The 55,270-nt window shown below is 62.9% G+C and carries 58 protein-coding genes and 2 pseudogenes (2 of these 60 only partly in view); 23 read left to right on the forward strand and 37 right to left on the reverse strand.

Annotated features, from left to right (window positions below):
• The 5 genes and pseudogenes from JOH52_RS21315 to JOH52_RS35180 all read left to right on the forward strand — a co-directional run.
• Nucleotides 1-250 carry the 3' portion of a low affinity iron permease family protein gene (locus tag JOH52_RS21315; protein ID WP_141333403.1) on the forward strand. 185 nt of this gene lie to the left of the window's left edge, so only the last 250 of its 435 coding nucleotides appear in the window; the start codon falls outside the window, past its left edge; its stop codon occupies nt 248-250.
• Between the two features lie 103 nt (nt 251-353).
• Entirely contained in the window at nt 354-725 is a 372-nt protein-coding gene (locus tag JOH52_RS21320) for a hypothetical protein (RefSeq protein ID WP_013850414.1), read from the forward strand.
• Nucleotides 722-1,504, forward strand: coding sequence for an SDR family oxidoreductase (locus tag JOH52_RS21325; RefSeq protein WP_014530206.1), 783 nt, complete (start codon nt 722-724; stop codon nt 1,502-1,504). The genes JOH52_RS21320 and JOH52_RS21325 overlap by 4 nt, the downstream gene beginning before the upstream one ends.
• A 158-nt stretch (nt 1,505-1,662) precedes the next feature.
• Nucleotides 1,663-1,815 (forward strand): annotated as a pseudogene (locus tag JOH52_RS35175) (antitoxin MazE-like protein); the annotation flags it as partial.
• A 7-nt stretch (nt 1,816-1,822) separates the two neighbouring features.
• The gene (locus JOH52_RS35180; protein ID WP_014530205.1) at nt 1,823-2,026 is read left to right on the forward strand and encodes a type II toxin-antitoxin system PemK/MazF family toxin; all 204 of its coding nucleotides are present in this window, start codon (nt 1,823-1,825) and stop codon (nt 2,024-2,026) included.
• A gap of 299 nt (nt 2,027-2,325) precedes the next feature.
• On the opposite strand, the gene JOH52_RS36815 is transcribed toward JOH52_RS35180, so the two are convergent.
• Together JOH52_RS36815 and JOH52_RS36820 are read right to left on the reverse strand one after the other, a co-directional pair.
• Complete coding sequence (locus JOH52_RS36815) at nt 2,326-3,189, reverse strand: group II intron maturase-specific domain-containing protein (protein WP_337925554.1); 864 nt, start codon at nt 3,187-3,189, stop codon at nt 2,326-2,328.
• On the reverse strand, nt 3,108-3,626 hold the full coding sequence (locus JOH52_RS36820) for a reverse transcriptase domain-containing protein (RefSeq protein ID WP_337925552.1): 519 nt from the start codon (nt 3,624-3,626) through the stop codon (nt 3,108-3,110). Before JOH52_RS36820 ends, JOH52_RS36815 begins: the two co-directional genes overlap by 82 nt.
• An 837-nt stretch (nt 3,627-4,463) precedes the next feature.
• Here JOH52_RS36820 and JOH52_RS21345 point away from each other — a divergent pair.
• Complete coding sequence (locus tag JOH52_RS21345; RefSeq protein WP_014530202.1) at nt 4,464-4,766, forward strand: DUF6074 family protein; 303 nt, start codon at nt 4,464-4,466, stop codon at nt 4,764-4,766.
• A gap of 43 nt (nt 4,767-4,809) precedes the next feature.
• On the opposite strand, the gene JOH52_RS21350 is transcribed toward JOH52_RS21345, so the two are convergent.
• From JOH52_RS21350 to JOH52_RS21365, 4 genes are all read right to left on the reverse strand, one after another.
• A complete protein-coding gene (locus tag JOH52_RS21350; RefSeq protein WP_010976125.1) occupies nt 4,810-5,070 on the reverse strand; it encodes a DUF982 domain-containing protein in 261 nt (86 codons plus the stop codon).
• On the reverse strand, nt 5,064-5,540 hold the full coding sequence (locus JOH52_RS21355) for a CBS domain-containing protein (protein ID WP_014530201.1): 477 nt from the start codon (nt 5,538-5,540) through the stop codon (nt 5,064-5,066). Before JOH52_RS21355 ends, JOH52_RS21350 begins: the two co-directional genes overlap by 7 nt.
• A gap of 296 nt (nt 5,541-5,836) precedes the next feature.
• Nucleotides 5,837-6,100 (reverse strand): hypothetical protein, encoded by a 264-nt coding sequence (locus JOH52_RS21360; protein ID WP_013850410.1) that lies wholly within the window; start codon nt 6,098-6,100, stop codon nt 5,837-5,839.
• Nucleotides 6,101-6,231: 131 nt separating this feature from the next.
• Nucleotides 6,232-6,513, reverse strand: coding sequence for a DUF1236 domain-containing protein (locus JOH52_RS21365; RefSeq protein WP_010976128.1), 282 nt, complete (start codon nt 6,511-6,513; stop codon nt 6,232-6,234).
• A 240-nt stretch (nt 6,514-6,753) separates the two neighbouring features.
• On the opposite strand from JOH52_RS21365, the gene JOH52_RS21370 reads away from it, so the two are divergent.
• On the forward strand, nt 6,754-7,275 hold the full coding sequence (locus tag JOH52_RS21370) for a sigma-70 family RNA polymerase sigma factor (protein ID WP_010976130.1): 522 nt from the start codon (nt 6,754-6,756) through the stop codon (nt 7,273-7,275).
• Between the two features lie 38 nt (nt 7,276-7,313).
• Here the strand turns inward: JOH52_RS21370 and JOH52_RS21375 are convergent, their stop codons facing one another.
• The 3 genes from JOH52_RS21375 to JOH52_RS21385 all read right to left on the reverse strand — a co-directional run bounded on the left by JOH52_RS21375 (nt 7,314) and on the right by JOH52_RS21385 (nt 9,422).
• A complete protein-coding gene (locus tag JOH52_RS21375; RefSeq protein WP_017272454.1) occupies nt 7,314-7,472 on the reverse strand; it encodes a hypothetical protein in 159 nt (52 codons plus the stop codon).
• A gap of 213 nt (nt 7,473-7,685) precedes the next feature.
• Nucleotides 7,686-7,874, reverse strand: a complete 189-nt coding sequence (locus JOH52_RS21380) for a DUF3008 family protein (RefSeq protein ID WP_013850407.1) — start codon at nt 7,872-7,874, stop codon at nt 7,686-7,688.
• A 207-nt stretch (nt 7,875-8,081) separates the two neighbouring features.
• The gene (locus JOH52_RS21385) at nt 8,082-9,422 is read right to left on the reverse strand and encodes an MFS transporter (RefSeq protein WP_141333288.1); all 1,341 of its coding nucleotides are present in this window, start codon (nt 9,420-9,422) and stop codon (nt 8,082-8,084) included.
• Nucleotides 9,423-9,721: 299 nt separating this feature from the next.
• Between JOH52_RS21385 and cyoA the strand changes: the two genes are divergently transcribed.
• From cyoA to JOH52_RS21410, 5 genes are all read left to right on the forward strand, one after another.
• A complete protein-coding gene (gene cyoA, locus JOH52_RS21390) occupies nt 9,722-10,882 on the forward strand; it encodes a ubiquinol oxidase subunit II (protein WP_010976134.1) in 1,161 nt (386 codons plus the stop codon).
• 37 nt (nt 10,883-10,919) lie between these two features.
• Nucleotides 10,920-12,929: a cytochrome o ubiquinol oxidase subunit I gene (gene cyoB, locus JOH52_RS21395; protein ID WP_014527823.1), complete on the forward strand. Its 2,010-nt coding sequence runs from the start codon at nt 10,920-10,922 to the stop codon at nt 12,927-12,929.
• Nucleotides 12,926-13,558 carry a cytochrome o ubiquinol oxidase subunit III gene (gene cyoC / locus JOH52_RS21400; protein ID WP_010976136.1) on the forward strand — a complete coding sequence of 211 codons (633 nt, stop codon included), beginning with the start codon at nt 12,926-12,928 and terminating at the stop codon, nt 13,556-13,558. The genes cyoB and cyoC overlap by 4 nt, the downstream gene beginning before the upstream one ends.
• A complete protein-coding gene (cyoD, locus tag JOH52_RS21405; RefSeq protein WP_010976137.1) occupies nt 13,555-13,956 on the forward strand; it encodes a cytochrome o ubiquinol oxidase subunit IV in 402 nt (133 codons plus the stop codon). The genes cyoC and cyoD overlap by 4 nt, the downstream gene beginning before the upstream one ends.
• 135 nt (nt 13,957-14,091) lie before the next feature.
• Entirely contained in the window at nt 14,092-14,883 is a 792-nt protein-coding gene (locus JOH52_RS21410; RefSeq protein ID WP_013850404.1) for an SURF1 family protein, read from the forward strand.
• On the opposite strand, the gene JOH52_RS21415 is transcribed toward JOH52_RS21410, so the two are convergent.
• The 3 genes from JOH52_RS21415 to JOH52_RS21425 form a co-directional block, all read right to left on the reverse strand.
• Complete coding sequence (locus tag JOH52_RS21415) at nt 14,867-15,397, reverse strand: DUF992 domain-containing protein (RefSeq protein WP_010976139.1); 531 nt, start codon at nt 15,395-15,397, stop codon at nt 14,867-14,869. The genes JOH52_RS21410 and JOH52_RS21415 overlap by 17 nt on opposite strands.
• A 242-nt stretch (nt 15,398-15,639) precedes the next feature.
• Nucleotides 15,640-16,260: a DUF922 domain-containing Zn-dependent protease gene (locus tag JOH52_RS21420; protein ID WP_013850403.1), complete on the reverse strand. Its 621-nt coding sequence runs from the start codon at nt 16,258-16,260 to the stop codon at nt 15,640-15,642.
• Nucleotides 16,261-16,336: 76 nt separating this feature from the next.
• The gene (locus JOH52_RS21425; RefSeq protein WP_010976141.1) at nt 16,337-16,798 is read right to left on the reverse strand and encodes an Lrp/AsnC family transcriptional regulator; all 462 of its coding nucleotides are present in this window, start codon (nt 16,796-16,798) and stop codon (nt 16,337-16,339) included.
• A 126-nt stretch (nt 16,799-16,924) separates the two neighbouring features.
• On the opposite strand from JOH52_RS21425, the gene JOH52_RS21430 reads away from it, so the two are divergent.
• A complete protein-coding gene (locus JOH52_RS21430; protein WP_013850402.1) occupies nt 16,925-17,992 on the forward strand; it encodes an ornithine cyclodeaminase in 1,068 nt (355 codons plus the stop codon).
• Nucleotides 17,993-18,026: 34 nt separating this feature from the next.
• On the opposite strand, the gene JOH52_RS21435 is transcribed toward JOH52_RS21430, so the two are convergent.
• Complete coding sequence (locus JOH52_RS21435) at nt 18,027-18,188, reverse strand: hypothetical protein (RefSeq protein WP_015008156.1); 162 nt, start codon at nt 18,186-18,188, stop codon at nt 18,027-18,029.
• A 191-nt stretch (nt 18,189-18,379) separates the two neighbouring features.
• On the opposite strand from JOH52_RS21435, the gene JOH52_RS35930 reads away from it, so the two are divergent.
• From JOH52_RS35930 to JOH52_RS21450, 3 genes are all read left to right on the forward strand, one after another.
• Complete coding sequence (locus tag JOH52_RS35930; protein WP_164824580.1) at nt 18,380-19,801, forward strand: M10 family metallopeptidase C-terminal domain-containing protein; 1,422 nt, start codon at nt 18,380-18,382, stop codon at nt 19,799-19,801.
• Between the two features lie 363 nt (nt 19,802-20,164).
• Complete coding sequence (locus JOH52_RS21445; RefSeq protein WP_013850400.1) at nt 20,165-21,286, forward strand: efflux RND transporter periplasmic adaptor subunit; 1,122 nt, start codon at nt 20,165-20,167, stop codon at nt 21,284-21,286.
• A gap of 4 nt (nt 21,287-21,290) precedes the next feature.
• Nucleotides 21,291-24,524 carry an efflux RND transporter permease subunit gene (locus tag JOH52_RS21450; protein WP_013850399.1) on the forward strand — a complete coding sequence of 1,078 codons (3,234 nt, stop codon included), beginning with the start codon at nt 21,291-21,293 and terminating at the stop codon, nt 24,522-24,524.
• Between the two features lie 2 nt (nt 24,525-24,526).
• On the opposite strand, the gene JOH52_RS21455 is transcribed toward JOH52_RS21450, so the two are convergent.
• The 9 genes from JOH52_RS21455 to JOH52_RS21495 form a co-directional block, all read right to left on the reverse strand.
• A complete protein-coding gene (locus JOH52_RS21455; protein ID WP_014530191.1) occupies nt 24,527-26,686 on the reverse strand; it encodes a hypothetical protein in 2,160 nt (719 codons plus the stop codon).
• On the reverse strand, nt 26,683-27,726 hold the full coding sequence (locus tag JOH52_RS21460) for a glycosyltransferase family 2 protein (RefSeq protein WP_014530190.1): 1,044 nt from the start codon (nt 27,724-27,726) through the stop codon (nt 26,683-26,685). The genes JOH52_RS21455 and JOH52_RS21460 overlap by 4 nt, the downstream gene beginning before the upstream one ends.
• Before the next feature lie 55 nt (nt 27,727-27,781).
• On the reverse strand, nt 27,782-28,144 hold the full coding sequence (locus tag JOH52_RS21465; RefSeq protein ID WP_013850396.1) for a hypothetical protein: 363 nt from the start codon (nt 28,142-28,144) through the stop codon (nt 27,782-27,784).
• Nucleotides 28,141-29,310, reverse strand: coding sequence for a glycosyltransferase family 4 protein (locus JOH52_RS21470; RefSeq protein ID WP_010976151.1), 1,170 nt, complete (start codon nt 29,308-29,310; stop codon nt 28,141-28,143). Before JOH52_RS21470 ends, JOH52_RS21465 begins: the two co-directional genes overlap by 4 nt.
• A gap of 346 nt (nt 29,311-29,656) precedes the next feature.
• Nucleotides 29,657-30,886: a glycosyltransferase family 4 protein gene (locus tag JOH52_RS21475; protein ID WP_014530188.1), complete on the reverse strand. Its 1,230-nt coding sequence runs from the start codon at nt 30,884-30,886 to the stop codon at nt 29,657-29,659.
• Between the two features lie 10 nt (nt 30,887-30,896).
• Nucleotides 30,897-31,652, reverse strand: a complete 756-nt coding sequence (locus JOH52_RS21480) for a polysaccharide deacetylase family protein (RefSeq protein ID WP_013850394.1) — start codon at nt 31,650-31,652, stop codon at nt 30,897-30,899.
• Nucleotides 31,645-32,976: an O-antigen ligase family protein gene (locus JOH52_RS21485; protein WP_013850393.1), complete on the reverse strand. Its 1,332-nt coding sequence runs from the start codon at nt 32,974-32,976 to the stop codon at nt 31,645-31,647. The genes JOH52_RS21480 and JOH52_RS21485 overlap by 8 nt, the downstream gene beginning before the upstream one ends.
• 12 nt (nt 32,977-32,988) lie before the next feature.
• Nucleotides 32,989-34,605: a GumC family protein gene (locus JOH52_RS21490; protein WP_041169554.1), complete on the reverse strand. Its 1,617-nt coding sequence runs from the start codon at nt 34,603-34,605 to the stop codon at nt 32,989-32,991.
• Nucleotides 34,606-34,920: 315 nt separating this feature from the next.
• Nucleotides 34,921-35,823, reverse strand: a complete 903-nt coding sequence (locus tag JOH52_RS21495; protein WP_013850391.1) for a dihydrodipicolinate synthase family protein — start codon at nt 35,821-35,823, stop codon at nt 34,921-34,923.
• Between the two features lie 173 nt (nt 35,824-35,996).
• Here JOH52_RS21495 and JOH52_RS21500 point away from each other — a divergent pair.
• Both JOH52_RS21500 and JOH52_RS35195 read left to right on the forward strand, forming a co-directional pair.
• A pseudogene (locus JOH52_RS21500) lies at nt 35,997-36,246 on the forward strand (FitA-like ribbon-helix-helix domain-containing protein).
• Nucleotides 36,243-36,368, forward strand: a complete 126-nt coding sequence (locus tag JOH52_RS35195) for a PIN domain-containing protein (RefSeq protein ID WP_041862626.1) — start codon at nt 36,243-36,245, stop codon at nt 36,366-36,368. The pseudogene JOH52_RS21500 and the gene JOH52_RS35195 overlap by 4 nt, the downstream one beginning before the upstream one ends.
• Before the next feature lie 318 nt (nt 36,369-36,686).
• Here JOH52_RS35195 and JOH52_RS21510 read toward each other — a convergent pair whose 3' ends face one another.
• Nucleotides 36,687-37,835: a hypothetical protein gene (locus tag JOH52_RS21510; protein WP_014530184.1), complete on the reverse strand. Its 1,149-nt coding sequence runs from the start codon at nt 37,833-37,835 to the stop codon at nt 36,687-36,689.
• The gene (locus JOH52_RS21515) at nt 37,832-39,142 is read right to left on the reverse strand and encodes a lipopolysaccharide biosynthesis protein (protein WP_017272467.1); all 1,311 of its coding nucleotides are present in this window, start codon (nt 39,140-39,142) and stop codon (nt 37,832-37,834) included. The genes JOH52_RS21510 and JOH52_RS21515 overlap by 4 nt, the downstream gene beginning before the upstream one ends.
• Nucleotides 39,143-39,265: 123 nt before the next feature.
• Here JOH52_RS21515 and JOH52_RS21520 point away from each other — a divergent pair, with 123 nt between their 5' ends.
• Both JOH52_RS21520 and JOH52_RS21525 read left to right on the forward strand, forming a co-directional pair.
• Nucleotides 39,266-40,093, forward strand: coding sequence for a N5-glutamine methyltransferase family protein (locus JOH52_RS21520; protein WP_013850388.1), 828 nt, complete (start codon nt 39,266-39,268; stop codon nt 40,091-40,093).
• Nucleotides 40,090-41,211 (forward strand): GNAT family protein, encoded by a 1,122-nt coding sequence (locus JOH52_RS21525; RefSeq protein WP_015008149.1) that lies wholly within the window; start codon nt 40,090-40,092, stop codon nt 41,209-41,211. Before JOH52_RS21520 ends, JOH52_RS21525 begins: the two co-directional genes overlap by 4 nt.
• 253 nt (nt 41,212-41,464) lie before the next feature.
• Here JOH52_RS21525 and JOH52_RS21530 read toward each other — a convergent pair whose 3' ends face one another.
• The 3 genes from JOH52_RS21530 to JOH52_RS21540 all read right to left on the reverse strand — a co-directional run bounded on the left by JOH52_RS21530 (nt 41,465) and on the right by JOH52_RS21540 (nt 43,977).
• Nucleotides 41,465-42,196: a L,D-transpeptidase gene (locus JOH52_RS21530; RefSeq protein WP_010976165.1), complete on the reverse strand. Its 732-nt coding sequence runs from the start codon at nt 42,194-42,196 to the stop codon at nt 41,465-41,467.
• Nucleotides 42,197-42,405: 209 nt separating this feature from the next.
• Entirely contained in the window at nt 42,406-43,221 is an 816-nt protein-coding gene (locus JOH52_RS21535; protein ID WP_013850386.1) for an EAL domain-containing protein, read from the reverse strand.
• Nucleotides 43,222-43,242: 21 nt separating this feature from the next.
• Nucleotides 43,243-43,977, reverse strand: coding sequence for a hypothetical protein (locus JOH52_RS21540; RefSeq protein WP_014527803.1), 735 nt, complete (start codon nt 43,975-43,977; stop codon nt 43,243-43,245).
• Between the two features lie 275 nt (nt 43,978-44,252).
• On the opposite strand from JOH52_RS21540, the gene JOH52_RS21545 reads away from it, so the two are divergent.
• Together JOH52_RS21545 and JOH52_RS21550 are read left to right on the forward strand one after the other, a co-directional pair.
• Nucleotides 44,253-45,665 carry a sensor histidine kinase gene (locus JOH52_RS21545; protein ID WP_014527802.1) on the forward strand — a complete coding sequence of 471 codons (1,413 nt, stop codon included), beginning with the start codon at nt 44,253-44,255 and terminating at the stop codon, nt 45,663-45,665.
• Complete coding sequence (locus tag JOH52_RS21550; RefSeq protein WP_010976169.1) at nt 45,662-46,321, forward strand: LuxR C-terminal-related transcriptional regulator; 660 nt, start codon at nt 45,662-45,664, stop codon at nt 46,319-46,321. The genes JOH52_RS21545 and JOH52_RS21550 overlap by 4 nt, the downstream gene beginning before the upstream one ends.
• Here JOH52_RS21550 and JOH52_RS21555 read toward each other — a convergent pair.
• The 6 genes from JOH52_RS21555 to JOH52_RS21580 form a co-directional block, all read right to left on the reverse strand.
• Nucleotides 46,311-46,769 (reverse strand): hypothetical protein, encoded by a 459-nt coding sequence (locus tag JOH52_RS21555; protein WP_010976170.1) that lies wholly within the window; start codon nt 46,767-46,769, stop codon nt 46,311-46,313. The two genes, JOH52_RS21550 and JOH52_RS21555, sit on opposite strands and share 11 nt — an antisense overlap.
• Before the next feature lie 396 nt (nt 46,770-47,165).
• On the reverse strand, nt 47,166-47,429 hold the full coding sequence (minE, locus tag JOH52_RS21560) for a cell division topological specificity factor MinE (protein WP_003526351.1): 264 nt from the start codon (nt 47,427-47,429) through the stop codon (nt 47,166-47,168).
• A complete protein-coding gene (minD, locus tag JOH52_RS21565; RefSeq protein WP_010976171.1) occupies nt 47,426-48,241 on the reverse strand; it encodes a septum site-determining protein MinD in 816 nt (271 codons plus the stop codon). Before minD ends, minE begins: the two co-directional genes overlap by 4 nt.
• Before the next feature lie 97 nt (nt 48,242-48,338).
• Nucleotides 48,339-49,088: a septum site-determining protein MinC gene (gene minC / locus JOH52_RS21570; protein ID WP_014527800.1), complete on the reverse strand. Its 750-nt coding sequence runs from the start codon at nt 49,086-49,088 to the stop codon at nt 48,339-48,341.
• A gap of 296 nt (nt 49,089-49,384) precedes the next feature.
• Nucleotides 49,385-49,636, reverse strand: coding sequence for a YjiS-like domain-containing protein (locus JOH52_RS21575; protein ID WP_014530178.1), 252 nt, complete (start codon nt 49,634-49,636; stop codon nt 49,385-49,387).
• Between the two features lie 439 nt (nt 49,637-50,075).
• A complete protein-coding gene (locus tag JOH52_RS21580) occupies nt 50,076-51,119 on the reverse strand; it encodes an aldo/keto reductase (protein ID WP_041862623.1) in 1,044 nt (347 codons plus the stop codon).
• 74 nt (nt 51,120-51,193) lie between these two features.
• On the opposite strand from JOH52_RS21580, the gene JOH52_RS21585 reads away from it, so the two are divergent.
• Nucleotides 51,194-51,589 (forward strand): hypothetical protein, encoded by a 396-nt coding sequence (locus JOH52_RS21585; protein ID WP_162145506.1) that lies wholly within the window; start codon nt 51,194-51,196, stop codon nt 51,587-51,589.
• Nucleotides 51,590-51,639: 50 nt separating this feature from the next.
• On the opposite strand, the gene nadE is transcribed toward JOH52_RS21585, so the two are convergent.
• The 4 genes in view from nadE to asnB are tightly spaced (at most 27 nt apart) and all read right to left on the reverse strand, a layout consistent with a single transcriptional unit that may run on beyond the window.
• Nucleotides 51,640-52,644, reverse strand: coding sequence for an NAD(+) synthase (gene nadE, locus JOH52_RS21590; RefSeq protein WP_014530175.1), 1,005 nt, complete (start codon nt 52,642-52,644; stop codon nt 51,640-51,642).
• A complete protein-coding gene (locus JOH52_RS21595; protein ID WP_014530174.1) occupies nt 52,641-54,188 on the reverse strand; it encodes a class I adenylate-forming enzyme family protein in 1,548 nt (515 codons plus the stop codon). The genes nadE and JOH52_RS21595 overlap by 4 nt, the downstream gene beginning before the upstream one ends.
• A gap of 27 nt (nt 54,189-54,215) precedes the next feature.
• The gene (locus JOH52_RS21600) at nt 54,216-54,482 is read right to left on the reverse strand and encodes an acyl carrier protein (protein ID WP_010976177.1); all 267 of its coding nucleotides are present in this window, start codon (nt 54,480-54,482) and stop codon (nt 54,216-54,218) included.
• Nucleotides 54,483-54,508: 26 nt separating this feature from the next.
• Nucleotides 54,509-55,270, reverse strand: partial view of an asparagine synthase (glutamine-hydrolyzing) gene (asnB, locus tag JOH52_RS21605; protein WP_014530173.1) — the 3' portion only. Its footprint extends 1,176 nt past the window's final position; the window shows 762 of its 1,938 coding nt (coding positions 1,177-1,938); the start codon falls outside the window, past its right edge — the gene reads right to left on this strand; the stop codon is at nt 54,509-54,511.

Here is a 55,270-nt window from a genome sequence, read left to right on the forward strand (position 1 = left end):
GGTCTTCGTCCTTCAGAACACGCAGAACCGGGACGGCCGGGCGCTGCAGGCGAAGCTCGACGAGCTCATTCTCACCAGCGCGGCTGAGAACAGTTATGTAGGCATCGAAAGGCTGGACGAAAAAGAGCTGAAACGCCTGGCCGAGATCCTCCAGCAGCACGCTCACGATGACGATGACGATGACGATGATCATACGCTTCGAGAAAAGGTCTCGAATGTTATCAGCCGGCGGCCGCCGGCCCGGAGCTAGGCGTCGGAACCAAAATCCGCCGCATCCGTTTGCCTGACGAATGGCGGGCAACCGCAGAACCCAATGCGGCAGCGAAGCGCCGCAGCGAGCGAGGAGGTGCCCTATGCATCTTGTTGGTACACAGGTTATCCCCGAACAGGGTGGAAAAGCCGGCTTTACGGTCGAGTTCGTCGGCGAAGGCGGTGAGATCGTCTCAGTCTCGATGCGCAGCGACGCGGCCGCAAACCTCAACCGGCTCAACGCCATCGAAAGGGCGCAAGCCGTCATGCGTGAGCTCGCGAGCGCCGATTGCAGCGCGATCGAGGAGTCCCGGGACACCTCGAAAATCCACCGCAGCGCACGCGGCGCGAAGGACACGGATGAAATGGAAAGGCAGCTCGACGAGGGCCTCGAGGACACATTCCCCGCCAGCGATCCGGTATCCGTCACGGTTTCCACCATCCCGACCGACCGCGCGAAGAACGGCAAGCCATGAACCAGTCGTCGCCCGTTGCCTTGATCACCGGTGCCGGATCCGGCATTGGCAGAGCCACCGCGCTTGCGCTTGCCGCAGACGGCGTGAAAGTCGGAGCGCTGGGGCGCACTCGCACGGAGGTGGAGGAACTTGCCGACGAGATCGTCGGTGCCGGCGGCCAAGCCATTGCGCTCGAGGCGGATGTCTCCGATGAGCTGCAGGTGCGCAATGCAGTCAGGGATCTTGTGCTCAAGTTCGGCCATTTAGATATCGTCGTCGCCAATGCCGGCATCAATGGCGTCTGGGCGCCGATCGACGACCTGAAGCCTTTCGAATGGGACGAGACGATCGCCGTCAATCTGCGCGGCACATTCCTGACCCTTCATCTGACGGTTCCCTACCTGAAACAGCGAGGGGGCGGCGCCATCGTGGTCGTTTCGTCGATCAATGGCACCCGGACCTTCACGACACCGGGCGCCACGGCCTACACTGCTACCAAGGCGGCACAGGTTGCGATCGTTCAGCAATTGGCGCTGGAGCTCGGTAAGCACCACATCCGGGTCAACGCCGTTTGCCCCGGTGAGATCGAGACGAACATCGGCGACAACACCAAGCTGCGCCACGAAGAGGAAACGGCAATTCCCGTCGAATGGCCGGAGGGGCAGGTGCCTATCACCGACGGGCAACCCGGGCGTAGCGAAGACGTGGCGGAGCTCATCCGTTTCCTCGTTTCCGAGCGGGCGCGCCACGTGACCGGAAGTCCCGTCTGGATCGACGGCGGCCAGGGCCTGCTACGGTAACCGCTCCCAGCGTCAAGTTCCTGCAATGATTTGAGCGTTTTACTTTTGGGGTGGAACAAAGACAGCTCTCTGTCTGCTGCGCTCCTATACGTTATATCGATCGGAGTTCCGTCGTGCCGACGCCTGTCACTTAACGAGTAAAAAAGCGCCGAGACGCGCTGCGGGCGGCCGGGTTGCGCCCCGTGCAAATATGGATTCCGGATAACCGCCGCCCAGGTTTTGCCGACGAGTGCCGGCGCCAGGCGGAGGCGGTCGCCTCGGCTGATGCTGCCGCCCGCGACCTGGATGCCTTCATTGACGTCGCTCTGTCCGTGATGCATGAAGCGTGGCGATCTCGTTACCATCGCCCTGCCGGTGGACTTCGGGAAGCCCCGGCCTGCCCTGATCATTCAGGCTGATTTGTTCGAGGACACCGGCACGGTGACTGTGCTGCTGGTGTCGGAAGCGTTGCTCGATGCCCCTCTGTTGTGGCCAACGGTACGACCGACGCCGGAGAGTGGGCTTGGTAACCGTCACAGATAATGATCGACAAGGCCATGTCGGTGAAACGAGAAAAACTCGGCCCGCCTTTCGGCCGGCTAGACGACGAAACGATGCTTTCCGTCGCTCGCTCGCCGCTTATTTGGTCTTGCCTGATATGCGTTTCCTTCGGGAGTGCGCTGTCAGAGCATTTCTTGCGAAAGAGCCATGGGGTTCGCGATCGTGACAAAGCGGGAATTCAACAAGCAAATCCGATCGGCATAGGGGGCGGCCGTTGTGACCGCGCCCCTGCCACACCACCCGGCATGCGGGTCCGCACCGGGCGGTTCGAAGAGTTGAGGTCAGGCGAGGCGGGGGATACGGAGGGCATCCATCCACCTGAGGGTTAGGACCGAATTGAGCAACATGCCGCTGTTGCGCCACCATCTGCGGCTGTTGACCGCGATCTGCCGTGCCACTTCGGGCTTGGCGCCCTTGGCAAGCAGGGCCTTGTAGGTGGTCTTGCCACGCTTCCAGTGCTTGAGCTGGATCGCGCGCACCCGGTGACGCATCCACTCCTCCAGCTCCTTGAAGAGCCTTGGAGTTTGTGCCAGCCGGAAGTAGGCTTTCCAACCCAGAACATAGACGCGCAGGCGCTCGGCCACTTCCGCCATGCTGCGCCCGCCCGAACGGCGGGTCAGTTGCCGGACGCGGCGCTTGAACGCCTTGAGCGGCTTGTCGGCCACCCGCCGCTTGACCGCGCCATCCCGGCCCCGCCAGAAGCTGAAGCCGAGGAACTTGCGGCCAAACACAGTGGTAACCGCGCTCTTGCCCTCGTTGATCGTCAGGTGCAGCCGTCCGTAAAGCCGCCGCAGAAGCGCCATGACCCGTTCGCCCGCCTTGCGACTGCCAACGTAAACGTTGCAGTCGTCCGCATAGCGCACGAAGCAATGGCCCCGGCGTTCCAGTTCCTTATCCACCTCATCGAGCAGCACATTGGCCGGAAGCGGCGACAGCGGCCCGCCTTGCGGCGTGCCCATCACCCGCTCCTGGACCACGCCATGGTCCATGATGCCGCTGTTCAGATAGGCCCGGATCCGGCGGATAACCCGCTTGTCCGATATCCGTTTGCTGAGGCGGTCGATCAGGATGTCGTGGTTGACCCGGTCGAAGAACTTCTCAGGTCGACGTCCACGACAATCCGCCGGCCCGACTGCACAAGGGATTGCGCCGCAAGCACGGCCCCATGCGCACTACGGCCCGGCCGGAAGCCGTGGCTGTGCTCGCTGGAAGTGGGATCAAGGAGCGGCTGCAGCACTTGCAGCAGCGCCTGCTGGATCAAGCGATCCGTCACCGTCGGGATGCCGAGCTCGCGCTCGCCCCCATCCGGTTTCGGGATCGTCACCCGTCGCACCGGCATCGGCCGGTACGTTCCCGCCAGAACCCGTTCGCGGATGCCAGGCCACGCCGTGCGCAGATGAGCCGCGGTCGCCTCGATGGACAGACCGTCCGCACCAGCCGCGCCCTTGTTGGCCTTCACCCGTTTCCAAGCTCTTTGCAGGTTCTCGCGCGCCAGGGCCGCTTCCAGCAGCCCCGGCCCTGTGCTGCGCGTCACAGCGCGGGCAGGTCGCTTCATCGCTGCCCGGTTCAGACAGGGCTTCACCCTGTCTCCCCCCGGACCGCCCCGCTCTCGCGGGCATCTGATGCCTGGCTTCCTGCATCGCTATGCCTCAAGCACTCCTCTTCGTTCGGTCCTTCGCCGCGGATACGGCTACTACGACCTCTGCTGACTTCTCGCTCCGGCTCGACACCGTCGCCCTTTCAGGCGCAAGGCGAGATCTCCCCGGGTAAGAACGCATTCCTTCACCGCACCACCGCCGGATCTACGCCGCCGCCCCTTGGTCACGAGAGCTTCGCGGTTCATGGCCCGCTCGCCCTGGTCGGCACCGCCTCATATCCGGTTCTTGTTCATCGGCACGCGGTTTACGCTCCACGCTTCCTCCCCACGCTCGGTCACCCTCACGCAGTTGCGCTTCACTTCACTCGCTGTGACCAGCTCGTGGCGGGACTTCCACCCGCAGGAATGCGCCCATGCCGGGCGCACCACAGGAAAAGGCCCCGCCCGGGGTGGCGGGGCCTACTATTTTGTTCGTTATTATTGAGGAGCGCGTGGATCCGTAGGGGCTTTGCGGAGAGGGAACTTGTTCCACGCGATCCGACTGTCAAACCGTGCAGCGATGCGTTTGTTCCCTTAGATCACGATGTTTTTAGGTCGGGGCGACCTAAAAACATGAACGTGATCGATTCCAAGAAGTTGAGACGCGGGATCCGGGCGGAAAACCGCACACACTTTTCCTCTTCCCGCTCTAGCACCGGATAAAGTTGTTGCGCCCGGATTTTTCCCGGACAATACCGCCGAAGAGGGGCAAGCGATCGCGGCGAATGAATCGTTAACCATCTAGCCGATAGAGGTGGCTGGTGATGAACGTAAGGTGATTCGATGGCAGTTGAGTTTGGTGAACGAACCGTGGTCCGGGGCGGCGAAGTAGTCGCGTTTCCTCTGGCGGCACGCGCCAGCGATGTCGACCGCTGCGCGCGTGAACTCGACCGGATACATGGGGCCGCTGCAGTCCGCTACTGGAAAAGCGAATGCCGGAAGCTCGCCGAGCAGCTTTCCGCACTGGGTCTTCGGGAGGACGAGATCCGAAACGAGGTCCTCGCGTTCCAGGCGGAAGTCCAGATCGCTATCGCCGGACGCTATCAGGAGCCGCCGGCCCGGAACCGCTCCGATAGCCGCCCATGATCCTTTGATCATTCAGCAGTCTTTGTAACGCGGACCTGATCGATCACCCGGTCCAGCTGTGTACGCTGAACTGCGCTTCCTCGGCGGCCTTAATGAAGGCGGTGCGTGCGACATCGGGCTCGTCATCCCCGTCGATCACCCGCTCGCAGGCCGCGAAGGCATCGCGCTTTGCTTCTCCGTCGGCAATCGGCCAGTGATTTTTGAGGCAAAGAAAAGCGTCACGGGTGCTTTGTACCCGGAGGACACGGTTTTCACCTGCCTCCAGAATCACCGCTTCGCTCCAGAGACGATCCTGCGTCAGCATGTCGACATTCCTTCAAGCTGGGTATCGACGGGGGCAGGCCGGTTGATCCCCTCGAGAACGAGACCGCCTAGTTCCGGATTGGCCCGGCTGATGTCCCCAAGAGCCACGATGCCGGCCGCGTGTCGCTTCCCGTTGACGACGACGAGACGTCGGATTCGCAGGTTGTGCATCTTCTGGGCGGCAAGCAGGAGGCTGTCGTCCTCCTCGCAGGATTCGGCGGCGACCGTCATGAACTCGAACACGGCCGTCGAACTGGACAGCCCTTGTGCGACCACGGAGGTGACTATGTCCCGATCCGTGACGATCCCGAGGATCGTTCCGACACCCGGCGTTTCCACAGGCACCGCGCCAACCCCTGTCTCAGCCATTAGCCGGGCGACGGATTGCGCCGTATCGGTGGGCGAAACGGTGAAAACCTGTCGAGACATTACATCCCGAACACGGATCATCTTGTCTTCATAGCCGGCCATCGATGAGACTCCTCCCATTGATCGAGGCCGGAACTGCCACTTCATCTGCCGTCGACTTCTTGAGAGTGAGGTCGACCCGGTAAGGGACAATAACCTGAGGTTGCCAGGTATTCCGCCCAGATTTCTTCGGATTTGGATTTTCAGGCGGCCGGGCAAATTTCGGACGCTTCTGTTTCAGTCGAACGCGCACGATACGCTCCCTTCTCTTGCGTGGACATGCGGGGGCTGAAAACGCAGCCTTTCGGTTAACGCACGAAGGTAGAAGGGGTTCCGGTCTAATCGCCCGGGCGGCCGTCTCAGAGCGGCTCAGGATCCAGATCCGTCCGGGCCCTCGCATCCTGCAGGATGGAAGCGATTTCCGTCGTCATCGCGTTCTGCCTGGCAAAGGCTTCCGAGGGTACGACGCCGGGATCTTCCTCATGGTCCTGAACGATCGGGACATCTTCCAGGGCACGGTTGATCTCCGCCCAGACGTCCTTGTGGCGGTAAAGCGCGGATAGAACGGCAACAAGGATTTCTCTTTGCGCCGCCAGCCGAAACTCGATTCTTTGATTTTCCATGGTGCCCCCAGAGGCTTGCGTGGCGGCGCCAACCGCCACGCTCGTGATTCAGGGGATAGGAACCGCACGAAGCAGACTTGCGCATGCATGCTGCGCACCTACAGCGCCGCGTCTCCGTCAGACGCGCAAAGCTACTGCAAGACTTCCACGACCGTGTGCGTCTTCGGATTTACGACAACGCGCTTATCGTTGACGATGGCATAGGCAAAATCGGGCTGGTCCGGAATCGTGTGAATCTCCACCGTTTCGGGAATCGGTTGCCCGACCACGATCTCACCTTCGTAGGCGATCGAAGGCGTGTTCTGCTCCATTACATAGGTTCTTACTTCGCCCGGCAGGACGACCGTCGTCTGCGCGACGGCCGATGAGCCGATCAAAAGCAGGGCAGCAGTCATAGAGGCAATTCTCTTCATGGCGTTCTCCTTCCACTCAACTGGATGTCCCTAGACCACTCAAACTGGTGACGTCGCTTTTGGTTCCCGTGGGCGGGCGGCGGAGTTGCCGGCATATCTCCGCGTGAATGGCCGTATGATCAGGTGCCGGATTGATGCGCGCCCGGAAATATCCCCAGAGCCTCAGGAACCAAAGGGCCGGAAAGGCATTTCCTAACGTCACCTGGAGAAATCATCATAGGCAGAAGGGCAATATTCGACATGCCTGCTATCGGCGGTCACGCATCGCGACAATCACCGTTGCTTGAGGAGCAAGTCGTCGATCTGATTCCCGCTCTGCGGGCGTTCGCGCGTACGTTCACGTCAGCGTCGTTCGAGGCCGACGACCTCGTGCAGGAGACATTGCTCCGGGCGCTGAGAAGCATCGAGCAGTTCGAGCCCGGCACGAGTCTCAAGTCCTGGCTGTTCACGATCATGCGCAATGCGTTTCGCACGCAGTACAAGATTCGCACGCGGGAAAGCCCGGGGAGCACCAATTGCGCCGAATTGCCGATTCCAACCGCGCCGTCGCAGGAGTGGTCCGTCCTCAACGGCGAGCTACGCAGCGCGCTTGGGGCTCTTTCACCGGAGCACCGCGAAGTCCTCGTGCTCGTTGCCGGGTTCGGAATGAGCTATAAGGAAGCCGCTGACATATGCGACTGCGCGATCGGTACGATCAAGAGCCGGCTCAGCCGGGCACGCGACGAACTGACGGCGCAAATGCACGGAAATCCGCTGAACTGAGCGGACGGGCGGCTCTGTGCTGGCAAACCGGCTTCCGGTTAGCGCTTCCGATCGTCAAGGGCCTTTTGCAACTCCCGCGCCAGTTCGAGAAGTCGCTCCGGGACCGCTTCCGTGCGCATCTTCTGGACGAGCAGTGCAATCCGCTCGTCAACGGCTTTTTCCGCGTCCGCATCCGCGGAAGCCCTGCTATCGTCCATTCGCCCGTCCTTAATCACGACCCGGATCCTGCTACAGAATATTGTTCCCGCTTACCGCTGTAAATCATCAAAACGGCGGGCGTGAAAGGGCTACAGCCATGGTGAGCTGAAACATTCTTCCGACCGTGAGGGTAAACCGGAAACTTTATACCTCGGCCCGAATACCGTTTACCGACGCGTTCCGCAAGCGCACCGCGCTTTCAGCATGCGCGGTTACTTGTCCGAGACGTGTTCCTTCTTTCCCTTGCGCTTGGTCGAGGCCATTTCCTCGAGTTCCTTCTCGGTCATGGACTCTTCCATGCCCTTAGAGGCGCCCTTGAGTTCGCTCTTCTTCTTCTCGCCTCGTTTGGCGGCAAGGGCCGCGCCGGCGGCCTTCTGCTGCGCCTTCGACTTTGCAGGCATGGCTCCTTTCTCCTTTCGGTGCATGGCACTCACCGCAATGCACGGAACCAGTTCGCTCCCGCACCGCGCGTCGCTGCCGGAACCGGCGAGACTCGATTATGTTCCGCCGTTCGAGCGAGCTTTACGGTTCTGGTCGGCGGAAACAATGACGGAAGCTCGGGGGCACATGGCGGGACGGGAACGAAGGCGCTTCCGTCCCGATTTCCTCTATTCGTTGTCGATCTCCAGTTTCTTGCTGAAGACCAGCGCGAGGATCGTGCAAAGGGCGCCGGAGAGAAGATAGTAGCCCGCGAAGGCGAGCCCGAAGCGGCTGGTCAGCCCTAGTGCCACCAGCGGCGCAAAGCCTGCGCCGATCAGCCAGGACAGGTCCGAGGTGAGCGCCGCCCCCGTATAGCGGTAGGCCTTGCCGAAGCGCGACGCAACGGCTCCGGCGGCCTGGCCGAAGGAGAGGCCTAGGATCGTGAAGCCGACGATCACGAAGACATCGCGACCGGTGGCGCCAGCCTGGAGCAGCACCGGGGCGACGAAGCTGAAGATCGCGATCAGGACCGCGCAAATTCCGAGGTGATTGCGCCGGCCGATACGATCGGCAATCAGCCCGGAAGCGATGATGGCGAGGATGCCGCAGACCGCGCCGAGGAACTGCACCATCAGGAACGAACTTGCGCCATGATCCGTGTAGATTTCCACCCAGCTGAGCGGAAACACGGTCACCAGATGGAAGAGAGCGAAGCTTGCAAGCGGGACGAAGGCGCCGACGAGGACGTTGCCTCCATTTACCCTGAGCACTTCCGTGACCCGGGCCGCCTGAAGTTCGTGCAGGTCGAGCAGCGTTCCGAATTCCTTGGTCATGACGAGCCGCAGGCGCGTGAACAGCGCGACGACGTTGATCGCAAAGGCTACGAAGAACGGGTAGCGCCAACCCCAGGCGAGAAAGTCCGCTTCCGAAATCGACACGAGAAAATAGGCGAAGAGGGCGCTGGCGAGCATGAAGCCGAGGGGCGCGCCCAGCTGCGGAATCATCGCGTACCAGCCGCGATGGTGCTGCGGCGCGTTCAGAGCGAGAAGCGAGGCGAGCCCGTCCCAGGCGCCGCCAAGCGCAAAACCCTGACCGAGACGAAAGACGGCAAGGAGCACGATGGACCAGGCGCCGAGCGTCGCATAGCCCGGCAGGAAGGCAATCGAGGCCGTCGAGCCTCCGAGAAGGAAAAGTGCGATCGTCAGCTTGACGCCTCGGCCGTAAGTCCGGTCGATGGCCATGAAGACCAGCGAACCGACCAGTCTTGCAACGAAGGCGAGCGAAAAAATGGCGAAGGAGTAGAGCGTCGCCGTCAGCCGATCGGGGGCGAAAGGAAAGAAGAGCTGCGGAAAGACGACCACCGAGGCTATGCCATAGACGAAGAAGTCGAAGAATTCCGCTGCCCGGCCGATGACGACGCCGATGGCGATATTGCCGGCGGATACGGGCGTGTCGTCGTGAATGCGCCGCGCGTCGCGCTCCATCGAAGAGGACGACGGTCCCAGGGACTGTTGCATTGCACTGCTCATCAAACGCCTCCCGCGCTCGCACGGGGGCTAAGAACATGCGGTGTTCCGCCGCACCCGCTCGTACTCTCAAGATGAGAGCGCAAGGCTCCCTTGGAGGGATCTTGACCAATCAACCGTTCATATCAAGGGGAGAAACGCGAAATAATGCGTTTCACGTCCTCACTGTCTGCAAGCGGCGGAAGATGCTGCGTCGCAAAACGACTGCGGCGGATTGCTGCAGTGCGACCATCGACCTCATACCTTTCCCATCCACTCTACTTTAGTCGCAGGGCCGTCGAAACAAAATAGAGCTCCGAGCCGTGCCAGAACTGTTGAAGTTTTCCCGCCGCCTCGCCGTTTTGCCGCTTTTCCTCGTGATGGCGGGATGCGACATGGTGGTGATGTCGCCATCCGGCGATATCGCTGCGCAGCAACGCGATCTGATCGTCATATCGACGATCCTCATGCTGCTGATCATCGTCCCGGTCGTTTTCCTGACGCTTTTCTTCGCTTGGCGGTATCGGCGGTCCAACACGAGCGCCACCTACGATCCGGAGTGGCACCACTCGACGGCGCTCGAGGTGGTGATCTGGTCGGCACCGCTTGCGATCATCATCGCGCTCGGGGCGATTACCTGGATCAGCACGCACAAGCTCGACCCCTATCGACCGCTCGACCGGCTGGATGCGGAAAGGGCGATCCCCGCGGATGCCAGACCGCTCACCGTCGAGGTCGTGGCGCTCGACTGGAAATGGCTGTTCTTCTATCCCGACCTCGGGGTCGCGGCCGTCAACGAGCTCGCAGCGCCCGTCGACGTTCCGATCCATTTCAAGATCACCGCCTCCTCGGTGATGAACTCCTTCTATATTCCGGCCCTTGCCGGCCAGATCTATGCGATGCCGGGCATGGAAACAAAGCTCCACGCGGTGATCAACAAGCCGGGCGAATATGAAGGCTTCTCGGCCAATTACAGCGGCGACGGCTTTTCCCACATGCGCTTCAAGTTCCACGGGCTCGACCGGCAGGGCTTCGACGATTGGGTCGCGCGGGTGAAGGCGCAGGGAACCGCGCTCAACCGCGACGCCTATCTGAAGCTCGAAAAGCCGAGCGAAAGGGAGCCGGTCCGCTATTACGCCGCGGTCGAGGACGGCTTGTATCGGGCAATCCTCAATCTATGCGTCACACCCGGCAAGATGTGCATGGAGGAGATGATGCACATCGACATGATGGGGGGCGCCGGCAAGGAGAGCGCCGAGAACCGGGAAAAGCTGGAATACGACAACAGGCATTCCCTGGCGGAAGGAGCACCGGCCGCAACGCACCCGGCGACGGGCACACCCGCGCGCAGCCAGCAGGAGCCGCAGGGCACTGGCGCCGAGGAGCCGATGCAGCACGATATGCCCATGGGAGGACACGAGGGACACTCGATGCCGGGCATGAACCATCAGAGCGATCCGGCACCGCCGCAGCTCAACCATTGAACACGGCGCGTTGCGCCAACGATTGAACAGGTTTCCGATGTTCTCCGATCCAGATTTTCTGAAGCTCATCTTCGGCCGGCTTACCCTCGACGCGATCCCTTATCACGAGCCGATCCTCGTCGTGACCTTTCTCGCCGTCGCGCTCGGCGGCATCGCGCTGATCGGCCTCATCACCTATTACCGCTTCTGGGGGACGCTCTGGCGCGACTGGCTGACGAGCGTCGACCACAAGAAGATCGGCATCATGTACATCATTCTCGCGCTGGTGATGCTGCTGCGCGGATTTTCCGACGCGATCATGATGCGGCTGCAGCAGGCGATGGCCTTCGGCGGCTCGGAAGGCTACCTGCCGCCGCATCACTACGACCAGGTCTTCACCGCACACGGCGTGATCATGATCTTCTTCATGGCGATGCCCTTCGTGACGGGGCTGATGAACTTCGTCGTGCCGCTGCAGATCGGCGCGCGCGACGTCTCCTTCCCCTTCCTCAACAATTTCAGCTTCTGGATGACGACGGCCGGCGCGATCATCATCATGCTGTCGCTCTTCGTCGGCGAGTTCGCGCGGACCGGATGGCTTGCCTATCCGCCGCTGTCGGGCGCGGACTACAGCCCCGGCGTCGGGGTCGACTATTACATCTGGGGCCTGCAGATCGCCGGCATCGGAACGACGCTGTCGGGGATAAACCTCATCGCCACCATCGTGAAGATGCGCGCCCCCGGCATGACGATGATGAAGATGCCGGTCTTCACCTGGACGTCGCTCTGCACCAATGTGCTGATCGTCGCCACCTTCCCGGTGCTGACCGCGACGCTGGCGCTGCTTACGCTCGACCGCTATGCCGGCACGAACTTCTTCACCAACGACCTCGGCGGCAATCCGATGATGTATGTCAACCTCATCTGGATCTGGGGCCATCCGGAGGTCTACATCCTCATCCTGCCGGCCTTCGGCATTTTCTCGGAAGTCGTCGCGACCTTCTGCGGCAAGCGGCTCTTCGGCTATGCCTCGATGGTCTATGCCACGGTCGTCATCACCATCCTCTCCTACATCGTCTGGCTGCACCACTTCTTCACCATGGGCTCGGGTGCGAGCGTCAACGCCTTCTTCGGCATCACGACGATGATCATCTCGATCCCGACCGGAGCGAAGATGTTCAACTGGCTCTTCACCATGTATCGCGGCCGCATCCGCTACGAGGTGCCTATGCTGTGGACCATCGGTTTCATGGTGACCTTCGTCCTCGGCGGCATGACCGGCGTCTTGCTTGCCGTTCCGCCGGCCGATTTCGTCCTGCACAATTCGCTGTTCCTCATCGCCCACTTCCACAATGTCATCATCGGCGGCGTCGTCTTCGGGCTGATGGCAGGCGTCGTCTACTGGTTCCCGAAGGCCTTCGGATTCAGGCTCGATCCGTTCTGGGGCAAGATGTCCTTCTGGTTCTGGCTGACCGGCTTCTACTTCGCCTTCATGCCGCTCTACGTGCTCGGGCTCATGGGGGTCACGCGCCGCGTCAGCCAGTTCGAGGATCCCTCGCTGCAGATCTGGTTCGTCATCGCGGCCTTCGGCGCCTTCCTGATCGCGCTCGGCATCCTGTCGATGCTGATCCAGCTCGTCGTCAGCTTCGTGAGGCGCGAAGAGCTGCGCGACACGACCGGCGACCCCTGGGACGGGCGCACGCTCGAATGGTCGACCGCCTCGCCACCACCGGATTACAACTTCGCCTTCACCCCGCTCGTCCACGATCAGGACTCCTGGTGGGATATGAAAAAGCGCGGCCACAGCCGGCCGCTTGTAGGCTTTAAGCCGATCCACATGCCGAAGAACACCGGCACAGGCGTCATCCTCGGAGCGATCAGCGTCGTCTTCGCCTTCGCCATGGTCTGGTACATGTGGTGGCTGGTGATCCTCTCCTTCGTCGCCATGGCGGCGATCGCCATCGGCCACACCTTCAATTATGACCGCGACTTCCACATTCCCGCAAACGTCGTCGCCGACACAGAGGGCAAGCGGACCGAAGCGCTTGCCGCCGAGGTGCAAGCATGACCGAGTTCCATACCGAACGCGCGCTCGATGAGGGACAGGCGCCGGCCTTCTACCTGACGGAGGAGCATCACCCCGAAGGGAGCACGATGCTCGGCTTCTGGCTCTATCTGATGAGCGACTGCCTGATCTTCGCGGTTCTCTTCGCCACCCATGCGGTTCTCGGCCGCAACTATGCCGCCGGCCCCTCGCCCGCCGATCTCTTCGACCTGCCGCTCGTCGCGGTGAACACGTCGATGCTGCTTTTCTCCTCGATCACCTACGGCTTCGCCATGCTGGCGATGGAACGTTACGAGAAAAAAGCGACGCTCACCTGGATGGCCGTCACCGCGCTCTTCGGCATCGCCTTCGTCGGGCTCGAGTTCTACGAGTTCGCGCATCTGCTCCATGAGGGCGCCGGACCGCAGCGTAGCGCCTTCCTGTCGTCTTTCTTCACGCTCGTCGGCACGCACGGCCTGCACGTGACCGCCGGCATCGTCTGGATGTTCGTGCTCATGGCGCAAGTCGCAAAGCGCGGACTGATCCCGGAAAACAAGCGCCGCCTCATGTGCCTTTCGATGTTCTGGCACTTCCTCGACGTCGTCTGGATCGGCGTCTTTTCCTTCGTCTATCTGATGGGAGTTCTCGGATGAGTACGCACGCACCTTCGCACGAGGACGCTTTCGAGGCCCATCACGGCCACAGCCATGGTCACGACGCGGGACACGGAACGCTGAAGAGTTACGCGACCGGCTTCGTCCTCTCCGTCATCCTGACCGCGATCCCCTTCTGGCTGGTGATGGCCGACATTCTCGACAGCGCCGTCCTCACCGCCGCGATCATCATGGCCCTCGGCGCCGTCCAGATCGTCGTCCACATGATCTTCTTCCTGCACATGAACACCCGTTCCGAGGGCGGCTGGACGATGATGGCGTTGATCTTCACGATCCTTCTCGTCGCCATCGCGCTTTCCGGCTCGCTCTGGGTCATGCATCATCTGAACACGAACATGATGCCGATGAGCCCGGAAATGATGAAGAACATGCCGTGAATCGGGACTTCGCCCCTCTCCTCGGGTTTAACCCGAGGACTAACCCTCTCCCCGCATGCAGGGAGAAGGTGGCGGCAGCCGGATGAGGGGGCGCAAGCCTCGATCATATTGGTTCCGCTTCGAAGCAAGAACGTCATGAGCGACACCGAACTCACCTCCAGCCCGCACTCCCGGCTCTCGCTTGCGATCCTCAGCATCCTCGGCCTCCTGCTCATCGCGGCTTTTGCTGCGCTCGGCACGTGGCAGCTCAAGCGCCTCTCCTGGAAGCTCGACCTGATCGCCCGGGTCGAGGAGCGCGTCCACGCGGCACCCATGCCTGTGCCGCCCCGCAACGACTGGCCGAACGTCAACGCCGCGCGAGACGAATACCGGCACGTCGCTCTCCAGGGCCGCTTCCTCAACGATAAGGAAACGCTGGTCTATGCCGCAACCGAACGCGGCGCCGGCTATTGGGTTGTGACGCCCCTTGCAGCTGCCGATGGGACGACGGTGCTCGTGAACCGCGGCTTCGTACCGACGGAGAGGCGTGAGGCATCGACGCGGCGGGAAGGCCAGATCGAGGGCGAAGCGAAGGTCACCGGCCTCATGCGCATGGACGAGCCTGACGGCTCGCTCCTGCAGTCGAACAGGCCCGGGGAAAACCGTTGGTATTCGCGCGACGTGGGTGCGATCGCTGCGGCGCGTGGCCTCTCCGAGGTCGCGCCCTACTTCGTCGACGCGGATGCCAGCCCGAATCGCGGCGGGCTCCCCGTCGGCGGACTGACGCGCGTCGTCTTTCCCAACAATCACCTCGTTTATGCCGTCACCTGGTACGGTCTCGCGGCCATGACGGTGGGTATGCTGGTGATTTTGTGGAGGTCGGCGAGGAGATCGGTCCCGGCGCGGCGTAACGGCCGCGCCGGCGAAGACATCAATTCGCGGAGTTGAGGGTCATCGACGTGCCCGCGGCCGCGACGTTGAGACCGAGCTGGCCGGTGACGCTGACCGTCTGGAGGTGGATCGAGCCGGAGGTGCCGCCGACGAGGACATTGGCGCCCACACCCGCACCGAGCGTCGCCTCGGCGCTCGCGCCCTTATAGATACCGCTCAGAGAACCATGGTGGTAGCCTGCCGTCGGCGCGAACACGGCCCAGATCAACCGGCTGCGCATCGTGAAACCCACGTCGATCCCGAGTTTGCGAATTTCACCCGTGTAGCGATCCTCGATCACATCGCCGCCCAGCGACCGGAAGGCGCACTCGACCTCTTTGGACGAACCGAGCACGTAGCCGGCGCCGCCGCCGATGTCGCATTCCAGATAGCCGATCTTCACACCGCCGCGCGCGTCCTGCATCGCCGGCGGCGGCGCCGGCTCCTGATAGGTCAGATCGGCCGCATTGGCGCCCGCGGCGGCAAACGCGATCGTGACCGCGGAAAACGCCATGGCGAGAGTCTTCTTCATGCATCTTCTCCTTTTCGGCTCATCATCGGCAGAAACCCCGGCCGATCGTCCGAAACAAATTCAGTAATGTCAGCTGCACGGAAAGATTTCGTGCCGCTATGCCTGCCACTCAGGCGGGCTCACGTTTTCGTTGCATTGAGACAATTCGGAGGCAGGCTCGACAACATCTTGCTTTTGCGCAGAAGTGTTGCCTTTCGGCCAAAGCCTCAAGCGCGCCGCCTCGAACGGATCTGCCACGCGCATCAGCCGCCGTTCACGAGATTGAGGATGAGCTGGTGAACATTGCCGCCGTCGCTGAGCTCGGCCTTGTCGAAGTCGCGGCTCTTCTGTCTTTGCGCGCGGGAGATTTCGCCGAGCCGCTTCGTCATTTCGGATTTGATCTTGCGGCATTGGGGATCGTCGGCAACGGTGAGGCCCACGGTGGCGGCCTCGATGGCGCTCACCATCTCCTTGATGAAGTCGCCATGGACCAGTTCATGCTTTTTCACGCCGGCGATGAAGGTCTGCCAGTGCGTCTCGATCCCGGCCGGCAGCTTTCCGGCAAGCTCCGGCAGCGTATACGTGATGGTGAGCTTCGGCAGCGCCGACGCGAGCACGCAGGCCCCGTCTCGCTCCTCGTATTTCCGCCTCCAGGTGAGTTTGAAGCTCGTATGGGCGATCGCGCGCCCGAGGCCGCCCACCTGCGGTCCTCGTTCGCCGATGGAAGCGTAGAGCTCCGGTCCGGACTGCCCGGTGATCGCGTAGGTCTTGATCTTTTCGACCGCCTGCCATTCCGCCCGGGCAGCCGCCGGCGTCATGAGAACACAGGCCAACAGAAAACAAGTTCGACGGCCCGCCAAGCCAACCCCCACGAAAACCTTCATTGAATGCGGGCGCAACCTAACGGGGATGGGCACGGCTTTCAATCGTCCCGATCTGCCCCTACGCGGCTGCTGCCGGTCAGACGCTGCTCAACAGGAGGCTGGTCTCGCTGTTGGCGACGCCGTCGATCATCCGCACCTCGCGCAGGATCCGGTCGAATTCGGAGAGATTGGCCGCCCGTATGTTGGCGACCAGATCCCAGTTGCCGTTGGTGGTGTGCAGCGTAAAGATCTCGGGCATGCCGCGCAGTTTGCGAACCACCTGCGTCGTGGACTTCCCCACAACCTCGATCATCATCACCGCATGAACCGTGTTGACGTCGTAGTCTTCCCTGACGCGCACCGTGAACCCGAGAAGCGTCCCGGTCTCGAGCAGGCGGTCCAGGCGATTTTGCACAGTGCCGCGCGCCACGCCCAGCGCGTCGGAAAGTTTGGAAAGCGATGCCCGCCCATCAGCGCGCAGATGCGCAATGATCCGGCGGTCCAGATCATCCGGGGTGTATTTTGCAACTGCTGAATCGCCAACTCCTGTTCTGCTCATATTGCACAATCCGACTGGAAAAATTGCTCAGTTCGGTGCCGAAAATAGCACATCTTTGCGCTTTCGACCAGCGCGCTCAATCGCTACCCTGTCCTGGAATACAGCAAGCCGCCAAGAGGAACCTCCATGTTCTCCCCGCTCCCTTCAGCCAAGGCCATGGTGCCCTTCGTCAGCGTCGACAACATGATGCGCCTCGTTCATCACCTGGGCATCGAGACGGTTCTGGCAGAGCTCACGGACACCATCGAGGCGGATTTCCGCCGCTGGGAGAGCTTCGACAAGACCCCGCGCGTTGCCAGCCATTCGCGCGACGGCGTCATCGAACTGATGCCGACCTCCGACGGCAGGGTCTACAGCTTCAAATATGTCAACGGCCACCCGAAGAACACCGCCGAGGGGCTGCAGACGGTGACCGCCTTCGGGCTGCTCGCCGAGGTTTCGACAGGCTATCCCGCGCTGCTTACCGAGATGACGATACTGACGGCGCTCAGAACCGCCGCAACCTCGGCGATGGCCGCACGGCACCTGGCACCGAAGGGTGCGCGCACGATGGCGATGATCGGCAACGGCGCCCAGGCCGAGTTCCAGGCGCTGGCGATGAAGGCCGTCTGCGGCATCGACACCATCCGGCTCTACGATATCGACCTTCGGGCAACGGAGAAGGCCGCCCGCAACCTCGACGGTTCCGGCCTCAAGATCCTGTCTTGCAGGTCCGCCCAGGAAGCGATCGAAGGCGCCGAGATCGTTACCACCTGTACGGCCGACAAGCAGTTCGCCACGATCCTCACCGACAACATGGTCGGCGCCGGGGTCCACATCAACGCAATCGGCGGCGATTGCCCCGGCAAAACGGAATTGCATCGCGATATCCTGAAGCGCTCGGACGTCTTCGTCGAATACCCGCCACAGACCCGCATCGAGGGTGAGATCCAGCAAATGGCGCCGGACTTTCCGGTCACCGAACTCTGGAAGGTCGTCACCGGCGAGGCGCAGGGCCGCCGCGATGCCCGCCAGATCACCCTCTTCGACAGCGTCGGCTTCGCCATCGAGGATTTCTCGGCGCTCCGCTACGTGCGAGCCCGCCTTCCCGGCACGGATTTCTACCAGAATCTCGACATGATCGCCGATCCCGACGATCCGCGCGACCTGTTCGGCATGTTGCTCAGGGCAAAAGAGAACGAAGAAACGATCTGAGCGCTTCCAGGAAGGGTTTTCCGTCCGGCCCGCCTCACCGCCCCTGCAGACGCGATATCGCCTTACGGGCATCTCCAACGAGGTGATGGCCGGGATGACGGCGGATGAAGCGTTCGTAGGCTTGCACGGTATTTTCCGCCCGTACTGCCTCGAATTCCGATCTCACGGCCCGCTCATAGTCGGGTGGCTTTTGCATTTCCGCTCCGCTTGGCTTCATCGCGCCTTGCGCGGCAGGCGAAGACATTGCCAAAAATCCCAGGGCAAGCAACTGCACCGCTTTGCGAAATGTCACTGACCGCTCCAATCCTATCGATCTGGTTACATTAACAGTAGCCAGTGTCGGCGATAATTGCTAATCAGTCGACACAACAATAGCGGGAATCCTGAATGAGCGGCACCGGTAAGTCCCTTAAGTTCGCCAAAGCAACTGGAAACAACGTTGTCGATTCGCTGCTGACGAGAGTTGCCTGGGCCGGAACGATTACCTATTCGTTTCCGACTTTGGCCAAAAGCTACGCCTACGGATTTGAAAAGTACTTCGGCTTTACCTCGGTATCGGCGGCACAGAAAAATGCGGCCCTGTTCGCCATGGAGCAATCCTTCGGCCCGGCGGCCAATGACGGCTTTTCCGTCGAGGGCTTCACCAATGCCAGCTTCGCGCCGGGAAGTGCCGGCACCGCGACAATCCGCTTTGCGCAGACGGCGCTGGCGGAGACCTCCTATGCCTACCTTCCTGCGCTTCATGCGGCAGCAGGAGACATTTGGTTCGGCACAGCCTATGCCGGCACGGCGGACGACTATCGCAAGCCGGTCGCCGGGAACTATGCATGGCACACGCACCTGCACGAACTCGGTCATGCGCTCGGGCTGAAGCACGGCCACGAGTCGGACGTCTACGGTGCCACACCGGCTCAGTACGATTCCATCGAATATTCCGTCCTGTCCTATAGGGCATATGTCGGTGCCGACACCGGCGGGAGTTATTCCTACGAGCAGTTCGGTGCACCGCAGACCTTCATGATGGGCGACATTGCCGCGCTGCAGGAGATGTACGGTGCCGACTTCACGACCAATAGCGGCAACACGGTCTACAAGTGGACGCCCGGCAGCGGCGCCACTTTCGTCAATGGAGCCGTCGGAATCTCGCCGGGCGCCAACCGCATCTTCGCAACCATATGGGACGGCGGCGGCAAGGACACCTACGATCTGACGGCCTATACGACCGCTCTCAAGGTCGATCTCAGGCCCGGCAAGGCTTCGACCTTCAGCATCGACCAACTCGCCTGGCTCGACGGCGGCCCGAACGGCGGCTTTGCCGCCGGAAACGTCTTCAATGCGCTGCTCTACCGTGGCGACACGCGCTCTCTGATCGAAAACGTCAAGGGCGGCTCGGCCGGCGACGCGATCACCGGCAATCAAGCCACCAATGTGCTGTGGGGTTATGCTGGCAACGACACGCTGAACGGCGATACGGGCAATGACGTGCTCTACGGCGGCTCCGGTTCCGACAGGCTCTACGGCGGAAAGGGCAACGACCAGATCTTCGGTGAGACCGGCAACGACCTGATTTACGCGGGCGCGGGGGCGGACCGTTTGAACGGGGGCAGTGGAACCGACAGCTTCGTGTTCAAGGCGCTCTGGGATTCGACCGCCGCAGCATCCGGACGCGACACTATCTTTGATTTTACGCCGAAATCCGACCGGATCGATCTTTCCGCGATCGATGCCAACACGTCGATCGCCGGCGATCAGGCGTTTCTCTTCGCCGGTACTGCCGCCTTCGGCGGCAAGAAGGGCGAGTTGCGTTAGGTCCGGGATGTCTCCGACACCTACATCTACGGCGACAGGAAAGCGGACCTCGCCATACATCTGGATGACGCCGTCACGCTGCAGAAGGGCTACTTCGTCCTGTAGACCGCGCCGATTTGAGGTCGGATCGACCTCAAATCGTGAGCGCGCCTGCAACCGGCTCCGATGAACTGCGGAAGCGTCCTACATGACTGATTTGCGGACACAATCTCCTTTCCAATTCGCCACCGTGCGGCTAGCATGAAAAACAGGAGCAATTTGAAGTTGCGCCGCTTGAATTGCGGCGTGACTTGAATCGAGGAAAGTGCTGAGATCCCACTCGGTCGATGCGGGTCCCACACAAGCCGTTCAGGGGAGCATTGCATGCGCGTTTCGAGAGTTCTGGCTGCGGCTCTTTCATGCGGGCTGCTCACGACCATCGGCATCGTCGCGGGAAACGCTTATGCACAGCAGCCCCCTCCAGCCGTCACCGTGGCGCCGGCCGCGATCATGGACCTGCGCGAAAGCGTGGATCTGACGGGCAAGGTCGTTGCTGTTCAGAAGGTCGACATCCGCGCCCGTGTGTCCGGCTTCCTCGAGAAGGTCAATTTCGAGGATGGGCAGAAGGTCTCGGCGGGAACGGTGCTTTATCAGGTGGAGGACGGTGCCTATCGCGCCGCCCTGCAGGAAATCGACGGTTCGATCGCGGCAGCGGAGGCTCAACGGGACCTCGCCGTTCTCGAACGTGACCGTGCCCAGCGGTTGATCGCCACCAATACGGTTGCGCAGGCGACGCTCGACACTGCGAACGCACAGGTGAAAAAGGCCGAGGCCGATATCCTGCGCCTCAAGGGCAGCAAGCAGAATGCCGAACTCAATCTTTCCTACACGAAGATCCTCGCGCCGTTCGATGGCGTCGTCGGCCTGACCACGGTCGATGTCGGCGCCCTCGTCGCGCCGGACAGTGGATCGCTGGTGACGCTGACGCGCCTCGACCCGATCTATGTCGAGTTTCCCGTCGCGACCTCTCTTTATTTCTCCTACCGCGAGCGCGTCGAAAAGGGTGAGATGTCGAGCGGCGCCAATGTCAGCATCACGCTTCCGAACGGCACCGACTACCCGGAGAAAGGCACGATAGACTTCGTCGCGAGCACGGTCTCGCAAGGGACCGACACCGTCACGGTTCGCGCCGAGTTTCCCAATCCCGGCGGGACCCTTCTCGACGGCACGCTCGTCAGGGTCGTTCTCGAGCAGTCCGATCCGCAGGACGTGCTCGCCGTACCACAGCAGGCGGTCCAGCGCGACCAGCAGGGCGCCTTCGTCATGGTGGTCGACGCCAATTCCAAGGTCGAGCTTCGCCGCGTCGACGTCAGCCGCTCCAGCCGCGGCCAAGCCGTCGTCGCCAAGGGGCTGAAGGAGGGCGAGAACGTCATAACGGAGGGCGTGGGCAAGGTGCGGCCGGGGATCGTGGTCGACGCTGTAGCCGCAACGTCGACGGGTGGCTGAGCCGATGATCTCCGAAATCTTCATCGATCGCCCGCGCTTTGCCGCGGTCATTTCCATCGTGCTGACTCTCGCGGGGCTGATCGCCCTGACGAGACTGCCGATCGCGCAGTTTCCCGACATCGTCCCGCCGCAGGTCAGCGTCACGGCGAGCTATCCCGGCGCAGGCGCGGACGTGGTCGAGGCAACGGTCGCCCAGCCGCTCGAGAGCAAGGTCGTCGGCGTCGACAACATGCTCTACATGAAATCGACGAGCGGCGCCGACGGGACCTACTCTCTGACCGTCACCTTCGCCGTCGGCACCGATCCGGACATTGCCACCGTCAACGTACAGAACCGCGTCGCGCTCGCCGAGCCGGTGCTGCCGGCCGAAGTCAAGCAGAGCGGCGTCAGCGTCCAGAAGAGATCCTCCTCGCTGATGCAGGTGATCGCCATTCACGGCGAGAATGACGAATTCGACAATCTGTTCCTCTCGAACTACGCGACGATCAACGTGCTCGACACGATCAAGCGCGTGCCCGGCGTCGGCGATGCAACGCTGTTCGGCGCTCAGGACTATTCGATGCGGGTCGTCCTCGACATCGACCGGCTGACCAATCTGGGACTGACGCCGACGGACGTGATCAACGCATTGAAGACGCAGAACGTCCAGGCCGCGATCGGCCGCATCGGCGCCCAGCCGATGACGGACGACCCGCTGTTCCAGTTGAACATCCAGACGCAGGGGCGGCTGACCGACCCCGCCCAGTTCGAAGACGTCGTGCTCCGGGCCGAGCCGGACGGCTCGTTCGTCCGCATTCGCGACGTCGCGCGCGTCGAGCTGGGTTCGGTGAGCGCCGACTCCACCGCCCGCATCAACGGCAAGCCGGTCGCGATGATCGGGACCTATCAGGCGCCGGGCGCCAATGCGCTCGCCGCCACCGAGGGCGTGCAACAGGCGATGGACCGCCTCGCCGCGGCGTTCCCGGAGGGGCTCACCTATACGGTCTCCTACGACACGTCCGATTTCGTGCAGGCGAGCGTGGAGAATGTCGAGCATACGTTGTTCGAGGCCTTTGCTCTCGTCATCATCGTCGTCTTCCTCTTTCTAGGCAATTGGCGCGCCGCGCTGATCCCGCTCATCGCCGTTCCGGTGGCGCTCGTCGGCACCTTTGCCGTGATCCTGGCGATGGGCTTTTCGCTGAACACGGTCTCGCTTCTGGCGCTGGTGCTCGCGATCGGCATCGTCGTCGACGACGCGATCGTCGTCGTGGAAAATGTCGAGCGGGTGATGGAGGAAAATCCCGGCATGAGCGCGGCGCAGGCCGCGCGTCTGGCGATGGGCGAAATCACCGGGGCAATCGTCGCCATCACGCTCGTCCTGCTTTCGGTCTTCGTACCGGTTGCCTTCATTCCGGGCCTCAGCGGGCAGCTCTTCCAGCAATTCGCCGTCGCCGTCTCGGTATCGATGGTCATTTCCGCGATCAACGCGCTGACCCTCAGCCCGGCGCTTTGCGCAATCCTCCTGAAACCGCATCACGGCCCGAAACGCGGCATCCTGGGCTGGATCTCGCGCGGCATCGACCGCACCCGCAATGGCTATGCCCATGTCGCCGGAAGCATTGCGCGCAGAGCCATCATCGGCGTGATCCTCCTGGCGGTCGCCATCGGCGCCAGCGGCTGGCTGTTCCGGATCGTCCCCACGGGCTTCCTGCCGAGCGAGGATCAGGGCGCATTCTTTGCGGAGATCCGCCTTCCGGAAGGTGCCTCCTTCAACCGGACGGACGCCGTGGTGCGCGAGGTCGAAACCATGCTCGGCGGCATCGAGGGCGTGGCGAACGTCACCACCGTCACCGGCTACAGTTTCCTCGACGGCATCGCCAAATCGAGCAGTGCCTTCGCGATCGTCACGATGAAGCCCTTCGCCGAACGCCAGGACGAGTCCGCCTCGGTCAATGCCGCGATCGGCACCGTGATGGCCAAGGGCGCGGCAATTCGCAATGCCCAGGTCTTCGCCTTCAACCTGCCGCCCATCATCGGTCTCGGGACGGGGTCGGGCTTCGAATATCAGTTGCTCGACCTGCAGGGCCGGTCGCCGGCAGAGCTTGCCGCGACAGCGGGCGGGCTGATGGTCGCGGCCAATCAGAACCCACAGCTCGGACCCACCTTCAGCACCTATTCGGCGAGCTCGCCCCAGCTCTACCTCAATCTCGACCGCGATCGGCTGCAAGCGCTCGGGGTCTCTGTAAGCGATCTTTTCGCAACGCTGCAGGGCACGCTCGGATCCTATTACGTCAACGACTTCAATCTTTTCGGCCGAAGCTGGAAAGTCACGATGCAGGCGGCCGAAGCGGATCGCGATGCGGTCGACGACATCTCCCGGTTGCATGTACGCAACGCCGCGGGCGATATGGTCCCCGTGGCCTCGGTCGCGCGCGTGGACTACATCGTCGGGCCGCAGTCGATCGTGCGCTACAACAACTACCGCTCGATCACACTCAACGGGCAGCCGGCGCCCGGCATCTCCTCGGGTCAGGCGCTGGCCGCTATGGAACAGGTCTCCGCCGCGACTCTGCCGCCGGGCTACAGCTTCGAGTGGACGGGAACGGCGCTGCAGGAGCTCGAGGCCGCCGGCCAGACGACGGTGATCCTGGCGTTGGCCCTGCTCTTCGCCTATCTCTTCCTCGTGGCGCTTTACGAAAGCTGGACGATCCCCATACCGGTTCTGCTTTCGGTGTCCGTCGGGGTGGCCGGTGCTCTCGTGGCGGTGCTGGTTGCCGGTCTCTCCTTCGACATCTATGCCCAGATCGGCCTCGTCGTCTTGATCGCGCTCGCCTCAAAGAACGCGATCCTGATCGTCGAATTCGCAAAATTCCAACGGGAGAAAGGCGCGACCATCGTCGATGCCGCGGTCGAGGGCGCGCGCACCCGTTTCCGCGCGGTGATGATGACCAGCTTCGCCTTCATCGTCGGGCTGATCCCGCTCGTCACGGCCGATGGCGCCGGCATGCTCAGCCGCCGCGCGGTCGGAACGGGCGTTGCCGGCGGCATGCTCGCCGCTTCGCTCCTCGGGATCTTCATCATTCCGGCGCTCTATGTCGTGTTCCAGTGGCTGCGCGAGAGGGGCCACAAGCTCGCCGGCCTGTCGTCGCATGCGGCCGGCGAGGCGCCGCATGCTGCAACGGAGAGCGCTGAAAGTGTCAAGCCCGCCACCGGCCAGCAGGCGCAAACCGTCGGACAAGATCGGAACGTCCCCGACTGAACCTACATCTCCAAGAGGAAATAGGTGGTCGGCCCGTAGGGCGTGTCGTTCGAGAGACGGAAAGCAACGCGCCCGCTGCCGCTGTCTACCGGCGGATAAACGGTGCCGTCGAGGCCGACCGGCGACACGCTCCATCTGGCAGCGGTTCGCGACAGTTCGAGATCGACATAGCCCTTCCGAATTCTCACCGGCAGCGCGCCGAAATCCTCGATCACCTTCTCTTCGCTGTCGCGAAAGATCATGCCGGTGTTCTGCGCATCGGTTGCAAGGATCAGGAGCAGGCGCCGGCTTTCAGAAAGTTTGCCTTCCGGGTCGATGGCCGAAAGCGCCACGAGGCTGTTCCCCTCCGCCTGTCCGATGCGCATGAGACCGAGATCGATCGGCTCACGCAGAGAGGAGAAGGCAGCAGCTTCCGTAGCGGGCGTCGAAACGCGGAGCTGCCCTGCCCGGCGGTCGAGGAGGACCTGTTCCGTATCGCTCTCGTAAAATCCGCTTGCGATATCGGTGCGGTTTTCGGCCGCGAGCATGTGTTCGTCGCGGAGTGCGGCAAGGATCGTTCCGGCGTCCCGGTCGCGTGGTTGCGTGATACCGGTTTCTCCATCAAACCGGTCTGCCGGAAGCAAGCCAATGCGCCCGACCAGCGCCAGATCGGTCAATCGCTCCGGCTCGCGGGCCTGCATGTCCTCGCCGAGATCCTCCTCGCCACGAACGGCGAAGGGGATCGTAATGGCGGAGGTCGCCACGTCGCCGCGGCGAAAGACGAGTGCGCCGAGCGTCTCGCCGGCGCGCGCCACGGGATCGAGGGCAATCGCATAGGGTAGCATCGCCTTCTTGTGCGGAAAGGGTTCGCCATAGGCGAGCGCAATCGGCCCGTGGCCGTGACGGCAAAGCACGTCCCAGCCCTGGAGTGCAGCGTAGGCCGGCATTGTCAGCCCTGCCTCGTAGCGATAGCGGTTCCAGAAGAGATGGTCGTATTCGCTGACGATAAACGGCTTTCCGAGCCACCGCGCCGCGGCGATCATGCGCATGTAGTTGGCGCCGTCGGCAAGCGAACTCACCTGCGTCAGGGCGCTGCCCGGCGAATAGCCGCCGACCCAATCGTGATAGGTGTTCATCGTCACGGCGCCGAGATCGCGCCGGCTGAGTGCGGTCTGCACCGTCGGCCAATTATTGTAGGTGCTGATCAGGCCGCGATAACCGAGACCGCGCAGGACCTCGCTCATGCGTGCGGCAGAAGCGCGCTCGGTCTCGACGAAGAAGGCCTGAAGATCGCGCATGCGCGGACCGTCGGCGTAGCGGTTGGCGGGAAGCCTCACCGTTGCCGTTTCGACCCGCTCGTCGGCGCCGAGATCTCCCCAGGCACGCGCGAGCGTTTCCGTCGATCCGTAGCGGGCCGAAAGCCAGCGGTTAAAGGGTTTCGCCAACGCCTCGTCATAGGCGGGCCTTTCGGGCCGCTCATGCACGACGCTGTCGAATTCGATGCCGTTTTCATTGGCAAGGATCACCAGCGCGAGCGCGTCGTCACGGATGGTCGCCGTCCCCGTATAGGGATTGACGCTCGCGAGAAACTTCTCCTGCAGCTTGCTCCAGTGCGCAACGGCATCTTCGTCGAGATGCAGCCGGAGCTTGAGATCGCCGTTGGCGTCCCATCGGTCGTCATGGCCGCCATAGGCGCCGCGCGGGGACGAGAGCCCGTCGATGATCCAGTAGATGCCGTTGCGCTTCAGCGCCGCCAGCAGGTAATGGATGCGATCCAGCGTCTCCGGATCGAAATCGAAATCCTTCTGCCTGCCGAACATCAGGCTGGCATCGACAAAATGCAGCCGGGCGATGTTGTATCCGTGCATCGCAAGCTGGCGGGCATAGCGCTCGGCGCCGTCATGGTCCGGAAAACCGCCCGAAGCCGGGCTCCAGGCGAGCGACGCGCATAGCATTCTGACCGGCTGTTCCGGCGCCCTGGCAAAGGCCAGCCGGCCATCCGGACCTGCGACGAGGCGGCTATCCGCGTCGATCGAAGCGTTCGGCAGCAAGGACGAGAAATCGAGCGGACTGCCGGCGCGGACTTCGAGCGAGACCTCGCGAACCGGCACCCATTCGGAGGCACTTGTGGCCGGGGCAAGCCAGGTGCAAAGCAGCGCCGCCGCGAGCGATCGCCTCCTCATGCCGTCTTTCCGAGGGCCGGTTCACCGAGAGAGGATTCCCCGAGAGAGGGCTTTCCGAGGATCGTGCTTTCGATCGGCTCGGCAGGCAGCCGCCGGCTTCGCAGGAAGCCTACAGGAAGGGCCGCCGCATGGAAGAACCAGGCGACGACCGTATAGAGACCCATGCTGAGGCCGCCTTTTCGGAAGCTGACGGCAAGAACGGCGACCGCGAAACTCGCGCAGACGGCGGCGAGGGCCAGGAGCGTATCAGGCAGCAGCAGGATCAGGCCGAGACAGGCGAGCCACCAGAGATAGATGAGACCCCAGAGTTTCAGCTCCGGCAGTTCCTGCAGAAGCTGAAAGAAATAGGGCTTGCCGAGAGAAGCGCGCAGTAGCTCGCCGATCCCGTAGAGATATTTGGTCTTCCAGCGGCGAACGAGCAGCCGGTAGGAATTGACCGTGTGGCCGAAGTGCTGGACGAAACGGCGGTCGAGCCGGTAAAGCCTCCAGCCGGCACTTCTGAGGCGAATGCCGAGGTCGAATTCCTCGTAGCCGTGCAGGTTGCGGTCCGAGAGGTAGCCGACGTCCTCGATGGCACTGCGCCTGTAGAGCCCGCCGCCGTTCATGCGGTCGATCGGACCCGTCCGGTTCTCGGGCGCATTGCGGCTGACGCGGCGCGCGAATTCGAGATTCGAGATGTGCATCTCCTCCACATGTCCGGTAACGCCCGCCATGGTCGGATGGTCGGCAAGGAAGCGGACGGCGTCTTTGAGGAAGGCAGCGTCGAGCAGCATGTCGCCGTCGATGAGACAGACGTAATCATGACGGGAATGCTGGAAGCCGAGCTGCGGGCCGATGCCGCAGCTCGGTCGCGCGGGCGGGGCGATCTGTGCGATGATGACGGGATATTGCGAGGCGATCTCGACCGTGCGGTCGCAGGAGCCGCTGTCGGCGATGATGACCTCGCCGCCCGTGTCCTGAAGCGCCGCAAGCGCGCTCTCGACGGTTGCGGCAATCCGCTTCTCTTCATTCAATGTCTTGATGATGATGGATATGGTCAAGAGAGCCCCCAAAATCGTGCAGCGAAAATCTATCCGCGGTAGTTTGCGCTTTGGTTCATGCCCGCGATTTTCGGCTGGAACCGGGCAAAAGGCTGACAAGCAGCCAACCGGCGCCGACACCGCAGCCGGCCCCCGCCACTTTGACCGCAAGGTCTATCAACCGGGCATGGCGGTCGGCGGCGAGCATCTGCGTGAGTTCCAGCCCGATTGCCGCCGCGAGCATAGCCGCCAGAACGGCGAGCACGTGCCGGGGATAGGCGATCGCGAACATGAGACCCGTCAGCCCGAATGCCCCGAACCGTTCAATCTGCACCGAGCTGCCCATGTGCGGGCGCAGATCGAGCGGAGAGAGGGTCGAATAGGCAATGACGCCAAGAAGGAGCCACGCAAGAACGGATGCGATGCGCCTGGCATTCATTTCGTCACGGCCCGGTAAACGTCTAGCGTCTTCAGTGCCACGCTCGACCAGCTATAGACGGCTTCGACGCGCTCGGTCTGCGCGAGCACCTCTTGTTCGTCGGGGGGATTGGCGATCTTTTCGGCTATGGCAGAGGAAAGCGCGTCGACGTTCCCCAGCGGAAAATAATCGCCGGCGGGCAGGCCGAGCTGCCGGTTGGCAACGATGTCGCTTGCCAGAACCGGGAGGCCATGGGCCATCGCCTCCAGAAGCGCGATCGGCATGCCTTCGTGGCTCGACGGCAGCACGAAGAGCGCCGCATTGGCGAAGAGTTCCGCCAGGCGATCGCCGGTCTGGAACCCCGTCAGGACGACGCCCGGCACGCGGCTGGCCAGCGCCCGTACCTCCTCTTCGTAGACGCCCGCGAATTCCGCACCGCCCGCAAGCACGAGATCGAATCCGCTATTTCCAAGTTTTGCATATGCCTGGATGAGATCGATCTGCCGCTTCTCCGGAACAAGCCGCGCCGCAAGCAGGATATAGCGCCGTCGCGTCAGACGGAATTCGCCGAGAATGCCGGTTTCGCTGCTGGAGCGCGAAACGGTGACGCCATTCGGCACCAAAGACACCGGTACGCGATAGCGTTCGCCCATCGTGTCGGCGATATCCCTGGAGATTGCGATGCGGCCTTGCGCGAGCCGCATGCCCATGCGTTCACCCGCTCGCAACATCCTTCTGGCGAAAGCCCCCCATTTCTGTCGGTCGTAGTCGTAGCCGTGGTGGGTCACAACGACGTTCAGGCGCATCAGCCGGGCGAGCGGTACCAGGAGCGCCGGGCCGACGGCGTGGATGTGCAGGATATCCGGGCGCCGCAGCGCCGCATAGCATACACCGAGGAAGGTATGGACGATGGCCTCGAGCGCCATCATACGTGGAGACCACAGGGGAGTGACGCGAATTCCATTCCAGGAATGCGGCGCAGGAACCGCAAGATAGCGCCGGCGTCCGACCACCTCGACATCCCAACCATGCGCGATCAACCTGCCTGCGAGCATCTCCACGTGCTTTTCGACGCCGCCCTGAACGTTCGGAATGCCACGAAGCCCGAGCATCATCACGCGGCGGCGCTCGATCGGCAGTTCACGATAGACGCTTGCAGGCATGCTCGCGGTTGCGCCGCCCGGCATTGCCGGGGCATCCGGCCCTGCCGAAGGTCGATCTCGGGAAACTCCCGATGCTCTGCTCATGGTTGTTGCGCCCCAGCGATAACCCAATTCGCATCTTTTACGAGCAGAACACTTACCATCCCGGTAAGAAGGTCATTAGATTCGTAGAGGTCTGACCGAAAATCAGACGGCGATGGGCGGCGATTGCGAAATGGCCTGGACGGATGCATGCCTCCGTCATCCCTGTGCTTGTCACAGGGATCCAGCAGCGCCGCGTCTGTGGCGGGGGAAGAGTTCTTTCAGCCCAAGGACTTGGGCTGGCTGGATTCCGGTGACGGGCACAGGAATGAGGATCGGATGAGAAGCCTCAGGCCGCGCCGATTTCCCCATAAAGATCGAGCGTCCTCTCGCGGTAGGCGGCGGCGGAGAATTCGCTCGCGACCCAGGACCGGGCGGCCGCCCCCATGCGGGCGCGTTCCCCGGGCGAAAGGGCGGCCATTTCGCGCAGGGCCCTGGCGAGGTCCCCGGCATCTCCTGGAGCCGCAAGCAGACCGGTCTCGCCTTCCTTGACCATTTCCGGAATCCCGCCGATCGCCGCGCCGATCACCGGGCGCTGGAGCGCGTAGGTTTCAAGCACGCTGATGGGGGCGTTTTCGTACCATTCCGACGGCAGCACGAGCGCGCGGGACTCGCCGATCAGCCTGTGCAGCTTCTCGCCCGAGAGATAGCCGGCGAAGGTCACGTCCGCCTTGAGCTCGGCCGCGAGGCTGCGAAGGGTCTGCTCCTCCGGACCGGTGCCGGCGATGACCAGCCGCTGGTTCGACAAAGCCGCCGCCCTGATCAGGGTCGCGAGGCCCTTTTCCGGCGCCAAGCGGCCGGCAAAGGCGAAATAATCGCCCTCCTGCCAATCACCGGAAAGAGCCGTGACATCGACGAAATTGGGGATGTGAACCATCTTCTCGCGGGGCCAGCCCCATTCGGCGAGCTTTTCCAGATAGAATCGGCTTGGCACGACCAGCCGGTCCACCTTGTCGCGGTAGAGCCCGAGCAAGCGGTGCAGCACCGTTTCGGCGAGCACCACCGCGCTCAGAGGGGCCGAACCCTTGACGCAGCGATGGCGCAGGACATTGTAGACCCTGCCGCCGCGGCAGTCCTCGCATACCCGGCCGTCCCGCAGCATCTTGTAGGAGGGGCAGGCGAGCTTCAGGTCGTGGACCGTCATCACCACCGGAATGCCGGCGGCTTTCAGGGTCGAGAAGATCGCCGGCGACAGGTGATGATAGACATTGTGCGCATGGGCGACCGAAGGGCGGGCGCGGTCGATGAGCCTGCCGAGATTGCGCTGCGCCTCGAGCGAATAGATGACGCTCGCCGCCTGGACGGCCTTGCGAAGGAGACCGGTGCGGCGGCCGTATTCTATCTCCGAAACGAAATAATCCGACCAGGGCGAGAATTCGTTGAGTTCGTGGTGCATGGCGAAGGGGACGATGTCCCAGCCGATCTCGCCGAACATGCTCATATGGTCGAAGAACACCGCCTCCGCTCCGCCGCGGCGGTAGAAATAGTTGTTGATCGCAAGAAGGCGCTTCCCGGTCACCAGAGCCTCCTTACCAACCGATCCGGTCAGCGGCGCTGTCGACGGGAAGGATGCAGCATCCCTTTTCGACGGCGTAGCGGACCAGATGATCGAAGCTGTCGGGGGTGCAGCCGTAGTTTGTGGGCTGCGCGGCGATATCGTGAGTGAAGAAGATCAGCCAGCCGGGACGCTCGGCGACATCGTCTATCCAGCGCGTCAGCGCGCGCGCCCCATCCTCCGGCTGGCGGATCTCTACGCCTTTGAGCATCATCGGGTCGACGGCACCGCGGTTGATGTCCTCGCCCCCTGCCCGGCAGGTTCGGTAGCGGCGGCGGAGTTCGGCCCGTGCGGACGGCCAGGCAGCGTTGTAGGGGAATGCAAAATTCGATGCCGCCGGCGAGACGCCGACGCCCTTCAGGTACTCGGCATTGCGGTCGAGATCGGCGCCGAGCCCGGCAATTTCGCGCAATCTTCGGTGGGCGAAGGTGTGACAGCCGATTTCGTGTCCGCGCGCGAGCAACTCGCTGCACCCTTCGGGCGTGATCAGGCTTCGATCCGGCTCCACCTGCCCGGCAAGCCCGCCCGCTATATAGAAGGTGCCGCGGACTCCATACTTCTCGAGGATGGCTGCGCCCGCCCCAAGCGCGCTGTCGGGGACATCGTCGAAGGTGAAGGAGACGAGCGGAACCTTAGTCTCCAACTCGCGCCGGGCTCCAGCCAGCTTCCAGATCGCCCGGTTCGCCAGCCTGTCGACAAGCGGACCGAACCCACTCAGCTTCTCAAGCATGCGCTACCCTCCCCTGGCGAGCGCGTGCAGGAGCAGCCGCCAGTTCCGCGCTCGACTGCAACGACAGTCCATAGAGTGCGACCATGAATGTGAACCACAGAAGGCTCCCCCCCTCGAAGAAGAGACTTTCGAGGCCGGCGTTGAAGATCGTGTAGAGCCATATGCGTACGAACAGCCTCGTCAGATGCGAATGCTCGCGCTCCGGAGCAATGCGGGCGATCTTTCTAAGCGGCAGGAAAAGGATCCAGATCAGGGTCAGGGCAAGGCCCGGGAAGCCCGTCATCAGGGCAATGTCGAGATAGGAATTGTGACCGTTGGCGGCAGCGACGGCCCAGGTCTCGACCGAGCCGCCGCTATAGACCAGTTCTTCCGTCTGCCAGAAGGCCTTGAAGCCATAGCCTGTGAGAGGCTGTTCGGCGAGCGCGCCGAAGGCGAAGCGCCAGATATCGGCGCGATTGGTAAAGGTCGCATCGATGCCGAGCCCGCTGATGAAATCGCCGAGCGGGGCGAAGACGGCGGAGCCCACCGCGAAGAGATTGAAAAGACCGACGCCACCGACGGCAATCGGGATACGAAGAAAGCGCACCTTCTCGAATATGAGCGCGAGCAGCAGAATGGCCGGCAGCATCGCGGTCGACGTCTTGCCCCCGGTGTTGACGAGGAAGACGAAAGACAGCGCGACAATGACGATCCCGGCAAATCTCGACCAGGTGTTCATGACGTAAAGGCCGATGAAGGCTGCGATCACCATGGCGGCCGCGGCGCTGTTCTTGTGGGGAAAGTGGCCGCGCCACAGGCCGGCATTCATCGGCTCGCGCAGTTCTGACGCCTGATGGATCGCGAGCTGCGGCTTGAAGACGATGCCGTAATAGGCGACGGCGAGCATGATGAGGATGCCGATGCCGAGCATCTTGGCGAAGTGGCGTTCCGAGGCGGGCAACAACAGGTAGACGCTGGCATTGACGGTGACCATCAACGCGAGGATCGCACCCTTGATGCCGAGCATCGGATGCGCCGAAACCAGCGAAACGAAGATGAACCAGGAAAAGAGGATCGCCAGCAGGGCGCGCGGCTGCAGGATCGCTTCCCGCAAAGGGTGCACCAGGCCGTAGCCGAGCATGCCGGTGAAAAGCAGGAGCGAGATGATCTGGTTCAGCCGGTTGGAATTGCCGGCGGAAGGGTCCAGCACCGCCTCGCCCGTCAGATCCACGAAGGGATTGATGGAGATCCAGAAGAACAGGAAGATCGCCATGAAGAGCACGGTGCCGACACGCGCCTTCACCGCATTCGTCGGCTCGACCTCTCCGTAGCCCGCGCGATCCATCTCCCGGGCTCCTCAGGCGGCCACGTGGGTCTTGCCGCGAAGAAATTTCCAGAGGCCGAGGGCAAGTGCCGCGGCGATGCCGATTGCGAGACCCAGAAGGCCGCCGCCGATCAGCAGGATCAAGGTACGCGGGGGCCAGCTTCGCGCATTGGGCGGCAGGGCACGCGAGATGACGCGAATGTTCGTGGTGTCGATCTGCTGGCGTTCGGTGATCTGCTGCGCGCGTGCCAGATGGGTTTCGTAGATCGCCGCCTTGCTGCGCGCGTCGCGTTCGAGGTCACGAAGCTGCACCTGGGCCTGGTTATCGGTGAAGACGTTCGACTTTTCGTCATCCGCCTTGCCGCGGAGTGCGTCGAGCGCCTTTTGCTCCCGGTCGAAGTCGGCCTTCGCGCGCTCCAGAATGCGGCGGGCTTCATCCTTCATCGCGGCTTCCAGCGTCGTGCGCTCCGAGCGCGCGGCGACGAGCCGTGGATGTCGCTCGCCATAGGTAAGCTGCATGGAGCCGATCTGCTGCTGCAAGGCGTTATACTGCTGGCGCAGATTGGTCATGTTCGCCGACTCGAACACCGAGGCGCTGGCGGTCTGGCCCTCGGCAACAGCCGCGCTCATCTGCCAGTAACGCGTTTCCGCCTGGATGAAGCGCTGCTGACCGTCGAGGACCTGTGTGTTGAGCTCGCTCGAAAGCTGGTTGCTGACGAGCTCGCCATTGGTGGATTGCAGGCCGTTGTCGCGCCGGAAATCCTCGACCCTCTTCTCCGCTTCGGTGACGTTGCGCCGCAGCTCATCGAGTCGTTCATTCAGGTTTTGCGCTACCCGGCCGGCGCTCTCGGCGGCCGACTGGAAGAGTTCCGCCTCGAAAGCCTCGACGATCGCGTCCGAGAGGGCGATTGCCTTGGCCGGTTCCTCGCTCCACACCTTCAGGATCACGACGAAGGAGCGTTCCTCCCGGCGCGCCTCGACCCTCTCGGACAAGGCGCGCATCGCCGCTAATTCCTTGTCCGCCTCGGCGTCCCGCGGGGCGATGAGCGCCTTCAGCCAGTCGAGCAATGTCGGCCTGACGAATTCGGGGTCGTCCGCAAGCCGCATCTCGCCGATGACGCGTTGGAGGACGTTGCGCGAGGTCAGTATCCGGAGCTTGCTTTCGACTTCCAGCAATTGCGCGTCGCGCTGCGGATTGGTCGTAAAGACGTCGTCGCTGACGACGTTGAGATTGGAAGGGTCCACGACGAGGTCGGTATAGACCGTGTATCGCGGCGTCGCCGTCACCGCATAGGCGAAGGCGGCGGCAACCGAAAGGACGAGCGCGAGCACGATCCAGCGGGCGCCGTTGCGCAGCCACCCGATGAGGTCATTGACCCCGATGCTGCCCAGGAGGTGGAGTTGCGGGAAGAAATCCGCGACGGGGGAAGGCTGCTTCTCAAGAGCGCGCGCCTGATGGGCGGGGACGGGAATATCCACCACGCGGGCGGAGGTGCCATCCTCCGCCTCGGCGGGAGCCTCCTCGTTAGCAGCGGGCTCTTCCGTTACCGCGGGCACGAGGTCGAGCAACGACCCTCCGCCCGAGCGAAGGCGCTGATGTGGCCTTTCAAGGCGTAATCCCAGTCCCTCGGGCTCGCTGCGCCGATACATCCGCTTTTCCCCATCCCCTTGGAGCCACCAAGGTGCTTATTGCCGCATAAGCAATTCCCCATGCAGATTTAGGGCCTGCAGGGTGAATATTCGGTTAAACGGAGGTGTTCGGGGGGTAACCTTTTGGGCGGACCAGCTGGCGTAGGCATCCTCACGCGTCCGGCTGCTGGCCATTCAAAGCATATCCGCTACGCACCGGATCTCCGAGGGGCGATCGTATTACCCCGACGATTCCCAGGCTGTGCGGAGTGCAAAGTGCCAAAGCGGCGGCCTGCCTATCCCACATAACGCACCTATCTCGGTGGAGAGCCGCTCTTAGAGGTCGACCAGTTTCTGAACAGCCTCGTCTACGCGGGCTCTGTCACCCGGTCCAAGCGGCAAGATCGGCCGCGGGGGCAATGCCTGAAAGAGGTTCAGGATGCTCCCGATAGCGTACATCACGCGGAAACTGCCGAACTCCTTAAACAGGGCCCATAGCGGTTGGAATGCCATGTCGATCCGATGCGCTTCCGCGCGATCGCCCGCTTTCGACGCCCGGGCGAGTTTCGATGCGGGTGCAGGCAAGAGACCGCCGACGACGCTGAACCACGCATCGGCACCCGACAGGAGCGCATCTGCTGCGCCCCAATCGCCGCTGTAGCCGATAGCAAAAGCTGCAGACGTGTTCGCACGCAGTCGAGCGATCTCACCCTCGAAATCGCCGTCGGCGGGCAACGGCATCTTCACCGCGGCAATATTCGGCACTTGCGAGAGCCGTACGATCAGTTCCTCGCTGAAGACGAACTTGGTCGTGCCCGGATTATTGTAGATGCAGAGCGGCAAGTCGGAAGCGCCGGCAACGGCAACGAAATGCTGATAAACCTCCTCCTCGGTCAGAGGCGTGTAGGATACGGGAGCCAGGAGGAGTCCGTCTGCCCCGGCTGCCTTCGCGTCGCGCGCGAGCGCCTGAGCCTCGTCGGTCCTGAGTGCGCCGACGCCGACGATGAGGGGAACTCTGCCTCCCACACATTCGACAGCGGTCTCCACTGCCCTTCGCCGTTCACCGCGCGAGAGAAATGCGTAAGCGCCTGTGCTGCCGAGCAATCCAATCGAGTCCGCGCGTGCTACGCGGATACGCTCGAGCAGTCGCGACAGCGCCTCTTCCGAAACCTTGCCGTCCATATCGGCGGGTGTCGGCGGGAACGCTGACAGGCCTTCAAACAGAACCGCAGGTGCCATCGTCATTTCCCATCGACTGCGTCAGAATAGGCCTCGCTCATACAATCGCGAATGATCCACGGCAAGACATGCAACCAAAAATCCGTCGGCAGCCGGCTCCGGATCTCTCGCACGCGTGCCTTGCCGCCGCTGCAGTCAACGATTAAATTGCCATCAATGAAGAAGGAAGCCGCATGGCGAGCATGACGATCCGCAACCTCGATGACGGGCTTAAAAAGCGTCTGCGCATTCGTGCCGCCGCGCATGGGCGTTCAATGGAGGACGAAGCGCGGGACATCCTTCGCGCCGCGCTTTCGACCGGCGAAAACCGCCCGGCCAATCTCGCGGCAGCAATCCGCTCCCGCATCGTGCCGCTCGGAGGCGTTGAGCTTGAGCTACCCCCCCCGCGAGGCCATGCGCGGCCTACCGGATTTCTCCGGGTGATCATTCTCGACACCAATGTTCTGTCGGAGCTGCTGGCCCCGGCGCCCTCCGTCGCGGTAGAGACCTGGCTTGCCGAGCAACAAACGGCGGCTGTATTTGCCACGACGGTAACGGGAAGCTGAGCTTTTCTACGGCTTGCGGCTCATGCCCGACGGACGCCGACGGCAAGAGCTCGAGGCAGCGATTGTCCCGATCTTTCGTGAGGATCTTGCCGGGCGTATTCTACCGTTCGACAGCGAGGCGGCGGACGCTTTCGGTTGCATAGCCGCCCGGCGGCGTAAACTCGGTCGCCCGATCAGCCAGTTCGACGCACAAATTGCCGCGATCGCCTGGTCTCGCGGTGCCTCCGTGGCTTACCCGCAATGTCGCGGATTTCGCTGACACCGGTGTAACTATCATCAATCCCTGGGATCATCGGCCGTGACGTTTGTAAGCCCCAGCTAAAAATCCGTCAGCAGCCGGCTCCAGGTCTCGGAGGCGAGGCCGCCGATATAGATGTCGTTGCGCTCTGCCGCTTCCTTGAGGTCCGCATGGCGGGTCACCATGCAGAAGTAGCCGCGGTGCCGGAATGACAGCCATCGCTGGCGCGAGATAGCGTTCATCAGGAATGGCTGTGCCATGCCGACCGCCACGGCATAGCCTTCCGCATCGAGCCGCGCGAACATCGCAGCGGCGACGTCGCGTTCGCGCCCCTCTTCGCAGACGAGATTGAGCACCGTGGCCACGGCACCTTGCTTGCCGAAAAAAAGAAAGGCGCCGATCGTGCGGCCGTCCGCGAGAACGACTTTCCTGCATTGGAGCGTCCCGAGGCTCCGGTTCATCGAAGCGACGCACACGAGCCAATCGAATTCGGCTCGCGACCAGGTCGGGCGGATCGCAAAGCGTTCCAGCATCGGGCTCGCGCATTGGAGGAACCCCTCGACGCCCGCTGCCTCGATCCTGCATTCGCCCTCCGCCTTCGGCCGCATGGAGGGCCGCAACCGGCGCAGTGCACGGTCAACCAGCCTGAGAACGCCGACGACAACGCGCGAGCGCGCTATCGGGAAGTGACTGGCCGCAAGGAAAGCCGCGGCGGTCAAGGGCAGAAACGAACGCTGCCATTCGAGGCTCTGGATCGGCAGGACGATGCCACCTCCCGCAACCCAATGGTCGGCGCTGACCGGCGACGCATTGTCGGAGAAGCACATGTCCTGGCGAGACGCCCGCATGGTGCGCGCAAGACGCGCCGCTCCAACGGCCCCTGCTTTACCATCCGCCATGAAGGCACAGAGAAGACGGGCCATGGTCGGGCGGCCATTGACCATGAACGCCATCGGTACCGCGAGTATTGCGCTGTCTATGCCGGTCGCACCGTTTTCGTGCACGACGCTGCCGAGTTCGGGAGAATAGTGGGGGCTGCCGAAGAAGACGGTCTCGAGATAACGTCCAAGGTCATTCTCGGGCGCGTGGTCCTGCCTTCGGAAAATCCTGTTGAACAGCCGTCCGACCGCCGGAATGTCGCCGGGCGCCATGGCGCGTGTACCGCGGCGGTGCCCTGCACCGACCGGCACACTCTCGGATACGCGAATTTCATCCGCCTCCATCGTCATATGGCGCCCGCTCCAAAGGTGAGCGCAGCCTGGCGGCGGTCGCGCCGCACGAAGTGCAGGAGCACGCTCCAAGAGGCGACCACCATCGCGATTTCGATTGCGTAGAAGGACAGGAAAGTTCCCATCGGCGGGGCGTACCAGCTTGCCCATACGGCAAGGCCGGCGCCGGCGATGCTGCCGAGCCCCATGACGGTCGCGCGGGCGGCGTGTGCGCCGGAGGCACCAAGTGCCTCGACCGCGACCGACCACATCGCGAGCGGCACCACGACCCAGCATAGGATTCTGACGAAGCCGACCAACGAGAGATAGTCCTTGCCGAAAAGGTACGGCAGGACCGGTGCCAGAACGAAGACCGTGACGGCCGCAGCGAGGCTGATGACCGTGGCGGCAGCGAGCACCCGGCGTACGCGCTGCAGCGCCTGGTGAAGTCCCGCCGCCGTTGCCCTCGCCGAACCCGGGTAGATAAGCCGGTTTAGCGCTTCCACTGAAAGATAGCTGCTCTCCAGCATGCGGCGGGCGACACTGTAGCTCGCGACGACCTCGGCGGTGGTGACGAGGCTCAGGACAAGCAGGTCGGCATTCTGGCGGAGCGCGCGCAGGATGAATGGTATGCTGAAGTAAAGGCCTTGCGGGATTTCCTCCCGCACGATGCGGTAGCGCGGCGTACCAAGTCCCCGGATTGCCCGCATACACAAGAGCGCCACGAGGACATGGCACAGAAACTGCCACACCGCCCAGTATGCGACGCTGGTGACGCCGAAGGCGATGCAGGCGAGTGCCGCCGCAACCGTCCTCGCGGCCGCAAAACCGACGACGACCTTGTTCGCGGAGGCAAAATCCGTATGAGCGATATAGATCTGCTCGGTGAGCACGATGACCCGGACCAGCAGGATATTGGTGACGAGCATCAGCGTGATCACGGCGACATTCGTCACGGGGTCCGGCGAAAGGGTGAAGAAGAACGGCAGGACCACCGCTCCCAACAGGACCAGAGCTGCCCCGCTCGCCGCCGTCAGGATGACATTGTGTCCGAGCATCTGCGGATAGATCGCGCGGTCGCGCGCGACCCGGCGCACCAGGCATTCCATCGCCCCGAGCCCACAGAGATGGACGGCTATGTTGGCGACTGCAGTAATTGCGACGAAAACGCTGAACTCGTGGACGCCGAGCCAGCGTGCAAGGATGGCAAAGGTAAGGAGTTGCGCCGCCGAACCGAGAACCAGACTGCCGCCAGAGGCGAGATAGGACACGACCATCGGCAGGAATGGTCTGTCGCCGCGCTGTTCCGTCACACCTTCCGGGGCCATCCGTTCTGCCTTGACAATCCGACTAAGGGTCGGCACCGGGCTGCGACCTGCACCCTCGCCGATTGAGGCGCACACTAGCGAGGATAAGTGATTGGCCGGTTAACATAAGCTTTGTGACGCCATGTGTTATCGGACGCCCTCCATTTCAGCTTCCGTTTACCTGCACGCGCTAGTGTGCGCCGGACGACATCCAATCCGATAACCGAAGGAGCCTTCGTGCTGCAGGGCGACAATCATCTTGACGGCCGGACCGAGGGTCGCTCGCCGCGGCTCGTACGATTCATGGGCGTCGACCTCGAACTCGCACCGGACGTGCTCGTGCCGAGGGAGGAGACGGAACTCCTTGGGCGGAACGCCGCAGCGATCCTGACCGAGCGCGCCGGACCGGCGACCGTGATCGACATGTGCTGCGGATCCGGAAATCTCGCTCTGGGGATCGCCGAGGAGGTACCGCTTGCGCGTGTCTGGGGTGCCGACCTCACCGACAGCACGGTCGCGCTTGCGCGGCGCAACGTCGATCGCCTTTCGCTTGGCGACCGCGTCGTCATCCGGCAGGGCGACCTGTTCGCCGCCCTCGCCGGAGAAGACCTCGAGGGCGCCGTCGACATGATCGTCTGCAACCCGCCCTATATCTCGACATCCCGCCTCGAAGGCGACAGCGCGCATCTTCTCGCGAGCGAGCCGCGGGAGGCGTTCGATGGCGGCCCCTACGGCATATCCATCCATCAGCGGCTGATCCGCGAGGCCGTCGCCTTCCTCAAGCCGGGCGGCTGGCTCCTCTTCGAGTTCGGAGAGGGACAGGATCGCCAAGCCACGGCGCTTCTCGCCCGAACGAAGGCCTATGAGGCAGTGACATTCGCGGAGGACTCGGCCGGAAAGCCGCGGGTCGCACTCGCGCGCAGGCTGGGAGGTGCAGCGGCAACCGCCGCGGCTGACGGGGCAAGCAGATGAGCGACATCCGTTCGCTCGCAGTCGAGGATATCCCGGCTGTCGCGCGGCTCTTCCAGAAGGTTTTCCGCAACAGCGCGGAGGAGCCGCCGCCTGCGTTCATCGAATATCTTCGGCAGCTCTATATCGATGCCCCGGGCAACGACCCGGAAATCCGCCCGCTCGTGTACAGCAACGATGACGGCCGGATTTCCGGCTTCGTCGGAGCGAACACTCTGGCCATGACGTATCGCGGCAGGCCATTGCGCGCCGCGATCTGCGGCTCGCTGATGGTCGAAGGCCACGAAAGCGATCCGATGGCCGGCGCGCGGCTGCTGAAAGCGTTCCTTGCAGGACCGCAGGACCTTTCCTTCAGCGAAACGGCGAGCGAAGTTTCGACGCAGATGTGGACGAAGCTGCGTGGCGTCGTGCTTCCGCAATACAGCCTCGACTGGATACGCGTCATCCGGCCCGCATCCTTCGGCCTCGATCTCGTCGCGAGCCGGTTCGGCCCCGCTCGCGCACTCGGCCCGCTGGCTCATGCGTTCGACCGCCGTCATCGCGGCAAGTTGCGACGCGGCGAGTTGCGCTGGTCGGGCGTGCCCGACGCCGCCACCACACAGGGCCCGCTGCAGGTCGCCGACATCGACCGGCATGGCTTTGCCGAGCTCTTCGCACCCTTGACCCGGCAGTTTGCCGTGCAGCCGGCCTGGGCCGAGGGCCAGCTGGACCATATCCTCGAAGACGCGGAGAAGAAGCCGGAATTCGGCGCGCCGGTGCTTGCGGCCGTGAGGACGCGAAGTGGTGCTCCCGTCGGAGCGTTTTTCTACCACCTGCAGCCCGGCGGAACTGCCAGGGTTCTCCAGGTCCTCGCCCTGCCGGGACAGGCCGGTTCGATCCTCGACTGCCTGATAGAGCACGCGGCCGCGCGCCGCGCCGCTGCGGTTCGCGGTCGAACCCAGCCGGCGCTGCTTGAGGCCATGATGGGCCGCCGTATCGGCTTCGTCCATGCCGCCTCGACCGTCGTCCATTCCCGCGAGGAGGAACTCGTCGACGCCTTCCGTCATGCACAGGGTTTCATCAACGGGCTGGCGGGGGAACACTGGAGCCGGCTGATCGGCGGGACTTTCAACCGGATCTAGAGCGCTTCCAGAAATGTGCATAGCGGTCTTGCGCCCGGGAATGCGTCGTTCGAAATGCACTAGATCACGATGATTTTAGGCCGGCTCGACAGTCATCGACGTGATCGATTCTGGCGTTGCGCGTATGTAAGCCATCTTGCCGACAGCACCGCCCGCGGAAACGTATCGGAGGACTGCAATCTCTCCTCCTGTGCTTGTCACAGGAATGAGGAAATCAAGCAAACCGCGGCGGCTATCCGAATATCAACAGTCTCTAGACTTGAAGCTGCTCGGCAAGCGGCTTTTGATAGACGACGATCGGGGCGTGGTAGGGTACACGCTTGTAGAGATCGATGACGTCCTGGTTCACCAGCCGAACGCACCCCGACGAGACTGCCTTGCCGATCGACTTCCATTCCGGCGTGCCGTGCAGACGGTACAGCGTGTCCTGCCCGTTCTGGAAGATGTACAGCGCGCGGGCACCCAAGGGATTGTCGATGCCGGGGGCCATGCCTCCATTCGCGACGGAGTATTTTTCGAGTTCCGGCCGGCGGGCGATCATATCGGCCGGAGGCTTCCACCGAGGCCAGGGCTGGCGCCAGTGTATGATCCCTTCGCCCTGCCAGGCGAAGCCCTCGCGCCCAATGCCGACGCCGTAGCGCATCGCCGTTCCGCCAGGCTCGATGAGGTAAAGGAACCGCCCGGGCGTGTCTACGACCACCGTCCCCGCCGGTTCGCCGGTAGGGTCCGGCACCCGCTGGCGAAAGTATTTCGGATCCATCTCCCTATAGGGGACTGCCGGAATAAAATGTCCGCCATCTTCGACGGCAGCATATCTGGCTTCCAGTTCGGCATCGCTCGCCAGCCCGATCGGGCGGCTCACCAGACGCGGCACGGGAGCGCGCTCCGCCTGCGGCGCAGAGGTCGAGCACCCCGCGACGGCTGCTGTTGCGGAGATCGCTCCCAGAAGAAGCGTGCGTCTTTGTAATTGGATTTTGCTAAACATCTCAAGCGAGTACGAAGAGGGAAACGGGGATCGCGTGTAGACGTGTAGCCGACTCGCGTGGATTGCCAAACTCACGGCCAATCACATATTCGATATCTGCAACCCCGCGCGGAGGGGTCGTCGGAGATTTAGACGTGACGAAGTCGGTGGCCTGCCCAACTGGAGCGGGCTGAGGAGAAGAGGTCGACTCGACCTAAGAGCATCGTGATCTAGGAATGCAGCTGCCGCGATCCCGCAGATCTCGGTTTGGCTGCCGGCAGCGGCGCCGGCTGGCCACAATAGACGGGGTACAGCGTCGGCTCGGACAGAAGGAAGCCCTGCACATGCGTTGCGCCGGCCTTTTTGACGGCTTCGAGCTGTCCGTAGGTCTCGATGCCCTCGATGATCACCGTCGGCGCGACGCATGAAGCGAGCCCTACCAAATGATGGAGGAACCCCTTGCCCTTGCCCACACCCTGGCCGCGGCCGATGAAGAATGCGTCCAGTTTCACGATGTCGACGGGAACGGACAACAGCGATTCCGGCGTCGAGTGACCCGTTCCGAAACTGTCCAAGGCGATTCTGTAGCCCAGTGCGCGTGCGCCTTCGATGAACTCCGCCGCCGTCGGCAGAGTGGCCAGCGGCAGGCACTCCGTTATTTCGAGAACAAGGCGCGAGGCCATTTCCCGATTTCGCGAAAGCAGGTCGTAAAGTTCCGACCAGGTGTTCTCGTCGAAAATATTGCCGGCCGAGATATCGCAACCCAACACGCCCGACGGATTGCAGTCGAGCCACTCGAATGCGAGACCGACCATGTATCGATCGAATAACGCAACACGTCCCGACGCTTCGAGAAAAGCAGTGAATTCCTCGCTCGTCCTGACCGCTCCGTCACGTTCTACGAGTCTGCCGAGGCACTCCGAATAGAGCACCTCGCCCGTATCGTCGACCGCATTGACCTGCTGCAGGGAAAAGCCTATCCGCCCCTCCCGCATCGCTTGGGTCACGGCGCCGGCGACACGGTCGAATCTTCTCAGATGTTCCATCCGGCGACGCGCCTCGTTCGGTCAGTTTTCGAGCGCGATGTCCTCATCAGGCGTCGTATCGAGGAGGTGCTCACGAATATCGTCTATCTTCCCGACGGGGGTTCCGACGCCGAGCGTTTCCTTGACGTCTTCCAGTGTTGCGTCCGTCACTTCGCCGCCATTCGTGAAGCTTGCAATCGCCTCGCGCAGCGCTTCATCGCTGAGAGCGGGATCGGTCGGGATGACGTCCGAGCCGAATTCGGCCTCGAACTCGGCATAGGCGATCGCATAGGCGGAGATTGCCGCCATCCGCGGGTCGTTCGAGTTCAGATAGGCGTGATAGTTCCGGCCGAGCGAGCTCAGCTTTGCCGCTTCGGCCTGCGAATTTTTAGGCTTCGGCGTCGGGACAGCCGTTTTCGTGGCCCTGGCCTTGACTACCTTGCCGGACTTGCCGGTGGCCGCACGTTCGGACTTCCTGCCGTGCTTGAACAGGTCCTGGAGGAAACGAGGCGTGCCCGCACGTTCGCCGCCCGATCTGCCCGAATCGGATCGAGCCTTCGCATGGCTTCCGCTATTGCCGTGGTTTCCGCTCTTGCCGTGGCCGCCGCCATTGCCGCCGCCGCTGCCGCCGCCGCTGCCCCCACCGTTGCCCCCACCGTTGCCATTGCCGCCCTTGGCGAAGGCGATGTCCGATATGCCGGGCGCAATGCCCGCCAGGGGCGCACCTGCAAGCGCAAGCGCAATAAGACCTCGTCCGACGAATTTGGAAACAGGCATGGGGGCCTCCTATCGAATGTCGCGGCCGTTGTTGCTCCGGCCGATTTTCTGCTTCAATTGATAAAGCGATAGCGTGCAACTGGCGCGGGTTCCACCGTCGCCGGACCAATGCGCCGGTTGATAGGACTTAGGTCCGTGGGCACGGTCGTCAAAAGTCCCAAGATGCGCTATGACCAAGGGGTAAGGGATGGCGCGCGTTGACCGGCCGGCCGGAGATGCTAATTTGTCGGTTGCAAAGAACGCAGCAGTGCCGGCGACGAATTGAGCGGGCCATCGTGAGATTTCTCGTGCACGTCGACGACCTCATCAGACGGTGGAACTCTCAGCCGCTGGCAAAGCAGTTCCTGATTATCGGTGGCTCGGTAGCCGCTGCGGCGATGCTTGTCGTCGGTGCCTTCGTGACGAGCCTCATAGAGGAAGCCGTGACGCGCAACTCCGCGGCAACCACGGCGCTCTATGTCGACAGCGTGATTGCGCCGCTCCTGCCCGACATGCAAACGACGCAGGTGCTCGACGACTCGGTGGCACGGGCGCTCGACGAAACGCTTGGGCAGGGCGCTTTGGGCGATCGGCTCGCGTCGTTCCGACTTTGGCGGGCGGACGGGACCGTTCTCTATTCGAGCGAAAAGGCCATGGTTGGTCAGAAGTACGAGCTGGGTCCGGAGCTGACGGCAGCATTCGACGGCGGCATGGTCGCTCGCTTCATGCCTCTCGACGAGGCCGACGGCGAGACGGAGCGCCTTTCGAACAGTCCTCTCCTGGAGATCTACAATCCCCTTCTCCAACCCTGGTCCGGTGAGGTGGTCGCCGTCTCGGAATTCCACGAGATTGCCGATGAATTCGAGCAGAGCCTCAATCGGGCGCGGCTTCACACGTGGATCGCCGTTGCCGGCTTCACGCTCGCCTTCTTCATCGCGCTTTCGGCCATCGTCTTGCGCGGCAGCAGAACGATCGAGAAACAGCGCCATGCGCTTGGGCAGCGCGTCGATGAGCTTTCGGCGCTGCTTGCGCAGAACGAGGCACTGCGTGCGCGCCTGCGCCAGGCATCCCAGCGTGCGACCGCGCTGAACGAAACCCTGTTGCGGCGGATCGGCGCCGACCTCCATGACGGACCGGCGCAGCTCGTGGCTTATGCTTCGCTTCGGCTGGACAGCAACAAGCTTGTCAGCCCCTCGACGCCCGCCGAACTGCGCGAGCGTGAGATCGCCGCCATCAAGGGCAGCCTCGACGAGGCGATGAACGAGATCAGGACGCTGTGCAACGGGCTGGTGCTGCCGCAGATAGAGACTGCCAGCCTGAGGGAGATTCTGGAGCGTTGCGTTCGCGCCCATGAACAACGAACGGGAACGACCGTGGACTTGTCGATGAGCGACCCGCCCGAGCGCCTTTCCGCATCGGCGAAGATATGCATATACCGTTTCGTGCAGGAAGCACTTAACAACGCCTTTCGTCACGGCGGCGGCATCGCTCAGCGCGTGACGCAGAACACGAACGGTGACAAGATTACCGTCGAGGTTGCCGATGGCGGTCCGGGCTTCGACCCAAGCGAAGTACGGCCGACGAGCCTCGGCCTCGCGGGTCTTAAAGGCCGCGTCGAGAGCCTCGGCGGAACGTTCGAGATCAACCCCAACGCGCCCGGCACCATCGTCCGGATGTCGCTCGGCCTCGAGGAAATGGAGCAGGCATGATGACGGGAATTCGAGTAGCCGTGGTCGATGACCACCCTCTGTTCAGGGAGGGTGTGACCCGGAGCCTGTCGGAGATCGACGGGTTCGAGATCGTCGCGGAAGGCGGGTCGCGGGACGAAGCGGTCGCGATTGCGCAAAGCCTCAACCCTGACGTCATGCTGCTCGACATCTCCATGCCGGGCGGCGGGCTGAACGCAGTTCCGGCGATCCTGAGCGTCGCGCCCTCGCAGAAGATCGTCATGCTGACCGTTTCCGAGGCGAATGACGACGTCGCGGCAGCCCTGAAGGAGGGCGCGAAGGGTTACATTCTCAAGGGCATCGGCGCGAGGGCGCTGGCGGAAGTCATTCGCACCGTCGCCTCAGGCGAGAGCTATGTCGCCCCCACCCTTTCCGCCAAGCTGCTGACGGGGCAGCTGGCCAATTCTGCACCGGCCAAGTCCAACCTCGTTGCCGAGCTGACGCGGCGCGAACAGGAGGTCCTGCACCTCGTCGCCTCGGGAATGAGCAACAAGCAGATTGCCCGAAAGCTCGATCTGCACGAGAAAACGGTGAAACATCACATGACGCAGATCATGGCGAAGCTCGACGTCGCCAACCGGACGGAGGCGGCCATGGTGCTGCGCGACGCGCTCGACTGGCGTCCGGTCAGTCAATGAAGGACAGAAGCCGTCTCCGGTCGGCCGAGGTTGCGCGCCGGTTGACGATCGTGCGCCCGCGCGAATCCTTCATGATGTAGCGGGCGCCTTCGATCACCTCGCTGATGCCGTCCCGGTGACGTACGCGCAGGATGGAGCCGCCGCCTTCCACGGACGTCGCTGCTCTTCCGCTTGCCCGGCCGGAATTCGAATTGCCGCCGCCTTTGCCGTTCGAGCCACCGCCCCTGCCATTCCCGTTTCCGCCGCCGCCACCGTTTCCGCCGCCTCGTCCGCCGCCGCCTCCTCCGCCGCCACGTCCGCCGCCGCTACCGCCTCCCTTGGCGAGAGCGGACTGCGGTTCCAGTTCGATGCCTGAGCCCGACAGCGCGATTTTGTAAGGCGATACGGCGACGGGAAGGCCGACCGAAACCCAGCACAGTGCTGCGAGAAAGTTTCGACGCGTGACCATCACGCTCCTCCTGAAGAGTTTTACCGGCCTGCGCCTGATCGCGGTCTCGCGAATGCATTGACGCTTTCACCGATCGTCGGCATCGCCGCCGACGCGACAACAGTCCACCGGGAAAGCCCAACATTCGCTTTCGCCAGCTGTTGCGCCATCTTTGTTCACGGTCTGGTCAGTGCGTCAACTGCAATCGAGGTGGTTCAGACGTTTCGCTTTCACGGGTCGGACGATCGTCCGATGCGATTCGGACCAAAGTCCGACGATGGGGCAAGGCGGCTAGGCGAAAGCGGCTCTGCAGCCTCTCGAATGAGAGGCTGCAGAAAAAAAAAGGTTATCGATCCAGTTGCCATTGCGCAACCTGCCGGGGCTCGGTGATGCTGCGGTCCGGCGACGCGGACCGGCTCAGGCCGCCCTCACGCCCGCCTTCATCGGGATCTCGATGTCGACTTCGAGCGTGGTGACGTGCTCGCCGCGTTCCATCGTGACGTTGACCTTGTCGCGGTCGACCTGGACATGCTTGGCGATGACGGCGAGAATTTCTTCCCGAAGCACCGCCACGAGATCCGACTGGCCGACCGACGCGCGCTCATGCGCCAGCAGCACCTGCAGGCGCTCGCGCGCCGTCGGCGCCGAGGTCTGCTTGCTGAAGAAACGGAAAATGCTCATGCTGCCCTCCGTCCGAATATCTTGCCCAGGAAGCCACGCTTCTCGCCGGGAATGGTCATCGGTACCGTTTCTCCCGCGAGGCGGCGCGCAGCATCCAGATAGGCACGCGCCGGAGCGCTGCTGCTGTCGGCGAGCGTCACCGGGGCACCGAGATTGGAAGCCTTGAGAACGTCCATGCTCTCGGGAACGATGCCGATGAGCGGGATGGAGAGTATCTCGAGGACGTCATCGACCTTGAGCATGTCGCCACGCTCGGCACGGACGGCATCGTAGCGTGTCAGCAGCAGGTGCTTCTCGACCCGCTCTCCGCGCTCTGCCCTTTCGGTCTTGGCATCGAGCAGGCCGATGATGCGGTCGGAGTCGCGAACGGAGGAGACTTCCGGATTGGTGACGATGACGGCGAGGTCGGCGTGGCGCATCGCGAGCGTCGCGCCGCGCTCTATCCCGGCCGGGCTGTCGCAAATGATCCAGTCGAAGTGTTTCCTGAGTTCTTCCATCACCCGCTCGACGCCCTCGGGGGTCAGGCTGTCCTTGTCGCGGGTCTGCGATGCCGGCAGCAGGAACAGGGTATCGAGGCGTTTGTCGCGGATCAGCGCCTGCGGCAGCTTCGCGTCGCCCTGGATCACGTTGACGAGGTCGTAGACGACCCGGCGCTCGGCGCCCATGACGAGGTCGAGATTGCGCAGCCCGACGTCGAAATCGACGACGACCGTTTTCTCGTTGCGCTGCGCCAGCGCCGCACCCAGTGCGGCGGTTGACGTCGTCTTGCCGACGCCGCCCTTTCCAGATGTAACTACAACTACTTTCGCCATCTTCCCGCTCCTGTTGTCAGAGCGGGATGAGGAAAACTGTGAGCGGTTTTCCGCCCGCATCCCCGCTCTAATCCGATAAATCCCGCCGGCAACCGGCTCAGTTAAGTCTTTCCGCCATGATCGAATCACCTTCCAGCCAGAGCTGGACCGACTGGCCGCGCAGATTGGGCGCCATGTCCTCGGCCGTCTTGTAGACGCCGTCGATTGCCAGCAATTCCGCTTCGAGCCGGCGGCAGAAAATGCGCGCAGACGCGTTTCCGACCGAGCCTGCCAGCGCCCGCCCTCGGAGCGTCCCGTAGATATGGACCGAACCTCCTGCGACGATCTCCGCGCCGGATGCGACAGAGCCGACCACCGTCACGTCGCCTTCCGGGAAGATGACCGACTGTCCGGACCGAACCGGTTCCCGGACGATGATCGATGCCGTCGCCCGCACCGGCTGAACCTCCTCCGGCGTAATCGGCGCAGCGGCCTTTCCCTTGCCGGCCTTCGGCGGATCGGCAGGATCGGCCTCAGGCACCTCGAAATCGGGCGCCGGCCGGCCGCCCTTCATGGCAGGCGGCATTCCCGGTTCGAAGAGCGAGGGACGTCCGCCTTCGATCCCCATCACCCTGACATTGCGCTGGCCGAGCTCGTCGAGCAGGCTCTTCAACTGTTTCCGGTCGATCTCGAGATCCGCCACGTCGAGCACCACCGGGCGCCCCAGGAAGAAGCCCGCCGAACGCGAAGCGAGGTCATCGAGCCGGCCAAGCCACCAGTCGAGCGGCAGTTCCGGGGAAAGCACCAGCGCCAGGAAGGAGCGGCCCTTGATGCGGATCGAGCGAGCGTCTGTTAGCACTTTGGTCATCTTCGTTAATTATTGGTTGCCAAGATGTAGGCGAGCCATGGTTAACAAATGGTTAACCGGGCCTCCTTCTTTGCCTGATCTTCGGTCCGTTTCGCCTCCGCATGACGTGGAGATTTCCGTGACGTGCGAGACCATCTGTCCGCAAAGAGACCCGACGGAACCGGCGACCAGTTCTAGGCAGCATGGTGACGATGGGAGCTTGCACAGGGCTGACGGCTGGGGGGAAGAGGGGCATCAAAAAGGGGAGAGGAAGTTTCGGTTCCTCTCTCCTTTTGCAGCAGGCCGACCACTGCAGGTCAATCCGGGCGCCCTGCCTTAGCCTGAATGAAGGCGCCTATGTCCCAGATGGGGACTTCCTCCTCCGCCTCCGGAAGGCCGATGTCTCGGCGCATCCGATTCGACAGATGGGTGATCTGGTTTTGCGCCTGACGGCGCCTCCAGGCGGCCGACATCAGCGCGCGTGCGGTCTTCCAGACGCCGAATTTCCGGTAAAGTTCATCGACCGTCGCCGCGAGGGGTTCGACAACTAAAGCTTGTGGTTCACGCATGACTGTCCGTCCCGGCGCAGTGACGCAGCCAGGTCCTTTCGAGGATCAGAGACGTGCGGATGCGGAACGCAAAAATGCGAACAATCGCCCCGTCATCCGGTCACGTCAGGTAAAAAGGGGATCGCCAAATGGCGGAATTGCGGGCTTGTGAGCCTTGGATCAGTAGCGGCTGAAACCAGATGCGCTACGCATCGAAGGCGTGATAGCCGTTCCGCCGCAGAGGCGCACAAACACGAGATTGGAATCCATCTTACGCCTCCTCTGATTTGAATTGCGGATGAGGTGATCCTTGCACGAGACCGGCCGATCGGCAAGTACTCAATTTCGAATTGCAGCCACCGAACGATTTCCGTTGCAGGAAAGCAACACTTTCCGATTGGAAGGCCGATCTCCGCCGCGAAGGCTCACATCGATCGAGCGGCCGTGAGCGGCCCGCCGATCACCGCCCGCCGGCGGGTCGATCCACGCCGGTCGGTCCGCTGCGGAGAAGCGCATCGATCTCCGCCATTATTGCCGCCGGCAATGGCCCCAGCTGCATCGCCGCGAGATTCTCCCGGACCTGCGCCTCCGACTTGAAACCGGGTATGGGGAGGGTGCTGGGCGAACGGGCGAGAAGCCAACCCAGCGCGCCTTGAGCCAAGGTTCTGCCGCCCGTCTGGAGAAGCTCTCTGAGCTCTTCAAGGCGCCGGAGATAGTCGGCACGCGGCCGTCCGTCCTCGAAGAACCGCACCCAACTGTGACCGGCCGCGCGCACGTCGTCGTCAGGCAGGCGCGTGTCAGGATTGAACTTGCCAGTCAGAAATCCCATCGCCGATGGCGACCGATTCAGGCTCGCAAGATCGGTGCTCTCGCACATCGCCAGCATATCGGGCCCGTTCGTGAAGACGTTGAGCTCCTGCTGAACCGCGACGAAATGCGGAAACTTCACCATCCGCTTCGCGCCGGCGGCGTTGTCCGTGCTCCAGCCCCAGAAACGGATGGCACCTGTCTCAGCGAGCTTTTCAAGTGTCTCGCCGGCAGCATCCGCCTGATCGTGCGACAGTTCGCCGACATGTATCTGATCGAGGTCGATATGGCCGGTGCCCAAACGCTGGAGCGACGCCGTGCAGGCCTGCTCGATATAGGAAGGGCTGACATCCGTGCCGATCAGGGCACGTTTGGCACGGTCGTAGGTATATCCGAACTTGGTTGCGACGATTGCCTCGCCTCGTCGCCCCTTGAGGGCTCGGCCAATGACCTCCTCGCTATGACCGGCTCCATAAGCGTCGGCGGTGTCGATCAGCGATGCACCCATGTCGAGCCCGACATGGATTGCTCGGATCGACTGTTCGTCATCGACCTCTCCCCAGCCGTCCGCCTTCCCGTCGAGGGTGAAGAAGCCTCCGATCGCCCAACAGCCGAGGCCGATCGATCCGGCGGAGAGGCCGGAGCGACCCAATGGTCTGTGCCCGATCGCTGATACGTCGCTGGCAAGCATGATCATTCTTCCCTTTGTGGAACGATGCTCGCGCACTATGTCACCGCCCAAACGGCGCCCGGAAGTTCCGATTCTGCAGGGTGTTTTTCGCCGATGAAAAATCGGCCGGTGCGGCAATCCGGCCTCGGCAGCGCATCGAACCGGCAGAAAAGACAGTCAATTCAGCTGGTATGTTATTGCTTGGCGAGACTCATGTTACGCTAACGGCGCATCTCCGGTTGAACGCATGGCGGCCGCTTCTCTACTCGCCGTCGTGCAGTCAATCGAAGATGATCGTCAGCAGCGGAGAAAACACCATGAACCGCAACGTTATCATTGGCATTATCGTGCTCGCGATTATCATTCTCGCGGTCATATTCTTCATGCCAGGGACGGCTGAAACGCCCCCGGCGACTGAAACAACTCCCCCGGCGACGACGGAGCCCGCGCCCACAGAACCGGCACCGGCACCGACGACACCTGCGCCCTCTCAATAAAGCCGGCCGATCGCACGCCCCGTTCAGAGACGGGGCGTGCGATCGGATCCTTACTCGATCTCCTCGACCGGCTGCACCAGCTGCGGCCCGAGATGCAGGTAGCGCGTCGCCTTGCGCTTGGCGGCAATGTCGGCCCAGACGCGCTCGACCTGAGCCACGCCTAGATTCGCCGCGCGTCCGACCTCGTCGGCACTGAGTCCGTTGTTGAGGCCGAAGAGGCAGAGGTCCATGCGGTCATAAGGCAGGGAGAAATAGAACTCCTCCTGCGTCTGCTCGAGCGAATAGGTGTCTGTGGTCGGCGGCCGCCGCCGGATTTCCTCGGGAATGCCGAGATGTCCGGCGAGCGCATAGACCTGCGACTTGTAAAGATGGGCGATCGGTTTGACGTCTGCCGCGCCATCGCCATTCTTGACGAAGAAGCCTTGGTCGTATTCCAGCCTGTTCGGCGTGCCGAGCACGGCGAAGTTCAGCCGGTCGGCATGGTAATATTCGATCTGCTTGCGGGTGCGCTGCTTCATATTCGTCGCGGCTACGATGCCGAGATAGACGGAAGGCGGCATGCGCAGCTTCGTCTGTTTGCCTTCGGGGTCCTGCACCACGAGCGAGGAAATGTTGTAGCCGTCGCCTTCGAGCGCATTGGCGATGACGATCTTCGACGCCCAGCCCGGGCCGTAATCGGGGACGAGTTCGCGAATGAAGGCATCGCGCCGCTGATAGCAGCCCATGGCATCGAGCGTCGGTCCGATGTCCTCGACCACCGCCTCGACACCGAACGTCTCGGCGACCAGCCGGCCGAGGCGCAGGCTTTCCGGGTCGGAATCGTTCTCCGGCATGAAGAGGCAGAAGACATTCTTCGCACCGACGGCGCGCACGGCCAGTGCGACCGAGACGCTCGAATCGATGCCGCCGGAAAGGCCGAGTACGAGGCCGCGTTTGCGCAGGCTGCGCAACTGGCCCCGCAATCCGGCGACGATTCGGTCGGCCTCCGCAGCTTCGTCGATTTTCAGCGTGTCGGCCGAGAAGACGAGCCTGTTCTGGTCCGGTCGGATATTCATTCTGCGGGCTCCAATGTTTCGGCCGCAAGGCGGCGGCTGACTTTTCCTGTATCCGTCTTCGGCAATTCGGTGCGGAACTCGACGATCTTCGGCACCATGAAATCCTCGAGATGGCGGCTGCAATGACGGATAATGTCCTTCTCCGTCAGCGTCGGGTCCGACAACACGACGAGAGCGCCGATCGCGGCCCCAAGCACCGGATCGGGAACACCGATGACCACGGCCTCGGCAATTCCCGGATGCGCATGCAGCACGGTCTCGACCTCCTTGGGCGCCACCTTTTCGCCGCGCGTCTTGATGATGTCGTCCTTGCGGCCGACGAAATAGAGGAAACCCTCCTCGTCGGTACGGAACAGGTCACCGGTGTGAAGCACCTTTTCCCAGGGGTTGGGGCCGGGGCGGAGCATGCGCTCGGTCGCGGCGTCGTTGCGCCAGTAGCCCTGCATCACATGCGGGCCGCGAATGACCAGTTCGCCGGGTACACCGGGCGGTACCCGGTTTCCCTCGTCATCGACCACGAAGGCTTCGGTATTCGGTATCGCGATCCCGACGGAACCCGGGCGCCGGTCGAGCTCTTCCGGCGGCAGATAGGTGCAGCGCTTGCATTCCGTCAGTCCGTACATGGAATAGAGCCGGGCGCCCGGGAAAAGCTCCCTCAGGCGGGCGATATGCGCCGGCGGCAGTGCTGCCGCGGTGTTGGAGAGATAACGAAGGCTCGGCAGGAAGCCGGGTTCGAGGTCACGCATCTGCAGGATCATCGCCGCCATGGTCGGCACCAGCGGGAAACCGGTAACCCTTTCGGTCCGGATGCGGTCGAAGATCGCCTGCGGGAAGGCGAATGACTTTTCGAGCACGAGCGTCGCGCCGAGCCGGATCGCCATCAGCAGCTGATAGAGCCCGTAGTCGAAGGCGAGCGGCAGCACGTTCAGGATGATGTCGTCAGGCGTGTTGCGGAGATAGGTGGTGATCGACTCCGAGGCCGCATCGATATTGCGATGCGTCATCATCACGCCCTTGGGACGGCCGGTCGAGCCGGAGGTATAGATCAGCATGCCGAGGTCGACGTCGATGCCGCCGTGGCGGACGGGGGCGGGTGCAGCCGTCAGGCATTCCTCGAAGGAAGCGGCACCGTCCGGGATGCGGCCGCCCGGCGCGGCGGTCGAGGCGACGAATGGCGCATGGCCGGGAGCAAGCGCCAGCGCCTCGGCAACGACCGGCATCAGCTTGGCCTGCGTCAGGATAGCCGCCGCCTCGCAATCGGCGACGATATAGGCAAGCTTGTCCGCCTTGGTCGAAGCATTGATCGGGCTGAAGGTCGCTCCGGCCTTCAGGATCGCGAAGATCGCGGCGGCCGCCTCCCAGCAATTGTCCATGAAGACCAGAACCCGATCGTTCCGCTTCACGCCGTTTTCGGCAAGAGCGGCGGCGAGGCGGGTCGAAAGATCGTCGAGTTCGGCATAGCCGAGCCGCCGGCGACCGGTGACCAGCGCCGTCTTTGCCCCGTTGGCCGCGGCGTTCCTGATGAGGAATTGCTCGAACCGCATGATGGTGATGCCCCCGCCCTTCGCCGCTTACGCCGAGACCGGCACGGCGGCTTTCGCTTCGATGAAAGCCGAAATCCGCGCGAGCGAGTCGAGATTTTGCGGGACGATGTCGGCATCGGCCATCACGATCCCGAAATCGTCTTCGATGAAGGCCACCAGTTCCAGAACGCCGGTCGAATCGATGATGTCGTTCTCGATCAGCGAAGCGTCGTCCGCGAGTTCGTATGCGCTGTCGCCGAAGAGAAAGTTCTCGATGACGAATGCCTTGACCTTGTCCTTAATCGCTTGGGTCATTCCACTATCCTTTTTTCCAACGGTTTTTACGCGGCCTCAGCCTTGCGAAGGCTGGTGCCGGTGAATGTCTGCAGCCAGAGTTGCGTCGACAGGACGCCGACGAAGGCCGCGTTGTCGCGAAAGCCCGAGGCGGGGCGCGACTGGCATTTCTCGTAGAGTTTCGTTACCGCTTTGGCGTTGAAGAGCCCGCCGGCGGCGACCGCGTCCTCGCTCATGGCGGAGCGCACATAATCGAGTTCGCCCGCGCCGCTGAAGGAGTGGCTGTCCGGAGCGCGATAGGGCTGCTTCGTCCGCCGGCCGATCGCCGGCGGCAGCAGGTCTTTCGTCGCCTCGCGCAGGATATGCTTCTCGACGAGCCCTCTGAGTTTCATTTCCGGCGGCAGCTTTGCGGCGAATTCGACGAGGCGGTGGTCGAGGAACGGGAAACGGCCCTCGATCCCATGCGCCATCGCCATGCGGTCGCCCTGGCTCGAGAGAATATATCCGGGCAGCAGGAAGCGGCTTTCGAGATATTGGGCCTGATGCAGCGGATGCCAGCGGCCGAAGGCGGCGGGGAGCCGGCTGACCAATTCTTCCGCCGCATCATAGCCCTTGAGTTCGGCGCGCAGGTCCGAGGAGAAGAACATCTTGGTTGCCGCCGTGCCCTTGAGGCGTGGCCGATGCGAAAAGAGCGGGTCGTCGAGGGCCACGTCGCCGGCGCCGAAAAAGGCGGCGAGATACTCGGCCGACTGCTGCTGCAGGCCTGGCAGATAGGGGTAAAGCTTGCGGAACAGATGCGGCCTGATCCG

It is taken from the genome of Sinorhizobium meliloti (assembly GCF_017876815.1).
Classification (GTDB): Bacteria; Pseudomonadota; Alphaproteobacteria; order Rhizobiales; family Rhizobiaceae; genus Sinorhizobium; species Sinorhizobium meliloti.

Bases quoted from the DNA above. Each gene is read 5' to 3' on its own strand.
- JOH52_RS21320 (WP_013850414.1), top strand. From the start codon at position 354: ATGCATCTTGTTGGTACACAGGTTATCCCCGAACAGGGTGGAAAAGCC.
- JOH52_RS21325 (WP_014530206.1), top strand. From the start codon at position 722: ATGAACCAGTCGTCGCCCGTTGCCTTGATCACCGGTGCCGGATCCGGC.
- JOH52_RS35180 (WP_014530205.1), top strand. From the start codon at position 1,823: ATGAAGCGTGGCGATCTCGTTACCATCGCCCTGCCGGTGGACTTCGGG.
- JOH52_RS21345 (WP_014530202.1), top strand. From the start codon at position 4,464: ATGGCAGTTGAGTTTGGTGAACGAACCGTGGTCCGGGGCGGCGAAGTA.
- JOH52_RS21350 (WP_010976125.1), bottom strand. From the start codon at position 5,070: ATGCTGACGCAGGATCGTCTCTGGAGCGAAGCGGTGATTCTGGAGGCA.
- JOH52_RS21355 (WP_014530201.1), bottom strand. From the start codon at position 5,540: ATGGCCGGCTATGAAGACAAGATGATCCGTGTTCGGGATGTAATGTCT.
- JOH52_RS21360 (WP_013850410.1), bottom strand. From the start codon at position 6,100: ATGGAAAATCAAAGAATCGAGTTTCGGCTGGCGGCGCAAAGAGAAATC.
- JOH52_RS21365 (WP_010976128.1), bottom strand. From the start codon at position 6,513: ATGAAGAGAATTGCCTCTATGACTGCTGCCCTGCTTTTGATCGGCTCA.
- JOH52_RS21370 (WP_010976130.1), top strand. From the start codon at position 6,754: ATGCCTGCTATCGGCGGTCACGCATCGCGACAATCACCGTTGCTTGAG.
- JOH52_RS21375 (WP_017272454.1), bottom strand. From the start codon at position 7,472: ATGGACGATAGCAGGGCTTCCGCGGATGCGGACGCGGAAAAAGCCGTT.
- JOH52_RS21380 (WP_013850407.1), bottom strand. From the start codon at position 7,874: ATGCCTGCAAAGTCGAAGGCGCAGCAGAAGGCCGCCGGCGCGGCCCTT.
- JOH52_RS21385 (WP_141333288.1), bottom strand. From the start codon at position 9,422: ATGAGCAGTGCAATGCAACAGTCCCTGGGACCGTCGTCCTCTTCGATG.
- cyoB (WP_014527823.1), top strand. From the start codon at position 10,920: ATGTTCTCCGATCCAGATTTTCTGAAGCTCATCTTCGGCCGGCTTACC.
- cyoC (WP_010976136.1), top strand. From the start codon at position 12,926: ATGACCGAGTTCCATACCGAACGCGCGCTCGATGAGGGACAGGCGCCG.
- cyoD (WP_010976137.1), top strand. From the start codon at position 13,555: ATGAGTACGCACGCACCTTCGCACGAGGACGCTTTCGAGGCCCATCAC.
- JOH52_RS21410 (WP_013850404.1), top strand. From the start codon at position 14,092: ATGAGCGACACCGAACTCACCTCCAGCCCGCACTCCCGGCTCTCGCTT.
- JOH52_RS21415 (WP_010976139.1), bottom strand. From the start codon at position 15,397: ATGAAGAAGACTCTCGCCATGGCGTTTTCCGCGGTCACGATCGCGTTT.
- JOH52_RS21420 (WP_013850403.1), bottom strand. From the start codon at position 16,260: ATGAAGGTTTTCGTGGGGGTTGGCTTGGCGGGCCGTCGAACTTGTTTT.
- JOH52_RS21425 (WP_010976141.1), bottom strand. From the start codon at position 16,798: ATGAGCAGAACAGGAGTTGGCGATTCAGCAGTTGCAAAATACACCCCG.
- JOH52_RS21430 (WP_013850402.1), top strand. From the start codon at position 16,925: ATGTTCTCCCCGCTCCCTTCAGCCAAGGCCATGGTGCCCTTCGTCAGC.
- JOH52_RS21435 (WP_015008156.1), bottom strand. From the start codon at position 18,188: ATGCAAAAGCCACCCGACTATGAGCGGGCCGTGAGATCGGAATTCGAG.
- JOH52_RS35930 (WP_164824580.1), top strand. From the start codon at position 18,380: ATGAGCGGCACCGGTAAGTCCCTTAAGTTCGCCAAAGCAACTGGAAAC.
- JOH52_RS21445 (WP_013850400.1), top strand. From the start codon at position 20,165: ATGCGCGTTTCGAGAGTTCTGGCTGCGGCTCTTTCATGCGGGCTGCTC.
- JOH52_RS21450 (WP_013850399.1), top strand. From the start codon at position 21,291: ATGATCTCCGAAATCTTCATCGATCGCCCGCGCTTTGCCGCGGTCATT.
- JOH52_RS21455 (WP_014530191.1), bottom strand. From the start codon at position 26,686: ATGAGGAGGCGATCGCTCGCGGCGGCGCTGCTTTGCACCTGGCTTGCC.
- JOH52_RS21465 (WP_013850396.1), bottom strand. From the start codon at position 28,144: ATGAATGCCAGGCGCATCGCATCCGTTCTTGCGTGGCTCCTTCTTGGC.
- JOH52_RS21470 (WP_010976151.1), bottom strand. From the start codon at position 29,310: ATGCCGGGCGGCGCAACCGCGAGCATGCCTGCAAGCGTCTATCGTGAA.
- JOH52_RS21480 (WP_013850394.1), bottom strand. From the start codon at position 31,652: ATGCTTGAGAAGCTGAGTGGGTTCGGTCCGCTTGTCGACAGGCTGGCG.
- JOH52_RS21485 (WP_013850393.1), bottom strand. From the start codon at position 32,976: ATGGATCGCGCGGGCTACGGAGAGGTCGAGCCGACGAATGCGGTGAAG.
- JOH52_RS21490 (WP_041169554.1), bottom strand. From the start codon at position 34,605: ATGTATCGGCGCAGCGAGCCCGAGGGACTGGGATTACGCCTTGAAAGG.
- JOH52_RS21495 (WP_013850391.1), bottom strand. From the start codon at position 35,823: ATGGCACCTGCGGTTCTGTTTGAAGGCCTGTCAGCGTTCCCGCCGACA.
- JOH52_RS21510 (WP_014530184.1), bottom strand. From the start codon at position 37,835: ATGACGATGGAGGCGGATGAAATTCGCGTATCCGAGAGTGTGCCGGTC.
- JOH52_RS21515 (WP_017272467.1), bottom strand. From the start codon at position 39,142: ATGGCCCCGGAAGGTGTGACGGAACAGCGCGGCGACAGACCATTCCTG.
- JOH52_RS21525 (WP_015008149.1), top strand. From the start codon at position 40,090: ATGAGCGACATCCGTTCGCTCGCAGTCGAGGATATCCCGGCTGTCGCG.
- JOH52_RS21530 (WP_010976165.1), bottom strand. From the start codon at position 42,196: ATGTTTAGCAAAATCCAATTACAAAGACGCACGCTTCTTCTGGGAGCG.
- JOH52_RS21535 (WP_013850386.1), bottom strand. From the start codon at position 43,221: ATGGAACATCTGAGAAGATTCGACCGTGTCGCCGGCGCCGTGACCCAA.
- JOH52_RS21540 (WP_014527803.1), bottom strand. From the start codon at position 43,977: ATGCCTGTTTCCAAATTCGTCGGACGAGGTCTTATTGCGCTTGCGCTT.
- JOH52_RS21550 (WP_010976169.1), top strand. From the start codon at position 45,662: ATGATGACGGGAATTCGAGTAGCCGTGGTCGATGACCACCCTCTGTTC.
- JOH52_RS21555 (WP_010976170.1), bottom strand. From the start codon at position 46,769: ATGGTCACGCGTCGAAACTTTCTCGCAGCACTGTGCTGGGTTTCGGTC.
- minE (WP_003526351.1), bottom strand. From the start codon at position 47,429: ATGAGCATTTTCCGTTTCTTCAGCAAGCAGACCTCGGCGCCGACGGCG.
- minD (WP_010976171.1), bottom strand. From the start codon at position 48,241: ATGGCGAAAGTAGTTGTAGTTACATCTGGAAAGGGCGGCGTCGGCAAG.
- minC (WP_014527800.1), bottom strand. From the start codon at position 49,088: ATGACCAAAGTGCTAACAGACGCTCGCTCGATCCGCATCAAGGGCCGC.
- JOH52_RS21575 (WP_014530178.1), bottom strand. From the start codon at position 49,636: ATGCGTGAACCACAAGCTTTAGTTGTCGAACCCCTCGCGGCGACGGTC.
- JOH52_RS21580 (WP_041862623.1), bottom strand. From the start codon at position 51,119: ATGATCATGCTTGCCAGCGACGTATCAGCGATCGGGCACAGACCATTG.
- nadE (WP_014530175.1), bottom strand. From the start codon at position 52,644: ATGAATATCCGACCGGACCAGAACAGGCTCGTCTTCTCGGCCGACACG.
- JOH52_RS21595 (WP_014530174.1), bottom strand. From the start codon at position 54,188: ATGCGGTTCGAGCAATTCCTCATCAGGAACGCCGCGGCCAACGGGGCA.
- JOH52_RS21600 (WP_010976177.1), bottom strand. From the start codon at position 54,482: ATGACCCAAGCGATTAAGGACAAGGTCAAGGCATTCGTCATCGAGAAC.